The sequence below is a fragment of the Nocardia sp. NPDC050378 genome (assembly GCF_040655675.1).
GTDB classification, from domain to species: domain Bacteria; phylum Actinomycetota; class Actinomycetes; order Mycobacteriales; family Mycobacteriaceae; genus Nocardia; species Nocardia coubleae.
Window position 1 is genome coordinate 459,561 of sequence record NZ_JBFAKI010000003.1, and the last position, 57,341, is coordinate 516,901.

At 68.3% G+C, this 57,341-nt stretch carries 52 protein-coding genes and 1 tRNA gene (2 of these 53 cut by a window edge); 23 read left to right on the forward strand and 30 right to left on the reverse strand.

Annotated elements, in window-relative coordinates; genetic code table 11:
• Positions 1-357, reverse strand: the start of a protein-coding gene (locus tag AB0I35_RS09655; RefSeq protein ID WP_357395358.1) for a DNA-formamidopyrimidine glycosylase family protein. It extends 417 nt beyond the left edge of the window; the window shows 357 of its 774 coding nt (coding positions 1-357); it begins with the start codon at positions 355-357; its stop codon lies off the left edge, out of view.
• Positions 358-360: 3 nt separating this feature from the next.
• Positions 361-5,580 carry a DEAD/DEAH box helicase gene (locus AB0I35_RS09660; RefSeq protein WP_357395359.1) on the reverse strand — a complete coding sequence of 1,740 codons (5,220 nt, stop codon included), beginning with the start codon at positions 5,578-5,580 and terminating at the stop codon, positions 361-363.
• A gap of 148 nt (positions 5,581-5,728) precedes the next feature.
• Here AB0I35_RS09660 and AB0I35_RS09665 point away from each other — a divergent pair, with 148 nt between their 5' ends.
• Positions 5,729-6,271, forward strand: a complete 543-nt coding sequence (locus AB0I35_RS09665; protein WP_357395360.1) for a histidine phosphatase family protein — start codon at positions 5,729-5,731, stop codon at positions 6,269-6,271.
• Between the two features lie 40 nt (positions 6,272-6,311).
• On the opposite strand, the gene AB0I35_RS09670 is transcribed toward AB0I35_RS09665, so the two are convergent.
• Positions 6,312-6,388, reverse strand: a tRNA-Met gene (locus AB0I35_RS09670).
• A gap of 53 nt (positions 6,389-6,441) precedes the next feature.
• Positions 6,442-7,965, reverse strand: a complete 1,524-nt coding sequence (locus AB0I35_RS09675) for an aldehyde dehydrogenase family protein (RefSeq protein WP_357395361.1) — start codon at positions 7,963-7,965, stop codon at positions 6,442-6,444.
• A 113-nt stretch (positions 7,966-8,078) separates the two neighbouring features.
• Here AB0I35_RS09675 and AB0I35_RS09680 point away from each other — a divergent pair, with 113 nt between their 5' ends.
• The 3 genes from AB0I35_RS09680 to AB0I35_RS09690 all read left to right on the forward strand — a co-directional run bounded on the left by AB0I35_RS09680 (position 8,079) and on the right by AB0I35_RS09690 (position 10,252).
• Positions 8,079-8,531 carry an Lrp/AsnC family transcriptional regulator gene (locus AB0I35_RS09680; protein WP_067490712.1) on the forward strand — a complete coding sequence of 151 codons (453 nt, stop codon included), beginning with the start codon at positions 8,079-8,081 and terminating at the stop codon, positions 8,529-8,531.
• Between the two features lie 64 nt (positions 8,532-8,595).
• Complete coding sequence (gene lat / locus AB0I35_RS09685; protein WP_357395362.1) at positions 8,596-9,936, forward strand: L-lysine 6-transaminase; 1,341 nt, start codon at positions 8,596-8,598, stop codon at positions 9,934-9,936.
• Positions 9,937-10,057: 121 nt separating this feature from the next.
• Positions 10,058-10,252: a hypothetical protein gene (locus tag AB0I35_RS09690; protein ID WP_357146943.1), complete on the forward strand. Its 195-nt coding sequence runs from the start codon at positions 10,058-10,060 to the stop codon at positions 10,250-10,252.
• Between the two features lie 22 nt (positions 10,253-10,274).
• On the opposite strand, the gene AB0I35_RS09695 is transcribed toward AB0I35_RS09690, so the two are convergent.
• The 5 genes from AB0I35_RS09695 to AB0I35_RS09715 form a co-directional block, all read right to left on the reverse strand.
• Positions 10,275-10,631, reverse strand: coding sequence for a hypothetical protein (locus AB0I35_RS09695; RefSeq protein ID WP_357395363.1), 357 nt, complete (start codon positions 10,629-10,631; stop codon positions 10,275-10,277).
• Between the two features lie 21 nt (positions 10,632-10,652).
• A complete protein-coding gene (locus AB0I35_RS09700; RefSeq protein ID WP_357395364.1) occupies positions 10,653-11,897 on the reverse strand; it encodes a DoxX family protein in 1,245 nt (414 codons plus the stop codon).
• Positions 11,898-12,125: 228 nt separating this feature from the next.
• Positions 12,126-13,094, reverse strand: coding sequence for a patatin family protein (locus AB0I35_RS09705; RefSeq protein ID WP_357395365.1), 969 nt, complete (start codon positions 13,092-13,094; stop codon positions 12,126-12,128).
• A gap of 143 nt (positions 13,095-13,237) precedes the next feature.
• Positions 13,238-15,037, reverse strand: a complete 1,800-nt coding sequence (locus AB0I35_RS09710) for an acetyl/propionyl/methylcrotonyl-CoA carboxylase subunit alpha (protein ID WP_357395366.1) — start codon at positions 15,035-15,037, stop codon at positions 13,238-13,240.
• A 185-nt stretch (positions 15,038-15,222) separates the two neighbouring features.
• Positions 15,223-16,104: a sulfurtransferase gene (locus AB0I35_RS09715; protein ID WP_357395367.1), complete on the reverse strand. Its 882-nt coding sequence runs from the start codon at positions 16,102-16,104 to the stop codon at positions 15,223-15,225.
• A gap of 150 nt (positions 16,105-16,254) precedes the next feature.
• On the opposite strand from AB0I35_RS09715, the gene AB0I35_RS09720 reads away from it, so the two are divergent.
• Positions 16,255-17,061, forward strand: a complete 807-nt coding sequence (locus AB0I35_RS09720; RefSeq protein ID WP_357395368.1) for a transcriptional regulator — start codon at positions 16,255-16,257, stop codon at positions 17,059-17,061.
• On the opposite strand, the gene AB0I35_RS09725 is transcribed toward AB0I35_RS09720, so the two are convergent.
• The 3 genes from AB0I35_RS09725 to AB0I35_RS09735 all read right to left on the reverse strand — a co-directional run bounded on the left by AB0I35_RS09725 (position 16,987) and on the right by AB0I35_RS09735 (position 19,724).
• A complete protein-coding gene (locus AB0I35_RS09725) occupies positions 16,987-17,622 on the reverse strand; it encodes a nucleoside triphosphate pyrophosphatase (RefSeq protein WP_357395369.1) in 636 nt (211 codons plus the stop codon). The two genes, AB0I35_RS09720 and AB0I35_RS09725, sit on opposite strands and share 75 nt — an antisense overlap.
• A 2-nt stretch (positions 17,623-17,624) precedes the next feature.
• Entirely contained in the window at positions 17,625-17,954 is a 330-nt protein-coding gene (locus tag AB0I35_RS09730) for an acyl-CoA carboxylase epsilon subunit (protein ID WP_357395370.1), read from the reverse strand.
• 129 nt (positions 17,955-18,083) lie between these two features.
• Positions 18,084-19,724: an acyl-CoA carboxylase subunit beta gene (locus AB0I35_RS09735; RefSeq protein WP_067641427.1), complete on the reverse strand. Its 1,641-nt coding sequence runs from the start codon at positions 19,722-19,724 to the stop codon at positions 18,084-18,086.
• A gap of 123 nt (positions 19,725-19,847) precedes the next feature.
• On the opposite strand from AB0I35_RS09735, the gene AB0I35_RS09740 reads away from it, so the two are divergent.
• Positions 19,848-20,645 carry a biotin--[acetyl-CoA-carboxylase] ligase gene (locus tag AB0I35_RS09740; RefSeq protein ID WP_357395372.1) on the forward strand — a complete coding sequence of 266 codons (798 nt, stop codon included), beginning with the start codon at positions 19,848-19,850 and terminating at the stop codon, positions 20,643-20,645.
• Positions 20,646-20,792: 147 nt separating this feature from the next.
• Here the strand turns inward: AB0I35_RS09740 and AB0I35_RS09745 are convergent, their stop codons facing one another.
• The gene (locus tag AB0I35_RS09745) at positions 20,793-21,761 is read right to left on the reverse strand and encodes an acyl-ACP desaturase (protein WP_357395373.1); all 969 of its coding nucleotides are present in this window, start codon (positions 21,759-21,761) and stop codon (positions 20,793-20,795) included.
• Between the two features lie 127 nt (positions 21,762-21,888).
• On the opposite strand from AB0I35_RS09745, the gene AB0I35_RS09750 reads away from it, so the two are divergent.
• The 3 genes from AB0I35_RS09750 to AB0I35_RS09760 are packed head-to-tail and all read left to right on the forward strand — an operon-like array spanning position 21,889 to position 24,457.
• Positions 21,889-22,422, forward strand: coding sequence for a PH domain-containing protein (locus AB0I35_RS09750; RefSeq protein ID WP_357395374.1), 534 nt, complete (start codon positions 21,889-21,891; stop codon positions 22,420-22,422).
• Between the two features lie 31 nt (positions 22,423-22,453).
• Entirely contained in the window at positions 22,454-23,143 is a 690-nt protein-coding gene (locus AB0I35_RS09755; RefSeq protein ID WP_067490653.1) for a response regulator transcription factor, read from the forward strand.
• A gap of 6 nt (positions 23,144-23,149) precedes the next feature.
• Positions 23,150-24,457 carry a HAMP domain-containing sensor histidine kinase gene (locus AB0I35_RS09760; RefSeq protein WP_357395375.1) on the forward strand — a complete coding sequence of 436 codons (1,308 nt, stop codon included), beginning with the start codon at positions 23,150-23,152 and terminating at the stop codon, positions 24,455-24,457.
• Positions 24,458-24,475: 18 nt separating this feature from the next.
• Here AB0I35_RS09760 and AB0I35_RS09765 read toward each other — a convergent pair whose 3' ends face one another.
• Positions 24,476-25,018, reverse strand: a complete 543-nt coding sequence (locus AB0I35_RS09765; protein WP_357395377.1) for a GtrA family protein — start codon at positions 25,016-25,018, stop codon at positions 24,476-24,478.
• A 39-nt stretch (positions 25,019-25,057) separates the two neighbouring features.
• Here AB0I35_RS09765 and AB0I35_RS09770 point away from each other — a divergent pair, with 39 nt between their 5' ends.
• From AB0I35_RS09770 to AB0I35_RS09800, 7 genes are all read left to right on the forward strand, one after another.
• Entirely contained in the window at positions 25,058-26,281 is a 1,224-nt protein-coding gene (locus AB0I35_RS09770; RefSeq protein WP_357395378.1) for a 5-(carboxyamino)imidazole ribonucleotide synthase, read from the forward strand.
• 137 nt (positions 26,282-26,418) lie between these two features.
• Complete coding sequence (gene purE / locus AB0I35_RS09775) at positions 26,419-26,925, forward strand: 5-(carboxyamino)imidazole ribonucleotide mutase (protein WP_357395380.1); 507 nt, start codon at positions 26,419-26,421, stop codon at positions 26,923-26,925.
• A 53-nt stretch (positions 26,926-26,978) separates the two neighbouring features.
• The gene (locus AB0I35_RS09780) at positions 26,979-27,254 is read left to right on the forward strand and encodes a hypothetical protein (RefSeq protein WP_357395381.1); all 276 of its coding nucleotides are present in this window, start codon (positions 26,979-26,981) and stop codon (positions 27,252-27,254) included.
• On the forward strand, positions 27,251-27,559 hold the full coding sequence (locus AB0I35_RS09785) for a type II toxin-antitoxin system PemK/MazF family toxin (RefSeq protein WP_357395382.1): 309 nt from the start codon (positions 27,251-27,253) through the stop codon (positions 27,557-27,559). Before AB0I35_RS09780 ends, AB0I35_RS09785 begins: the two co-directional genes overlap by 4 nt.
• 54 nt (positions 27,560-27,613) lie before the next feature.
• Positions 27,614-27,856 (forward strand): hypothetical protein, encoded by a 243-nt coding sequence (locus AB0I35_RS09790; RefSeq protein WP_357395383.1) that lies wholly within the window; start codon positions 27,614-27,616, stop codon positions 27,854-27,856.
• A 62-nt stretch (positions 27,857-27,918) separates the two neighbouring features.
• A complete protein-coding gene (locus AB0I35_RS09795; RefSeq protein WP_357146907.1) occupies positions 27,919-28,578 on the forward strand; it encodes a TetR family transcriptional regulator in 660 nt (219 codons plus the stop codon).
• A 170-nt stretch (positions 28,579-28,748) separates the two neighbouring features.
• Entirely contained in the window at positions 28,749-29,906 is a 1,158-nt protein-coding gene (locus AB0I35_RS09800) for an acyl-CoA dehydrogenase (RefSeq protein WP_181697534.1), read from the forward strand.
• 51 nt (positions 29,907-29,957) lie between these two features.
• Here the strand turns inward: AB0I35_RS09800 and AB0I35_RS09805 are convergent, their stop codons facing one another.
• Together AB0I35_RS09805 and AB0I35_RS09810 are read right to left on the reverse strand one after the other, a co-directional pair.
• A complete protein-coding gene (locus tag AB0I35_RS09805) occupies positions 29,958-30,896 on the reverse strand; it encodes a hypothetical protein (RefSeq protein ID WP_357395384.1) in 939 nt (312 codons plus the stop codon).
• Between the two features lie 5 nt (positions 30,897-30,901).
• Complete coding sequence (locus AB0I35_RS09810; RefSeq protein ID WP_357395385.1) at positions 30,902-31,270, reverse strand: hypothetical protein; 369 nt, start codon at positions 31,268-31,270, stop codon at positions 30,902-30,904.
• A 266-nt stretch (positions 31,271-31,536) separates the two neighbouring features.
• On the opposite strand from AB0I35_RS09810, the gene AB0I35_RS09815 reads away from it, so the two are divergent.
• Positions 31,537-32,205: a hypothetical protein gene (locus AB0I35_RS09815; RefSeq protein WP_357395386.1), complete on the forward strand. Its 669-nt coding sequence runs from the start codon at positions 31,537-31,539 to the stop codon at positions 32,203-32,205.
• 4 nt (positions 32,206-32,209) lie between these two features.
• Here AB0I35_RS09815 and AB0I35_RS09820 read toward each other — a convergent pair whose 3' ends face one another.
• Together AB0I35_RS09820 and AB0I35_RS09825 are read right to left on the reverse strand one after the other, a co-directional pair.
• Complete coding sequence (locus AB0I35_RS09820; RefSeq protein ID WP_067490634.1) at positions 32,210-32,494, reverse strand: GNAT family N-acetyltransferase; 285 nt, start codon at positions 32,492-32,494, stop codon at positions 32,210-32,212.
• Positions 32,495-32,529: 35 nt separating this feature from the next.
• A complete protein-coding gene (locus tag AB0I35_RS09825; protein WP_357395388.1) occupies positions 32,530-33,903 on the reverse strand; it encodes an FAD-linked oxidase C-terminal domain-containing protein in 1,374 nt (457 codons plus the stop codon).
• Between the two features lie 308 nt (positions 33,904-34,211).
• Between AB0I35_RS09825 and AB0I35_RS09830 the strand changes: the two genes are divergently transcribed.
• Both AB0I35_RS09830 and AB0I35_RS09835 read left to right on the forward strand, forming a co-directional pair.
• Positions 34,212-34,508, forward strand: a complete 297-nt coding sequence (locus AB0I35_RS09830) for a hypothetical protein (RefSeq protein WP_357395389.1) — start codon at positions 34,212-34,214, stop codon at positions 34,506-34,508.
• 36 nt (positions 34,509-34,544) lie between these two features.
• Positions 34,545-35,081: a GtrA family protein gene (locus tag AB0I35_RS09835; RefSeq protein WP_357395391.1), complete on the forward strand. Its 537-nt coding sequence runs from the start codon at positions 34,545-34,547 to the stop codon at positions 35,079-35,081.
• A gap of 5 nt (positions 35,082-35,086) precedes the next feature.
• Here the strand turns inward: AB0I35_RS09835 and AB0I35_RS09840 are convergent, their stop codons facing one another.
• Genes AB0I35_RS09840 through AB0I35_RS09850 form a run of 3 tightly spaced genes read right to left on the reverse strand, consistent with a single transcriptional unit; the run spans position 35,087 to position 37,070 of the window.
• Complete coding sequence (locus tag AB0I35_RS09840; RefSeq protein ID WP_357395392.1) at positions 35,087-35,734, reverse strand: Type 1 glutamine amidotransferase-like domain-containing protein; 648 nt, start codon at positions 35,732-35,734, stop codon at positions 35,087-35,089.
• Positions 35,734-36,576 carry a maleylpyruvate isomerase family mycothiol-dependent enzyme gene (locus AB0I35_RS09845; RefSeq protein WP_357395393.1) on the reverse strand — a complete coding sequence of 281 codons (843 nt, stop codon included), beginning with the start codon at positions 36,574-36,576 and terminating at the stop codon, positions 35,734-35,736. Before AB0I35_RS09845 ends, AB0I35_RS09840 begins: the two co-directional genes overlap by 1 nt.
• Positions 36,573-37,070, reverse strand: a complete 498-nt coding sequence (locus tag AB0I35_RS09850) for an HIT family protein (RefSeq protein ID WP_357395394.1) — start codon at positions 37,068-37,070, stop codon at positions 36,573-36,575. Before AB0I35_RS09850 ends, AB0I35_RS09845 begins: the two co-directional genes overlap by 4 nt.
• 398 nt (positions 37,071-37,468) lie before the next feature.
• Between AB0I35_RS09850 and AB0I35_RS09855 the strand changes: the two genes are divergently transcribed.
• Genes AB0I35_RS09855 through AB0I35_RS09865 form a run of 3 tightly spaced genes read left to right on the forward strand, consistent with a single transcriptional unit; the run spans position 37,469 to position 40,349 of the window.
• Complete coding sequence (locus AB0I35_RS09855; RefSeq protein ID WP_357395395.1) at positions 37,469-38,611, forward strand: Re/Si-specific NAD(P)(+) transhydrogenase subunit alpha; 1,143 nt, start codon at positions 37,469-37,471, stop codon at positions 38,609-38,611.
• Positions 38,611-38,913, forward strand: coding sequence for an NAD(P) transhydrogenase subunit alpha (locus tag AB0I35_RS09860; protein WP_062984380.1), 303 nt, complete (start codon positions 38,611-38,613; stop codon positions 38,911-38,913). Before AB0I35_RS09855 ends, AB0I35_RS09860 begins: the two co-directional genes overlap by 1 nt.
• A gap of 17 nt (positions 38,914-38,930) precedes the next feature.
• Entirely contained in the window at positions 38,931-40,349 is a 1,419-nt protein-coding gene (locus AB0I35_RS09865; RefSeq protein ID WP_357395474.1) for an NAD(P)(+) transhydrogenase (Re/Si-specific) subunit beta, read from the forward strand.
• A gap of 63 nt (positions 40,350-40,412) precedes the next feature.
• Here AB0I35_RS09865 and AB0I35_RS09870 read toward each other — a convergent pair whose 3' ends face one another.
• The 5 genes from AB0I35_RS09870 to AB0I35_RS09890 form a co-directional block, all read right to left on the reverse strand.
• The gene (locus AB0I35_RS09870) at positions 40,413-41,411 is read right to left on the reverse strand and encodes an ABC transporter substrate-binding protein (protein ID WP_357395396.1); all 999 of its coding nucleotides are present in this window, start codon (positions 41,409-41,411) and stop codon (positions 40,413-40,415) included.
• 34 nt (positions 41,412-41,445) lie between these two features.
• The gene (locus tag AB0I35_RS09875; protein WP_357395398.1) at positions 41,446-50,190 is read right to left on the reverse strand and encodes an amino acid adenylation domain-containing protein; all 8,745 of its coding nucleotides are present in this window, start codon (positions 50,188-50,190) and stop codon (positions 41,446-41,448) included.
• 123 nt (positions 50,191-50,313) lie between these two features.
• Positions 50,314-50,970, reverse strand: a complete 657-nt coding sequence (locus tag AB0I35_RS09880; RefSeq protein WP_357395399.1) for an isochorismatase family protein — start codon at positions 50,968-50,970, stop codon at positions 50,314-50,316.
• Between the two features lie 29 nt (positions 50,971-50,999).
• Positions 51,000-52,172, reverse strand: coding sequence for a chorismate-binding protein (locus AB0I35_RS09885; protein ID WP_357395400.1), 1,173 nt, complete (start codon positions 52,170-52,172; stop codon positions 51,000-51,002).
• Entirely contained in the window at positions 52,169-53,020 is an 852-nt protein-coding gene (locus AB0I35_RS09890) for an SDR family oxidoreductase (RefSeq protein ID WP_357395401.1), read from the reverse strand. The genes AB0I35_RS09885 and AB0I35_RS09890 overlap by 4 nt, the downstream gene beginning before the upstream one ends.
• Before the next feature lie 86 nt (positions 53,021-53,106).
• Between AB0I35_RS09890 and AB0I35_RS09895 the strand changes: the two genes are divergently transcribed.
• Positions 53,107-54,762, forward strand: a complete 1,656-nt coding sequence (locus tag AB0I35_RS09895) for an AMP-binding protein (RefSeq protein ID WP_357395402.1) — start codon at positions 53,107-53,109, stop codon at positions 54,760-54,762.
• 55 nt (positions 54,763-54,817) lie between these two features.
• On the opposite strand, the gene AB0I35_RS09900 is transcribed toward AB0I35_RS09895, so the two are convergent.
• The 4 genes in view from AB0I35_RS09900 to AB0I35_RS09915 are tightly spaced (at most 2 nt apart) and all read right to left on the reverse strand, a layout consistent with a single transcriptional unit that may run on beyond the window.
• The gene (locus AB0I35_RS09900) at positions 54,818-55,033 is read right to left on the reverse strand and encodes a phosphopantetheine-binding protein (protein WP_067641464.1); all 216 of its coding nucleotides are present in this window, start codon (positions 55,031-55,033) and stop codon (positions 54,818-54,820) included.
• Positions 55,034-55,035: 2 nt separating this feature from the next.
• Positions 55,036-55,875: a siderophore-interacting protein gene (locus AB0I35_RS09905; RefSeq protein ID WP_357395403.1), complete on the reverse strand. Its 840-nt coding sequence runs from the start codon at positions 55,873-55,875 to the stop codon at positions 55,036-55,038.
• Positions 55,859-57,091: an enterobactin transporter EntS gene (gene entS, locus AB0I35_RS09910; protein ID WP_357395404.1), complete on the reverse strand. Its 1,233-nt coding sequence runs from the start codon at positions 57,089-57,091 to the stop codon at positions 55,859-55,861. The genes AB0I35_RS09905 and entS overlap by 17 nt, the downstream gene beginning before the upstream one ends.
• Positions 57,088-57,341, reverse strand: partial view of an ABC transporter substrate-binding protein gene (locus AB0I35_RS09915; protein WP_357395405.1) — the end only. It continues 760 nt past the right edge of the window; the window shows 254 of its 1,014 coding nt (coding positions 761-1,014); its start codon lies off the right edge, out of view — the gene reads right to left on this strand; its stop codon occupies positions 57,088-57,090. The genes entS and AB0I35_RS09915 overlap by 4 nt, the downstream gene beginning before the upstream one ends.

Genomic DNA, 57,341 nt, shown 5'->3' on the forward strand with positions numbered 1-57,341 from the left:
GATGACGGTGTGCTCGTCGGCACGGGGAAGCACCTGCACCTTGCCGAGCGAGAAGCCCACCGCCTCGACCTCGTCGGTGGCCAGCACCAGGCGCGCGGTGACCCGTGGTTTGGTCCAGCGTTGACCGCAGTGGAACACCCGCCACACACCCTCCATTTTGAGGTGGGTGTGGATGCTCACGCGGTCGGTGCGCACGAACAGGTGCTTGCCGTAGCTGACGACGTCGTCGACGACCTCACCGACCAGATCGACGGTGGCGTAGCGGGGGACGCGGAAGTCGCTGCGGGTCAATGTCTTTCCCGCCAGCGCGGTACGCAGTCGTTCGGCGGTGCGGAACACGGTGTCACCCTCGGGCATCGGTCACACCTGCCTGCGCAACCGCAACCCGCGCGGGGTCATCGAGAAACCCGCCTCGACCAGGACGTCGACGAAGGTGTGGCCGTGCACGGATTCGCCGTTGATCTTGTCGATCACCAGGCCGTCGACCCGGCGGTCGGTGACCAGCTGCGCCAAGGCGACGGCCGCTGTGCGGCGCAGACCGATGTCCTCGGTGAAGCTGAGCAGGGTCTTGCCGCCGCGCTCCACATAGAGCACCAGTTCGCCGCCGACCAGTACCACCAGCGCCCCCGCCTTGCGGCCCGGTCGGTGACCACTGTCGGCATCGCCCTTGGGCCACGGCAGGGCGGCTCCGTAGGGGTTGGCCGGGTCGCAGGCGGCCAGGGCGACGGCGACGCCTGCCCGGTTGTCGTCGCGGTCGGTGTCGAAGGAACGTAATCGGTCGACGGTGTCGGTGGTGGAGAACTGCGCGCCACCGAGGGTGTCGACGAAATAGCCGCGCCTGCACCGGCCGCGGTCCTCGAACTCGGTGAGGACCCGGTACATCAGCGCGAACCCGCCCGGCACGCCTTCGTTCTGTACGGAGCCGCGCGTCAGCACGCCGTACCGCTCGATGAGCTGATCGGCCGTGGCATGGGCACGAACAGTGTTGTCGCGCACCCGTTCCGGGAGTATCGACCACCTTCCCGCCAGATCGGGTGGCCCCGAGCGGGTCGGCATCGATGGCCGCGGAAGGTATGCGCGTGCCCGGGGAGCGCGGCGTGGCGTGCGATGCGCGGTGGTGCTGCGCGCGGTGCCGGACAGGAGCGCGCGCACCGGGGCGAAGGTGTCGCCGGAAACGTAACCGGCCCAGACCAACTGCCACAGCGCGTCGCCGACTGCCTTGTCGTCGAGCAGGCCGGTCGCATCCGACAGCTGGCGGAAGAAGTACGCGCCGCCGCCGCTGAGGTTCGCCGGGATTCGACGGTCGTCCCCACCGGCGGGTACGTCGAGATCTATCGCCTCGCCCGCGTACCCGGCGCTGCCGACCTGGCCGGTTCGCTTCGGGGGACGGGCCCGATCCGGTCCACTCGCACCGGGTGCGTCAGGGAAGTCGGGCGCGGATGTGCCTGTTCGCGAGGTTTTCCCGAGGTTCGAGCGGTCGGCGTCGATATCGACAGCGTCGGGCCTTCCCGTCGGCGAACTGTCGTGGGGGGCGCCGTCGGCGGGTCGTGTGGACCCGGAGCCGCGCCGGGTTTGGGTGCGGGGCTCGATGTCGGCGCCGAGAGCGATGAGGAGGTCGAGTTGGACGTCGGTCGGGTCGATGTCGTCGGGTGGAGGCAGGGTGACCGGGGTTTGTTCGGCCAAGTGCAGGGCGATCCAGCCGTCGCGGGCGGTGATGGCGCCGTGCCCCGACCAGATCACCTCGCCGGTGGCCATGAGTTCGTCGAGCATGGCGGGGGAGTAGTCGCGCACCCGCATCGGCAGGATCAGCGACTCCCACGCCGAGGCCGGAACGGGCACGCCCGCGAGCTGTTCCACCACCGTGGCCACACCGTCGATGCCGCGCAACTCGCCCGAACCGACGTGCTGCCAGGCAGGCAGGAAGCGAGCGAATGCCGCGGTGGCGACCGGTTCGACCTCATGCCGCGCCGCCGCCAGCGACCGACGCCGCAACCGCCGCAACACCTGCGCGTCACACCACTCACCACCGGCCGCACCCGGCGTGAATTCGCCCTCCACAACGCGCTTTTCGGCGAGCAGCCGGTGCAACGCGGTGACCGCGACCGCCGTCCCCAACCCGAATCGCTCGGCAACAGAGGCAGTCGTGAACGGCGCATGGGTGCGCGCATACCGCCCGACGAGATCACCCAGCGGATCCGGCACCGGCTCGATGAACGCGGCGGGCACCCCGATAGGCAACGGCACTCCCAGCGCATCCCGCAAGCGAGCCGCGTCCTCCACGGCAACCCACCAGGTCCGACCGGCGAATGAAACCTCCAGCGCCCGCCGCGAATCCCGCAACTCCGCGAACCACACCGGCGCGTCGGAGTCCGCGAGCAGTCGCGACCCATCGCCGCTGTCAGCCGACGAACCACCACCTGCCGACGCGTCGCCACCGACCGACGAGCCGACGTCGACCGAGCCACCACCGGCATGTCCGTCCGATGGGCTTGTCGCCGACTCCCCCTCGATGGTGCGTGGTGCTCGGTCGTCCGCCACGGCATAGCGAGCGGCTGTCGGGGTTCCGGGGCGGGGAACGCAGCGAGCGGCGGCCTCGGTGGGGGTCAGAGGGCCGAGGAGGCGGAGCATATCGGCCAGGCCTTCGGCGTCGCGGGCGTGGCGTTCGGGAGTGAGGCGCTGGAGTTCGCGTTCGGTGAGGTCGAGGACGGCCGGGTCGAGGAGTTCGCGCAGTTCTACGCGGCCCAGGAGTTCGGCGAGCAGACTCGAGTCGAGGGCGAGGGCGGCGGCACGGCGTTCGGCCAGCGGGCTGTCGCCGTCGTAGAGGAATTGGCCGATGTAGGAGAACAGCAGGGCGTTGGCGAACGGTGACGGGGTGGCGGTCTCCACCTCGACCAGACGGATCTCCCGGCGCGCCACCCGGGTGAGCAGGTCGCGCAGGGCGGGCAGGTCGTACACATCGCGCAGGCATTCGCGCACGGTTTCCAGCAGGATCGGGAACTGTGGGAATTTCCTTGCCACGTCGAGCAATTGGGCCGACCGTTGCCGCTGCTGCCACAGCGGTGCCCGCTTACCCGGGTCGCGACGTGGCAGCAGCAGCGCGCGGGCGGCGCACTCCCGGAACCGGGACGCGAACAGCGCCGAACCACCGACCTGTTCGGTGACGATGTCGTCGATCTCGTCGGGTTCGAACGCGAACAGCTCGGCACCCGGCGGCTGATCCGTGGTGTCGGGCAACCGAACGACAATGCCGTCGTCGGACGCCGTAGGCGCCGCGTCGATACCGAACTGCTCCTGCAGACGCGCCCCCACAGCCAACGCCCACGGTGCGTGCACCGGCGTGCCGTAGGGCGAGTGCAGCACGAGCCGCCAGTCACCGAGTTCGTCCCGGAACCGCTCGACCACCAGGGTGCGATCGGTAGGCAATTGCCCTGTGGCCGTGCGCTGTTCGTCGAGCAGACCCACCAGATTGGCCGTCGCGTTCTGATCCAGCCCAGCTGTGCGCACCAACTCCTCGAGCCGCGCACCAGGCTTACCCAGCTCCGCCCCGGCCCGATTCGCACCGCGTGATCGCGCCCGGCTCGACTCGACCTCGCCCGCCTGGGCTCGGCCCGCCTTCGCCCCGCCTGCCTGCGTCCGCGCAGCCTCGGCCCCGCGTTCCTTCGAATCGAGCGAGTCGCCGAAAGCTGACACCGTTGTGCCCATGTTGGACACGATCTGGGTCAGCTCATCGGCAGGAACCTGCCCAGCCGTCCGCACGAATTCGCCGAGCGCCGCACCCAATTCGGCGGGACGACCCAAACCGTCACCATGCCAGAACGGCAACCGACCGGGCAGCCCGAACGCAGGCGACACGAGAACCCGGTCGAAGGTGATCTCCTCGATCCGCCAGCTGGTCGCACCGAGCGCGAACACATCACCGACGCGGGACTCGTAGACCATCTCCTCGTCGAGTTCACCTACACGAGAAGCTTTCTCGCCCACCATGAACACGGCGAACATCCCGCGATCGGGAATCGCCCCACCCGAGGTGACCGCCAGGCGTTGCGCACCGGGGCGGCCGGTCAGCGTGCCCGCATCGCGATCCCACACCACCCGGGGCCGCAGCTCCGCGAACTCGTCGGACGGATACCGACCGGCGAGCAGATCGAGCACGGACTCATACGCCGAGCGGGGCAGCTGCGCATAGCTTCCGGTCGACCGGACGACATCGAACCAGGCGTCGACATCGAGCGGTTCCAGCGCGCAGGCGGCAACGGTCTGCTGGGCGAGGATGTCGAGCGGATGCGCGGGAATCTGCAGCAGTTCGATCTGCCCGGACAGCATGCGCTGGGCGGCGACGGTGCAATGGATGACATCCGTGCGGTGCTTGGGGAACAGCACACCCCGCGAGATCTCGCCCACCTGGTGCCCGGCCCGCCCGACCCGCTGCAGCCCGCTGGCCACCGACGGCGGCGCCTCTACCTGCACGACCAGGTCGACCGCGCCCATGTCGATACCCAGCTCGAGGCTGCTCGTGGCAACCACGCACCGCAGCCGACCGGTCTTGAGGTCGTCTTCGATGATCGCCCGCTGTTCCTTGCTCACCGACCCGTGATGGGCACGCGCCAGCAGGTGGTCGGCACCGTGGATCACCTCGGTGGACGGCCCGAGCTGGGCGGGCGGGGCGTGCTCGGTCTCGACCGGTTCGCCGAGCTTGGCGGCGTAGGCCTCGTTGAGCCGGGCGGTCAACCGTTCGGCCAGGCGCCGCGAGTTCGCGAACACGATCGAGGAACGATGCTCGAGCACCAGGTCGACGATGGCCTCGTCGACATGCGGCCAGATCGAACCCGGCTGGTCGGAGTCGCCGCCCGGATCGGTCATATCCGCCACCGGCACCCGGACCGACAGGTCGAAGGTCTTCGGTGCGGGTGGCCGAACGATGGTGATCGGTGCGTCGCCAACGAGGAATCGCCCGACCTCCTCGGGCGGGCGGACGGTCGCCGACAGCCCGATGCGCTGCGCGGGCCGTTCGGTGAGCTGATCGAGCCGGGCCAGCGACAGCGCCAGGTGCGCGCCGCGTTTGGACCCGGCGATGGCGTGTACCTCGTCGACGATCACCGTCTCGACCTCGGCGAGGGTTTCCCGGGCCGCGGAGGTGAGCAGCAGGAACAGGGATTCGGGAGTGGTGATGAGAATGTCGGGTGGGGTGCGCTGCATCGCCCGGCGCTGCGCGGGAGTGGTGTCACCGGACCGCACGCCCACCGAGATCTCCGGCGGGTCGAGCCCCAGCCGCTTCGCCGTCTGGGTGACCCCGACCAGCGGGGCTCGCAGGTTCCGCTCCACGTCCACTGCCAGCGCTTTCAGTGGTGAGACATAGAGCACGGACGTCCCTCGGCGGGTGCCGGGCTCGGCGGGCGCACGCTGGGCGAGCTGGTCGATCGCCCACAGGAACGCCGACAGCGTCTTGCCCGAGCCGGTCGGCGCGACGACCAGGGTGTGCTGCCCGTCGGCGATGGCCTGCCACGCGCCGAGCTGGGCCGACGTCGCCTCGGGGAAGGCGCCGTCGAACCACTGCGCGGTAGCGGGGGAGAACCGGTCCATGAGATTCAGTGTGCACCCACCCACCGACAGGTTCCGCGATCCGCGCGCCGCCCGCGACCAGCGTCGATGACACGGCCGTCGACGATTCCCCGGTCGAGCCGGGGTGAGGGGTGTGGCCCGGAACACGCTCGCCGTACCCTGGTCCATCGTGCAAACGGTGCTGAGAGTCGACCTCGTCGGCCACGGCCTCACCGAGGCGGTACGCAAGGCGCGTTTCCCGGTCGACGAACCCCTGGACACAGCGGGCCTCGCCGCGCTGGAGACGTGCTCGCCGCTGACCGGAGCGCAGGTGCGGACGGGCCCGGAACGTCGGGTGCGCGAGACCGCCGAGGCGCTCGGGCTGGTGGGCGAGCAGGACGAGCGGCTACGTGACCTGGAAGCGGGGGCGTGGCGGGGTACCGAGATGAGCAGTATCCCGCAGGATCAGCTGTTCACCTGGCTCACCGATCCGGAATTCCGCGGGCACGGTGGTGAGTCGGTGACCGACCTGGTGGAGCGGGTGCGCTTCTGGCTGGCCGAGATCGCGTCGGCGGGGATGGACACCGTCGCGGTGACACATCCCTCGGTGATCCGCGCGGCGCTGCTGGTGGTCCTCGACGCGCCACCGAAGTCCTTCTGGCGCATCGATGTTCAGCCGGCGAGCGTCACCCGACTGCACTATCGCGGCAACTGGACGTTGCGATTGGGATGAACGACGAAAGCCCCGGAGTCGAAACTCCGGGGCTTTCGGGTGGTAGCGGGAACAGGATTTGAACCTGCGACCTCTGGGTTATGAGCCCAGCGAGCTACCGAGCTGCTCCATCCCGCGTTGCATTCACTACTGTACACGCGGGGTGGCCGAAGGCGAAATCGCCGCTGTGATCAGCCGAAATGGATGCCCTGGGCGAGTGGTAGTTCGGTGGAGTAGTTGATCGTGTTGGTCGCTCGCCGCATGTAGGCCTTCCAGGAGTCGGACCCGGATTCGCGCCCACCGCCGGTGTTCTTCTCCCCGCCGAACGCGCCGCCGATCTCCGCGCCGGAGGTGCCGATGTTGACATTGGCGATGCCGCAATCGGATCCGGCGATGAACTGTTCGGCTTCGCGCTGGTCGAGTGTGAAGATGGCTGAGGAAAGGCCCTGGGTCACACCGTTGTTCAGTGCGATGGCCTCATCGAGGTCGTCGTAGGTGAGCACGTACAGGATCGGTGCGAAGGTCTCCTCGCGCACCAGTTCGGTCTGCGCGGGCATCCGCACCAGCGCGGGTCGCACGTAGTACGCCTCCGACCCGATCAGCTCCACCCGCTCACCGCCGCAGACGATTTCGCCACCCTCGTCCTTCGCGCGCAGCAGCGCCGCCTGCATCGCGGTGTAGGCACGTTCATTGATGAGCGGGCCGACGAGCACACCGTCGTCGAGTGGATTGCCCACGGGCAATTGGCTGTACGCCGACGACAGCCGCTCCACGAGCTGATCGGTGATCGAACGGTGCACGATCAACCGGCGCAGCGTGGTGCATCGCTGACCCGCCGTGCCCGCCGCCGCGAACACGATCCCCCGCACCGCCAGCTCCAGATCGGCACTCGGCGCCACGATCGCGGCATTGTTGCCGCCGAGCTCGAGCAGGCACCGCCCGAACCTGGCCGCCACCCGTGGCGCGACGATGCCACCCATCCGCACCGACCCGGTCGCGCTCAGCAGCGCCACCCGTGGGTCGTCGACGAGTGCCTCACCGACGGTGGCGTCACCCTGGACCAGCTGGTGCACTTGCGGATCCGCGCCCACCTCGAGCGCGGCCCGGCGCAGCAGCGTGTGACAGGCCAGTGCGGTGAGCGGGGTCGTCTCCGACGGCTTCCACACCACCGTGTCACCACAGACCAGCGCGATGGCGGTGTTCCACGCCCACACCGCGAGCGGGAAGTTGAACGCCGAGATCACCCCGACCACCCCCAGCGGATGCCAGGTCTCCATGAGCCGATGCCCGGGCCGCTCCGACGGCATGGTCGCACCGTAGAGCTGACGCGACAGGCCGATCGCGAACTCGCAGACGTCGATCATCTCCTGCACCTCGCCGAGTGCTTCGGCGCCGATCTTGCCCGCCTCGAGCGTGACCAGCTCGGCCAGCTCGTCCTGATGGGCGACCAGCAACGCCGACAATCTGCGCACCAGCGCCGCGCGCACCGGGGCGGGTACCGTGCGCCACGATTCGAACGCGCCGGCCGCGCGACCGATCGCGGCATCCACGTCGGCCGTGGTGTCGGGAGTGAGCGGGAGCAGGACACCGCCGGAGATCGGGGTGCGCGCGAGCAGGACGCCCGGCTCGGGCACGTCGGCGCCGAGGCCGTGCAGCAGGGCCCTCGCGCGCAGCGAGAGCTGTTCGGAGAAATGCTCGGTCACGGTGTGCGTCATCACTGTTCACCTTCTGCTGTTGGTACGACTCACGGAAAAGTTCGCTCGGATTTCGGAGGAGAACAGAAAGAAGTCTTCCCCGCGCAACCCCCGGCCTGCGTTAGCCTTCGCTGATGGCGGATACACCGGCTAGACCCCAGCTCGACGACATCGACCGGCTCCTGATCAGAGAGCTGATGAACGACGGGCGCGCCACCCTGTCGAATCTGGCGGAGAAGGCCAGCCTCTCGGTGTCGGCGGTGCAGTCGCGGGTGCGCAGGCTCGAGGCGCGCGGCGTGATCCGCGGATATACGGCCAACGTCGACCCCGAAGCGCTCGGGCACCTGTTGTCGGCATTCGTCGCGATCACTCCTCTCGACCCGTCCCAGCCCGATGACGCGCCCGCGTTGCTGCAGCACGTTCCCGGCATCGAGGCGTGCCACTCGGTGGCGGGCGAGGAGAGCTACGTCCTGCTGGTTCGGGTGGCCTCACCCCGGCATCTCGAACAGCTGCTGCAGGAGATCCGGGCCACCGCCAACGTACGGACGCGCAGCACCATCATCCTGCAGACATTCTACGACAGGTAACGATTCTTCGTAATTAATCCGCTATTCCGTGGATGTCCCGTAAATAGTTGCGTACCCTCGGGTCGTGACCATCGAACTGGAGCGCCCCGGCGCGGCGGTCACCCCCGCCAACCGGGTCCACGAAATCCTGTCCTCGCACATCCTCGCGGACGGCTTCGACCTTGTGCTCGACCTGCACAAGTCCCATGGCCGCACGCTCATCGACGAACGCGACGGCACCGCCTATCTCGACATGTTCGGCTTCTTCGCCTCCAACGCCCTCGGCATGAACCATCCGGCGCTGGCCCGCGACGAGCGCTTCCGCGCCGAACTGGCCACCGCCGCGGTGAACAAGCCGAGTAATTCCGACGTCTACACCGTCGAGATGGCCCGCTTCGTCGACACTTTCGCCCGCGTGCTCGGTGATCCGCGGCTACCGCACCTGTTCTTCGTCGACGGTGGTGCGCTCGCGGTGGAGAACGCGCTCAAGGTGGCCTTCGACTGGAAGAGCAGGCACAACGAATCACACGGTCGCTCACCGGAACTCGGCACCCAGGTGCTGCACCTGACCGGCGCCTTCCACGGGCGCAGCGGCTACACCATGTCGCTGACGAACACCGATCCGGTCAAGACCGCGCGCTTCCCCAAGTTCGACTGGCCACGCCTGGACACCCCGCATACCTTCGCGGGCGATGACCTCGACGCGCTCGAAGCCGAAACCCTCGCGCAGGCCGCCCGCGCGTTCGCCGACCGTCCGCACGACATCGCCTGCTTCATCGCCGAACCCATTCAGGGTGAGGGTGGTGACCGGCATCTGCGGCCGCGGTTCCTGGCCGCGATGCAGCGGTTGTGTCACGACAACGACGCCTTGTTCGTCCTCGACGAGGTGCAGACCGGCGTCGGGCTCACCGGAACCACCTGGGCCTACCAGCAATTGGACGTCGCGCCCGATGTGGTGGCGTTCGGGAAGAAGACCCAGGTCTGCGGCATCATGGCGGGCGGCCGGGTCGACGAGGTTCCCGACAATGTCTTCCGGGTGAGTTCGCGGCTGAACTCCACCTGGGGCGGCAACCTCACCGACATGGTGCGTGCCCGACGCATTCTCGAAGTGCTGGAGCAGGATCGGCTGATCGACAAGGTCGGCCACCTCGGCCGGTACCTGCTCGGTCAGCTCGGTCAGCTCGCCGCCGCGCACCCGGAGAAGGTGAGCGAGGTGCGTGGGCGCGGGCTGATGTGCGCGATCACCCTTGCCACGCCGCAACTGCGGGACCGGGTGGTGACGGCCCTGCGCGAACGCGAGCACGTGCTGCTGCTCGGGACCGGTGCACGCGGTATCCGGTTCCGGCCTGCGCTCACCGTTACCGAGGAGGAACTGGGCAAGGTGGTAGACGCCCTCGACCGGGTACTCGCGACCATCGTGGAGTGATGGCAAACCTGTTGGGAGAAACCCGATTCGGTGCGTCCGGGTATTTGACCGAACGGTCAGATATGCCAGACTCGTCATCCGAGCGAACAACTCGATCGACAACTACCGAACAGGACTCTCGATGAAAAAGCTCGTTGCTGTCAGCGCTGTGATCGCCGGCCTCGCCCTCCCCGTCACGACCGCGAACGCGGCCACCGCACCCGACATCGCCCCCGCCGCGACCCAGGTCGGGTCCTCGACGGGCGACATCTTCTCGGCGGTATGCGAATTCCTCAACGGCGGCTGGGCCGGCCGGCCCAAGCCCTGCATCTACTGACGAGACCCGACACCGGAGGGGCTCAGCCCAATTCGGGGCTGAGCCGCGGGGTGAGGGCGAGGGCACCTGCGACGAAACGGGTCACCGATTCGACGCCGGTGGCCAGGGCGTCGGCGAATCCGTCGCGCGCCCAGCCGGTGATCAGGGCGGTGCCGTCCGCGTCGGGGGTGACGCCGATCTCGGCGATCATCTCCGCCGTGGTCGGCACGCACACCGCCCACGACAGATGCGATTCGTCTGCCCAGCCGTTGTCGCGGCGGGCGATGTAATCGGGGTCGACGATGCCCGCTTCGGCGAGCGCGGGCCGGTCATCGATCCGTTCGTCGGCGCGCAGTGCGCGCAGATACCAGGAGCCTGCGTTGATCTCGATCGGTTCCACGGGCCGAGCCTAGCGGGGGAGTCACCGGTAGTACGGCGTGGCCTGAACCCAGTGGAAGCCGCGTGAGACGACCGGGAACTGGTCGAGGTCGACCTGGTCGAGCCGCATCCGCACCCGGCGGCCACCGAGCTCGCCCGTGAGGATCAGCTGATCCTCCTGTGGCCGAGAGTAAGTGAAGGTCACGATGGTCCACTGGTGGGTGGTGTCCTTGGACAAGGTGACGGTCTGCTTGCCGGTGTCGACGCGGGCGGGGAAGGACACCAGCGAATCGTCGAGTCGCTGGGCGGTCATGCCCTGCGGGATGTCGAAGATGATGCGGCGGAACCGTTCGGTCGCGCTCGGCATACCGGTTGCCGGTGTGTCGAAGTCGACCAGTGCGGGCGCCTGCTCGCCGTCGACCGAATATTCGGTGACATTCCAGATTCCGTAGAGCGGCGACTTCGGCCGGGCGTTGCCGTAGGTGTGCCAGCCGTCGTAGGCCTCGACCGCCGTGGCCACGAGGAACCACAGCCCGAGCAGGGCCTGAGCACCGAGCATCGAGCGGTTGCCACGCGGTGAGGTGAGCAGGGTGGTCGGCGGGCTCGGCTCGACGGCGCCGCCGAGCAGGGCCCGGACCAGTCGGGCCAGATCAGGTGCCGCGAGAAGCGTCGCGTACAGCAGCAATTGGAGCGCGAACAGCTTCACCGGCACATCGAAGGTGAGGTTCATCAACACCACCTGCAGCGCGACGATCACCGCGAGCACCGACCCGAGCCCGGCGGTGAGCGGCAGGATCAGCAGCACCGCCGCCGTCACCTCGGCCGCCCCGAGGGCCATCTCGTACGGTTCCGACAGCGACGACTGCGCCCACAGCACGGCCATCGGGCTCATGTGCCCGAACGGTTCGACCAGCCGCTCCAGGTTGAACGACATCTGGGTCGGCATCAGCTTGATCATCCCGTACAGCATCAGCGCGCTCACCAGCGTGAACCGCACCAGCAACCGGAACCAGCCGTACAGGCGGGCATAGTCGAGGCGCCGCCGGTCGAGTACCGACCACAGCGCGGTCACCGGAACCGCGACCAGGATCAGGGTGAAGACGCTGATCCACTTGGCGGCTGTGTCGCCACTACCGGTGACCGTGTAGTCGACCCGGACATCGAACAACTGGGTGCCCACCCAGTCCGTGAGCGGGTGCAGCGCAGTCCATTTGCCGATCTCGGCCACCACCTGCTGCGGAAGGCCGAGCGTGCGCAGCAGCGCGTGCAGCAGCCACGCGCCGGCCATCCCGATTCCGACGGTGACGAACGTGAACCGGAACAGGACCCGGACTGCCGGATGCCACGCCCGCTCCTCCGGCTCTTCATGACCAAGCGGATTCCACCAGCGGTCGAGCCAGCACCTGCGTACCCATCCCGGTCTCCTCTGCTCGTGCCCTCGCCGGTGAGACGCTAAGGGAGCGGGCAGAACTGGGAAATCCGGCAAAATCGGTGCCCCGGAGTTCCGGGGGTCGCCTCAGGCCGGGCTCGGCCGCTCACCGAGCAGGGCGTGGACGGCGGCGCGGCCGAGGTCGAGGGCCTGGGTGAGCAGGGTGGTGTCGCGGGCGGCGCTGTCGACCGGTGGGGCATCGGCCGGGGGATGCACCTGCAGTACCCGGACACCGAGGCCGGCGAGATAGCTGTCCTCCACCGCCTGCTGACCGGGTCGCGCCGACCACGCGCGGAAAGCGCCGGGCGCGACCGCACGCAGATATCCGCCGCCGACCACCCGGTGCACGAGGGGAGCGGGCGGACGTAGTTCCCCGGTTCGTCGCGTGCGCAGGACGAGGGCATGGGTTGCGCCCGCGCTCACCGCGCTTCGGATCGGCACGGTCTCGGAGAGACCACCGTCGAAATAGCTGCGGCCGGCCAGCTCCACCGGCGGGCCCGCGAGCAACGGCAATCCCGCCGACGCGCGCAGAGCCGTGAGCAGGGTCGGCTTGTCGACGATGAACGGTGCGAGATCGACCGGCTGCCCGGTGCGGGTATCGGTGGCGATCGGATGGAAGCTGGTCGGATTGGCGAGAATCGCCGGGAAGTCCATCGGCTCGATCCCGTCGTACACCCGGTGCACCAGGTAGTGCAGGTCGAAAACCGGTCGCCCGCGCACGATCCGTACCGGGTCGACCACTCGCCGCATGATGGTGCGATCCGTCCACGACCGCATCCCCGACGCGGCCCGCCCGCACAGCAGCCACGCCCCGTTGATCGCTCCGGCCGACGTGCCGTACACCGCGTCGAACACCGCCGACAGCCCGAGTTCCTCGAGCGCCTGCACCATGCCGCTGGAATACACCCCCCGGCTGCCGCCACCCTCCATCACCAGGGCGAGACGGTGGCCGTCGTCGCGATGCCCGGCGGCCTGCCTGCCGCGAATCACCTCGGCGACCGGCACCGGATCCGGTGCGGCTGAGAAGTCCGGTTCGATGTGCGCACTGCTGGTCACCCGACCCACAGTACGACAGGCCTCGGACGCGGCGCCCGGCCGCGACCGCGATCTTCGCCGCCCGTTCACTCAGGGCAATCGCCCCTGAACGCGAACGGACGCCGGTCTACAAGAGACCGGCGTCCGTTCGCGAACAGATCCTGTTACTTGATCTCGGCCAGGACGGTGCCCTGAGTGATGGCGGCACCCGCCTCGACGGCCAGCCCGGTGACCACACCGGCCTTGTGCGCGTTGACCGGGTTCTCCATCTTCATGGCCTCGAGTACCACGATCAGGTCACCTGCCTCGACGGTCTGACCCTCTTCGACGGCGACCTTCACCACGGTGCCCTGCATGGGCGCGGTCACCGCGTCACCGGAAGCGGCACCGGCCCCGGCACCACCACGCTTGCGCGCCTTGGGCTTCTTGCGGACCACACCGTTACCGGCCGCACCGGCCGCGCCGCCACCGAGGGAGAACTGACCGGGCAGCGACACCTCGACGCGACGGCCACCGACCTCGACGACGACCTTCTGCCGGGGCAGTTCCTCGTCGTCGTCGGCCGGGGCACCGCCGCCGGTGTACGGCTCGACGGTGTTGTTCCACTCGTTCTCGATCCACTTGGTGTAGACGTCGAACTTCTCGCCGTCGCCGATGAACGCCGGGTCCTCGACGATCGCGCGGTGGAACGGGATGACCGTCGCCAGACCCTCGACCTCGTACTCGGCCAGCGCGCGACGGGCGCGCTGCAGCGCCTGCTCGCGGTTCTCACCGGTGACGATCAGCTTGGCCAGCATCGAGTCGAACTGACCGCCGATGACGCTGCCTGCCACCACACCGGAATCCACGCGCACGCCGGGGCCCGAGGGCTCGCGGTACACGTTGACCGGGCCGGGTGCGGGCAGGAAGCCGCGACCGGCGTCCTCACCGTTGATGCGGAACTCGAAGGAGTGACCACGCGGGGCGGGGTCCTCGGTGATGCTCAGCTCGTGACCCTCGGCGATGCGGAACTGCTGGCGCACCAGGTCGATACCCGCGGTCTCCTCGGTGACCGGGTGCTCCACCTGCAGGCGGGTGTTCACCTCGAGGAACGACACGGTCTCGCCCTGCACCAGGTACTCCACGGTGCCCGCGCCGTAGTAGCCGGCCTCGCGGCAGATGCGCTTGGCGGAGTCGTGGATCTTGGCGCGGACCTCGTCGGACAGGAACGGCGCGGGCGCCTCCTCGACGAGCTTCTGGAAGCGGCGCTGCAGCGAGCAGTCACGGGTACCGGCGACGACGACGTTGCCGTGCTGGTCGGCGATGACCTGGGCCTCGACGTGGCGCGCCTTGTCGAGGTACTGCTCGACGAAGCACTCACCACGGCCGAAGGCGGCGACGGCCTCACGGGTGGCCGACTCGAACAGCTCGGGGATCTCCTCGATGGTGTGGGCGACCTTCATGCCGCGGCCACCACCACCGAAGGCCGCCTTGATCGCGACCGGGACGCCGTATTCCTTGGCGAACGCGACGACCTCGTCGGCGTTCTTGACCGGGTCCTTGGTGCCCGCGGCCATCGGGGCCTGCGCGCGCTCGGCGATGTGGCGGGCGGTGACCTTGTCACCCAGGTCGCGGATCGACTGCGGCGAGGGGCCGATCCAGATGAGCCCGGCGTCGATGACGGCCTGGGCGAAGTCGGCGTTCTCGGAGAGGAAGCCGTAGCCGGGGTGGATCGCGTCGGCGCCGGACTTGGCGGCGGCGTCGAGGATCTTGTCGAACACGAGGTACGACTCGGCCGAGGTCTGGCCACCGAGGGCGAACGCCTCGTCGGCGAGCTTCACGAAGGGAGCGTCGGCATCGGGCTCGGCGTACACCGCGACGCTGGTGATCCCCGCGTCCTTGGCAGCCCGGATCACGCGGACCGCGATCTCGCCGCGGTTAGCTACGAGTACCTTCGTGATCCGTGCGCTGGCATGGCTGGGCACTGAGCCTCCTGTGTGCAATCTTTGGTCGCTTCGGACGGGTCACCGTGTGGGCCCCGCGCCCGGTATCGACAACTTTCGTCTCGGGCGAGTGTAGGCAGTGTGCCAATTCGCCCCGAACTCGGCTAGCCCTACTGTTCAGTAGGTCGTAGGTCACACTACGCGGCGCGCCGACCTGTGAACCCGTTTCAATTCCGCTGATCGACGGTGCCCGGTTCGTCGCCCGCGGCGATCGGCAGGCGAACCGAGTTGCCCCATTCGATCCACGAGCCGTCGTAATTGCGCACCGACCTGCGGCCGAGCAGGAAGGTCAGGACGAACCAGGTGTGGCTGGAGCGTTCGCCGACCCGGCTGTAGACCACGAGATCCTCGGCGGGCAGGGCGCCGTAGACCTCGTCGAGTTCGGCGCGCGAACGGAATCTTCCATCGGGTGAGCAGGCAAGTGTCCACGGGATGTTAACGGCTGTTGGCACATGACCCGCCCGTTGCGTTTCCGGTTCCTTGTCGCCGCCTGTCTCACCCGCGTACTCCTGCGGCGAGCGCACGTCCACCAGCGGGCGACCCAGACGCGCGAGCACCTCCTCGCGGAACGCGCGGGCGGTCCCGTCGTCACGCTCGACCGCCGGGTAGTCGCTGCGCTCGGAAACGGGCGGGTCGAAGGTGGTGTCGCGTTCCTCGGAGATCCAGGCGTCGCGGCCGCCGTCGAGCAGGCGCACGTCCTCGTGGCCGAACAGGGTGAAGATCCAGGCGGTGTGCGCGGCTTGGGCATTACCGCGATCGCCATAAATCACCACGGTGTCCTCGCGCCGGATACCCTTGGCGCGCATCAGTTCGGTGAATCGGTGACCATCGATGTAATCGCGGGTCACCGGGTCGCTCAGATCACCACGCCAATCGATCTTGACCGCGCCGGGCACATGTCCGATGTCGTAGAGAAGAATGTCGTCGTTGGATTCGATGACCTTCACACCGGGCACCCCGATGTTTGCGGACAGCCATTCGGTGGTTACCAATCGATGCGGGACTGCGTAGGAACCGTAGGCGGGGTGCGGATCCGGGGCGACGGGCACAGTGTGGTCCTTCACGCGAGAGTTGGGCGGGTGCGGCAGTGTCGAGGCCGTAGCCGATGGTATGTCTGTGGTGGCACATCACGAATCGACGCAATGGGCGAATAAAGCGCAGAGCTGTCCGATAAAGTCTCTGGAGAGGAGGGGTGAGCTATGTCCGATTCATGGCCGCGACGGCGACTGCTCGCGATCCTACGTGGCGCCACCGAGCCCCTCGATGCCCAGGAACTGGCCCGCATCACCGGACAGCACGTCACCACCGTCCGTTTCCATCTCGACGTTCTCACCCGCGAATCGCTCGTGCGCCAGTTCCAGCAACCCCCGCGCGGACGTGGCCGACCTCGCATCGGTTATCGCGCGGTGCAGCGGTCGGTCGGCTATCAGGAACTGGCACAGGTGCTCGCCGACCACCTCGGACCCGATCCGCTCAGCCGCTCCGCCGCCGCCATCGAGGCGGGCCGCGCCTGGGGTCGTCGCATGGATATCGGCTCCCATCAGGTGGAAACCCTCGCCGACGCCCGTGACATCACCATGTCGCTGATGTCGGAACTCGGCTTCGCGCCGGAGAAGGACCCGGTCGGCGAGACCGACGAGCACGTCGGGATCAATCTCACCGCCTGCCCGCTGCGCGAACTGGCACGCTCACACGCCGAAGTGGTGTGCGGAGTGCACGTGGGTCTGATGCGCGAAGTGCTGGAACGCAATGGTGCGCGCGGCCGGGTGGAGGTGCGGCTGCACCCGTTCACCGAACCGGAACTGTGCCGTGCCAGGCTGGAACTCACCCTCGGTGCGGAAGCCGTCGAGCAGGCGGCCGAGGAGCACGGCGAGCGGCCCGCCCGGTCGGCAATCGGCGAGGACCAGGCCGGTCAGCGCATGATCACGCCGTCAGGACCGCGCGTCCCGCCACAGTTGCGTGACACCGACGCCGACGTCTTCGAGCAGCCTGCGCAGCAGTGGTAGCCCGATTCCGATGACACTCGACGGATCACCCTCGATCCGGTCGACGAACCAGCCGCCGAGACCGTCGAGCGTGAACGCGCCCGCCACCTGCAGCGGTTCGCCGGTGGCGATGTAGGCCTCGAGTTCGTCCGGACCTGGTTTGGCGAAATGCACGGTGGTGGAACTGCATTCGGCCGATTCGGCGACGATCTCGCCGTCGCGCAGGCGGAGTACACAGTGACCGGTGAGCAGATCGGCACTGCGCCCGGCCATGCTCGCCCAGCGCTCGCGCGCCACCTCGGGGGTGTGCGGTTTGCCTTGCAGCCGCCCGTCCACGAGCAGCATGGAATCGCAGCCGACGACGACACAGTCGGCGGCGAGTTCGGGAATGGAGCCGGCCACGTCGAGCGCCTTGGCACGGGCCAGGGCGACAACGACATCGTCGGCGGACGTATCAGCGGGAAGCGCGCCCGAGACCGCGTCCTCGTCCACGCCGGAGACGCGGACGACGGGATCGATACCCGCCGTCCGGAGCACCCCGAGCCGGGCGGGGGACGCGGAGGCCAAGACCAGCCGGGTCACCCTCAGCGCAGGTGCGACAGCAGCGGGTACACGTACGGCGAGAACGGGGACGAACCCCGGTGCATCAGCGTCGCCTGACCCCAGCCGTCGACCGGCTGCGGCGCGGTCGGTGCCGGTGCGCTCGCGGCGGCGGCGCTGAACACCGCGACCAGCGCCGCGACGTCCTCGTCGGTGGGCGAGCCCTTGAGAATGCGCAACAGCGGCTCACCGGCGGGTTCTGCCGGGGCCTGGGCCAGCGTGTCGGTAGACAGTTCGACCTCGTCGACGACTGGTTCGACAGCGAGCTCGAGCTCGGCGGCGGTCAGCACGTCTTCTTCTGCCACAGTGGTCACAGTGCCAGATCCTTCCTGCGCGTACTTCGGTTCACGGCGCGGTGTCCGCGATCATTCCCGGTACAACAGCACCGGGCAATAGTTGATTTCCCCAACAAGTGTGCGCGGCACACGAGGAATATCGCGATTTCAGAGCGGAATGTTGCCGTGTTTCTTCGGGGGAAGGGTCACCATTTTGCGTTCGAGCAGTCGCAGCGCCGACACGATCTGGCCTCGCGTGTGCGACGGCGGGATGACCGCGTCGACGTAGCCACGCTCGGCGGCCACGTACGGGTTCACGAGGGTGTCCTCGTACTCGTTCTGCAGCTCGAGGCGCAAAGCGTCGACGTCGGCGCCGTTCTGGGCGGCCTCTGCCAGCTGTTTGCGGTAGACGAACCCGACGGCGCCCGAGGCGCCCATCACGGCGATCTGCGCGGTCGGCCACGCGAGGTTCACATCGGCACCCATGTGCTTGGAACCCATCACGTCGTAGGCACCGCCGTACGCCTTGCGGGTGATGATCGTGATCTTGCCCACAGTGGCCTCGCCGTAGGCGTAGAGCAGCTTGGCGCCGCGGCGGATGATGCCGTTGTATTCCTGGCCGGTGCCGGGCAGGAAGCCGGGTACGTCGACCAGGGTGATGATCGGGATGTTGAAGGCGTCGCAGGTGCGCACGAAGCGCGCGGCCTTCTCCGAGGCGTCGATGTCGAGGCAGCCGGCGAACTGGGTGGGCTGGTTGGCGACGATGCCGACGCTTCGCCCGTCGACCCGGCCGAAACCGACGATGATGTTCATCGCGCGCTCGGCCTGCACCTCGAGGAACTCGTCGTCGTCGAGCAGACGACGGATCACCTCGTGCATGTCGTAGGGCTGGTTCGGCGAATCCGGGATGATCGTGTCGAGCTCGAGATCCTCCTCGGTGAGCGAGTCCTCGATGGCGCCGAAGATCGGGTCGGTGGGCTCGGTGCGCGGTGCCTCGGCGCGGTTGTTGCTCGGCAGGTAGCTCAGCAGGTCCTTGACGTAGTCCAGCGCGTCCTGCTCGCCGGAGGCCACGTAGTGGGCGACGCCGGACTTCACCATGTGGGTGTGCGCGCCGCCGAGGTCTTCCATGCTGACCTCCTCACCGGTGACGGTCTTGATCACGTCGGGGCCGGTGACGAACATCTGCGAGGTCTGATCGACCATCACCACGAAGTCGGTGAGCGCGGGGGAGTACACGTGCCCACCGGCGGCGGCGCCCATGATCAGCGAGATCTGCGGGATCACGCCGGAGGCCTGCACATTGCGGTGGAAGATCTCGCCGTAGAGGCCGAGGGAGACGACGCCCTCCTGGATGCGCGCGCCCGCGCCCTCGTTGATACCGACCAGCGGACGACCGGTCTTGATCGCCAGGTCCATCACCTTGACGATCTTCTCGCCGTACACCTCGCCGAGGGAGCCTCCGAAGACGGTGACGTCCTGGGAGAACAGGCACACGTCGCGGCCGTCGATGGTGCCGTAACCGGTGACGACGCCGTCGCCGGTCGGGCGGTTGTTCTCGAGTCCGAAGTTCACGCTGCGGTGCTTGGCCAGGGCGTCGAGCTCCACGAAGGAGCCCTCGTCGACCAGTGCGAGGATGCGCTCGCGGGCGGTCATCTTGCCCTTGGCGTGCACCTTGTCGACGGCGGCCTCACCCATCGGGTGTTGCGCTTCTTCCAGCCGATTCCGCAGATCAGCCAGCTTCCCGGCGGTGGTGTGGATGTCGGGGGCGCCCGCCGATTCCGACGCGGGCTGCTGCTGGACACTCGTCATGGGTTGCGAGTGTAACGAGTGACACCGCCCCGCACTACGGCAGTACGCCTACCGGCCAGTACAGAAACCGCAGCTAGGTGTGGTGATGCCCCATAGCACGCGGCGACAGGTAGCGTGCCAGGAATGAACAGGGCACCGATCGACGCGCAACGTCTGCGCAGCTCTCTCGTCTCCCCGGCACCGGTGTTCTTCGACCGGATCGATGTCGTCGAATCGACCGGTTCGACCAATGCCGATCTGGTGGCCCGCGTGGCCGACCCCGCTGTCGACCGGCAGGCGCTGCTCGCCGAGGAGCAGGTCGCCGGGCGGGGTCGGCACGCCCGCGAGTGGGTGAGTCCGCCCCGGGCACAGATCTCGCTGTCGATCCTGGTCCGGTTGCCGGGAATCGACCCGGTGGCGCTTGGCTGGTTGCCGTTGCTCACCGGGATCGCGGTGGTCGACGCGTTGCGCGGCACGGCGGGTCTTTCGCCGGAATTGAAGTGGCCCAACGATGTTCTGCTCGACAATCGCAAGCTGGCAGGCATTCTCGCCGAGGTGGCGGCCACCGGTGTCGCACCCGCCGTGGTGGTCGGTGTCGGCATGAACGTCGACCTCGACGAATCGGAACTGCCCGTGCCGCACGCGACTTCGCTCGCGCTGGCCGGGGCGCGGACCACCGACCGCACCGTGCTGGCCGCCGCGATCCTCACCGAGTTCGCGCGCCGGTTCACCGAGTGGGAGCGGTCCGGTTGGGCCACCGACGACCTCGCCGCGGCCTACCGCGAGCGTTGCGCGACCATCGGGGTGGAGGTGCGGGCCGAGCTGCCGGGCGGGAAGGCGCTCACCGGTGTGGCGACCGATGTCGACAGCACCGGCCGACTGCTGATCGGTGATCAGGCGGTGTCGGCGGGCGATGTGACCCACCTGCGCGGACAGTACTGAGGCGGTTCGCCGCGCATAGTTCGGCCGAGGGCGCCGGGCCACGCTGCCGGGACGCGGCGCGGCAGCGGCGGCGCGCACCCGCCGGACAGGCACCGTGGTCGTCTTGCGACGGGTGCCTGACCGACGAGCCGAGCGGCCGTCCGGCGATCAGCGCGCGGCGGCGCCGACTCCCTTGCGATCGGCCACCTCGCGTTCGCGTGCCAGCAACCGGTCGCGCTGCTCCTCGAACTTGAGCACGTCCTTCTCGAGCTTGGCCAGGAACTGCGCCAGCTCGTCGCGCGCCGCTTCACCCTTGGGCCCGAAGTCGGTGCGGCCGAGAATGTTCCACTGCTTGAGCACCGGCAGCACCACCTCGTCGAGGTGCTGGCGCAGGTCGTAGATGCCGTGCTTGGCCATCAGCACGCCGTTGCGGCGCCAGTTCGGCATGCCCGCGCCGGGCATCTGGAAGTTGGTGAGCACCTTGGTGATCGCGGGCATCGCCTGATCGGGGACCAGGTCCAGGGCGGCCGCGCACAGGTTGCGGTAGAAGATCATGTGCAGGTTCTCGTCGGTGGCCACGCGCGCGAGCATGCGGTCGGCGACGGCGTCGTCGCAGACGCGGCCGGTGTTGCGGTGGCTCACCCGGGTGGCCAGCTCCTGGAACGTCACGTACGCGACATTGACCAGGAACCCGCCCCAGTTCGCCGGTGCGTGGGCGCCCTGGGTCATGTGGATCATCCTGGCGTTCTCCAGCGCGACCGGGTCGACCCCTCGGGTCACGACCAGATAGTCGCGGATGACGATGCCGTGCCGGTTCTCCTCGGCGGTCCAGCGACCGACCCAGGTACCCCAGGCGCCGTCCTGGGAGAAATTCTCGGCGATCTCCCGGTGATAAGAGGGCAGGTTGTCCTCGGTGAGCAGGTTGGTGATCATCGCCGCCTTGGCGACATCGGTGAGCTTGGATTGTTCCGGCTCCCAATCGATTCCGCCCATCGCGGCGAAATTGCGCCCCTCGTCCCACGGCACGTAGTCGTGCGGGTGCCAGTCCTTGGCGATGGACAGGTGCCGGTTCAGATTCTGTTCGGCGACGGGTTCGAGAGCGGTGAGGATTTCGAGCTGAGTCAGAGCTTTGGTCATGCGAGCCTCCACTGTCGTTGTCGAGCAAGGAGAAATGGGCAAAACCTGGCTTCTAGCGCGGAATCCACAGTATCGCCTCCGCCGTGGCATCGAGAAATGCACCGTCATCGCGCGGTACTGTGCGCATATGGGTTACCCGGAGGATGTCCTCGCGCCCGACGAGCAGCTGATCCTGCACCGCCACCCGCACTGGAAGATGTTGGTCTGGCCGATCATCACGCTCATCGTCGCCACCGCCCTGGCCGGTTTCCTCGGCGGGCTGGCCTGGCGCAACACCACCGGGCACGTGCGAACCGTGCTGCTGGTGCTCATCGGCCTGATCTGGTTCGGGATCATCGCCTGGCGGGTGATCGCGCGGGTGATCGCTTGGAAATCAACGCATTTCATCGTCACCCAGCGGCGGGTGCTCGTGCGTGAGGGCGTGCTCACCCACACCGGTATCGACATCCCGCTCAGCCGTATCTCCAGCGTGCAGTTCAGTCACGGCGTCTTCGACCGGCTGCTCGGCACCGGCACCCTGATCATCGGGTCGTCGTCGGAGGAGCCGCTCGAATACGACGACATCCCCCAGGTGCAGCAGGTGCACTCGCTGCTCTACCACCAGGTTTTCGAGGCGGGCCGCTCGCCGAACGATCAGCACTGGGGCGGCGGCTACCGGTGAGTCGCGGGTCCAGACCACTTAACCTGGGCACATGACCGCAGTACTTCTGGCCGAGGACGACGAGGCGATCGCCGCACCCCTGTCGCGCGCACTGGGGCGTGAGGGCTACACCGTCACCGTCGAACGCTTCGGCCCGGCGGTGCTGCGCCGCGCTCTCGAAGGCAATCACGACCTGCTGATCCTCGACCTCGGCCTGCCCGGAATGGACGGGCTGGAGGTGTGCAGGCAGGTACGCGCGGGCGGCGCCGACATCGCGGTGCTGATGCTCACCGCACGCACCGACGAGGTCGACTTCGTCGTCGGGCTCGACGCGGGCGCCGACGACTACGTCGGCAAACCGTTCCGCCTCGCCGAACTGCTCGCCCGCGTGCGAGCTCTGTTGCGGCGCAGCGGAATCGGTGACGACGCGGTGGAGGTCGGCGGCATCCGCCTGGAACCGGCGGCGCGCCGCGTGCTGGTGAACGGGGCCGAGGTGAACCTGGCCAACAAGGAGTACGAGCTGCTCAAGGTGCTCATCGACCGGGCCGGTCAGGTGGTCGGCCGCGAGACGATCCTGCGCGAGGTGTGGGGCGATGCCGACCTGCGCGGTTCCAAGACCCTCGACATGCACATGTCCTGGCTGCGCCGCAAGATCGGCGACGAGGGCCCGATGGCCGAGCGGCGCATCGTCACCGTGCGCGGGGTCGGCTTTCGCCTCAACACCGACACGCACCGGAGCTGACGGGTAGTGCGTCGTCGCATCTTGCGGTCGATCCTCACCGTCCTCACCATCACCACGGTGGTGCTGGGTGTACCGCTGATCTACACCGCCTGGCTCTGGGTGGAGGACATCACCCGCAACGATCTGCAGAGCAGGCTGGAACGCATCGCGGCCGAGGTGATCGCCCAGGAACAGGTCGACGGCTTCGTTCACGACGGCCTGGACGTGCGCGCCATCCGGGCGCTGGTGCCCGAGGGCGGCAGGCTCACCGTCGTCTACCCCACGCCGACCGACAATGCCGCGCGCACCGACATCGGTGTCGAGCAAATCGACGATCCACTGGTGGAGTCTCTGTCGATGGGCACTTCGGCGTCGTTGCGGCTCGAGGTGCCCGCCGGACCCATGCACGCCCGCCAGGAGCAGGCCGTCGCCGCAGTGGCGCTGGCCGTGCTCGCCTCGCTCGGCGCGGCGTTCTCGGTGGCCGTGGTGACCGCGCGCCGCGTCGCCGATCCGCTGCGCGATGTGGCCGCCCGCGCGGCCCGGCTGGCGATGGGCGACTTCCGGCCCGACCCCCGCAGGCACGGCATCGCCGAACTCGACCGGGTCTCCGATGTGCTCGACTCGGCGACCGTCGAGATCGCGGGCCGGCTGCAACGTGAGCACGCGTTGGTCGCCGATGTTTCCCACCAGCTGCGCAGCCGTCTGACGGCCGTGCGGTTGCGTTTGGACGAGCTGTCGACCCACAACGATCCTGAGGTCGTGCACGAGGCGGAGGAGGCCATGGCGCAGGTCGACCGGCTCACCGACGCCATCGACGACCTGGTTCGCGCCTCCCGCTCCGAGGACGCCGCCGATCGCGACCCGGTGCCGGTGATGGCCGAGCTGCGCGGTGTGGTCGCCGAATGGACGCACCCGTTCCACGAGGCGGGCCGCGAACTGAGCCTGATCGGCGACGAATCGCTGCGCGCGCCGATCACCGGTTCGCGGTTGCGTGAGGCGGTCGCGGTGCTGGTCGACAACGCCCTCATGCACGGCGGCGGCACCTGCACGGTGTCGGTGCGCACGGTCCCCACGATGAGTTCGCGCGATCCACTGGTCTGTGTCGAGGTGGCCGACGAGGGCGAAGGCATTCGCGACGAAATGGCCCCGCACATCTTCGACCGGGGTTTCTCGGCCGGTGGATCGACCGGTGTAGGGCTGGCGCTGGCGCGGGCGCTGGTGGAAGCCGACGGTGGCAGGCTCGAGCTGCAGCGTCGCCGTCCGGCGCTGTTCGCGGTCTTCCTCGGTTCCAAGGTCAACCGGTCGCAGAACTCGACGCTGACCGAACCGCGCTGAGTTACGAACCGCGCGTGCTCAGCTCTTGCCGAGCGGTTCTTCCTCGACGAGCTCTTCCAGTTCGGCGACGATCTCGTCCATCTCGTCGGGGAACACCCACCGCCGCATCGCCCAGAACCGGAACGCCATCTGCAGCAGATTGCCGATGACGAACGCGCTCACGAAGTCGGCGATGTTCTCGGCGAGGAAACTCACATTCGGTTGCCGCAGATCGAACACATAGCTCGAGATCCACAGCGGGATATTGCTCAGCACCACGCCGATGCCGCTGACACCGAAGAACAGCAACGCCTCGTGATGTTTCTCGCGGCCGCCGCGATTCTTGAACGACCATTCCCGGTTGAGCACATAGGACGCGATCACCGCGACCACGCCGGAAATGATCTTGGCGGTGACCGGCTTTTCCGACAGAACGGTCCATTTGAGCAGGTAGAACAGGCCGCTGTCGATCACGAACGTCGTCGCGCCGACGATGGCGAACTTGATCAGCTCTTTATGCCGGAGCGCGAGCTCGCGCAGGCGCGGGGGAAGGACGCTGACCACGTCGTCGACGATTGACACGAGTTCCGAGTGTACCGGTAGCAAAGATTCGCATTCGACATGACAACATTGCACGACGTGACTGCACGTTCGTTCGATCCGTCTGCCATGCCCACCGTCACGATGGTCGGTGGGGGCCAGCTCGCGCGCATGACGCACCAGGCCGCGATCGCCCTCGGCCAGCGTCTGCGGGTGCTCGCCGAGAACCCCGGCGACCCCGCCGCCCAGGTGAGTCCCGATGTCGTGCTCGGTAGCCACGACGACCTGTCTGCGCTGCGCACGGCCGCCAAGGGCGCACACGCGCTCACCTTCGACCACGAGCACGTGCCGACCGAGCACCTCGACGTGCTCGTCGCCGAGGGCGTGAACGTGGCGCCGCCGCCCCAGGCGCTGATCTTCGCCCAGGACAAGCTGGCGATGCGGACCAAGCTGTCCTCGCTCGGTCTGCCGGTGCCCGCGTTCGTCGAGGTCACCTCGCCCGCCGACGCCGTCGCCTTCGGTGACGAGCACGGCTGGCCGTTCGTACTCAAGGCCGTGCGCGGTGGGTACGACGGGCGCGGGGTGTGGATGCCCGCCGATGCCGAGGAGGCGACGGCGCTGGTCACCGACCAGCTCGCGCACGGTGTGCAACTGCTCGCCGAGGCGAAGGTCGACCTGAAGCGTGAGCTGTCGGCGATGGTCGCGCGTTCGCCGTTCGGGCAGGCGGCGACCTGGCCGGTCGTGGAGACCGTGCAGCGCAACGGTCAGTGCGCGGTCGTCATCGCGCCCGCACCCGATCTGCCCGAGGACACCGGTGCCCGCGCGGAGACGATGGCGCTCGAGCTGGCGGCCGGGCTCGGCGTCGTCGGTGTGATGGCGGTCGAACTGTTCGAGACCCACGACGGCGAACTGCTGGTCAACGAGCTCGCCATGCGCCCGCACAACTCCGGGCACTGGGGCATGGACGGCGCGCGGACCGGTCAGTTCGAGCAGCACCTGCGCGCGGTGCTCGACTACCCGCTCGGTGACACCACCCCCTTGGCGCCTGTCACGGTGATGGCGAACATTCTCGGCGCTGCCGAGGCGCCCGAGATGTCGATGGACGAACGGCTGCACCACCTGTTCGCCCGGCTGCCCGAGGCCAAGGTGCACCTCTACGGCAAGGGCGAGCGGGCCGACCGCAAGATCGGGCACATCAACATCCTCGGCGACGACGTGGCCGAGGTCCGTGAGCAGGCCGAGCGTGCGGCGCACTGGATGTCGCACGCGGTCTGGACCGACGGCTGGGACCCGCACGGCGAGTGAACCGCCGACCGGCGCACGCCGTATCCCGGCGTGCGCTCGGCCCGAGATCGACACGCGGGCACCGGCTTTCGGTGCCGGTGCGTGAAGCCCACCTGAACGACAACCCCGCGCACCGCACCTCCGCCGAAAGGAATCAGATGAGCACTACCGGACCCCAGGTCGGCCTGATCATGGGCAGCGACTCCGACTGGCCGACCATGGAAGCCGCCGCCGAGGCCCTCGCCGAGTTCGGTATCCGCTTCGAGGTAGGCGTCGTCTCCGCCCACCGCACCCCCCAGCGCATGCTCGACTACGCCCGCGAAGCAGCAGGCCGCGGCCTGAAAGTCATCATCGCGGGCGCGGGCGGCGCTGCCCACCTCCCCGGCATGGTCGCCTCCGCCACCCCCCTCCCCGTCATCGGCGTCCCCGTCCCCCTGAAATACCTCGACGGCATGGACTCCCTCCTCTCCATCGTCCAAATGCCCGCAGGCGTCCCCGTAGCCACCGTCTCCATCGGCGGCGCCCGCAACGCAGGCCTGCTCGCCGTCCGCATCCTCGCGTCCTCCGACGAATCCCTGCGCACCCGCATGGAACAGTTCCAAGCCGGCCTCGAAAAAATGGTCCTCGCCAAAGACGAAACCCTGCGCACCAAACTCCTGGGCTGATGCCACCGAGCTTCTGTTGCACGTCTGTTGCACAGGCGCGCTAACATTGGATCATGGACGTTGAAGCACGTAAACGCAGCTCGGCGCAGACCAGGCGTCGAGCTGTGAAGAAGTCCGACGCCAAAAATTCGACAACAGGGATCCGCTTCACCCAAGCCGACCAAGTTCTCGTCGAACGACTCACCAAACCGGGTGAAACCAAGGCTGACGTTATTCGGCGGGCCCTGCACGAACTCGAGCGCAGGGAGTGGCTCATCGCTGCCCAGCGGGAAGCGGAGCAGATCGACACAAGCGATGAGGACCTCGGCCGCGAGCCGGATGCCTGGTGATCCGCGCCGCGGTCCATCAGATAGACCTCGGCCAAGCCGACCGAGGTCATGAGCAGCGTGGCCGTCGTTACGGCGTGGTTCTCGGTGAAATAGATTGGTCGATGGTGACCGTGGTGCCGACCTCGACATCGGCGAAGGATTCGCGGTTTCGTCCGCGGATCGACTTGTTGGGCACCTCGACTCTGCTCCTCGTGGATCAGATGCGTTCTCTAGATGTTCGGTACGTCCGAGACATGGTGGCGTATCTGTCGCAGGATGAAATGGCACGTCTGGAGCGTGCCGTGAGTTTGTACTTGGGATTGTAGCCGACTGACGAGGCACGAACTCACACCGCAGCCGCCGAGACCTGGAGGAACCACATGGCTACCGATCTCTCGTTCTTCCGCTCGGAATCCGCGCAGAAGCTCAGGGCGCAAGGGCGGGCGGAGGGCGTCGCCATGGGGCGCGCCGAGGATGTGCTCATGGTGCTGCGGCACAGGGGTGTGGATGTCACCGATGCGGCCGCGGATCGCATTCGTGGCTGTCAGGACGAGGCGCGGTTGGCGACCTGGTTGCGCCGGGCGCTGGACGTGTCCTCGGTCGCCGACTTGTTCGGGGAGTGATCCGGCGACGTCTGTCGGTGTCGTGTGAGGTGACTGCGGGGCGGTGACTACGGTTGACGTCCGTGGCACAGGATGATGCGGCGCAGTTTCGGCTGACGGTGGTTGATCAGGCGTTGCGGTTGTTCGCCGAGCGGGGGTATGAGGCGACGACGGTCGACGAGATCGCGGTGGCGGCGGGGATTTCCCGGCGGACGTTCTTTCGGCAGTTCCGGTCGAAAGAGGACGTGATCTTCGCCGATCACGAGTTCCAGCTGGCTTCGGCGCAGGAGTTCCTGGCCGAGGTGCGGGGGGATCCGTGGGATGCGGTGTGCGAGGCCGTGATCGGGGTGTTCGAGCGGTTCACGCAGTGGCGCGATATCGCGGCGCGACGGTATCAGGTGGTGCGGCGGGTGCCCGCGTTGCGGGAGCGCGAGATCGTCACCGTGTTCCGATACGAGCGGTTGTTCACCGAGTTCCTGCGCGAACGGCTGCCGGAGACGCCGGACCTGGCGCGCATCCAGTTCACGGCCGCGGTGACCGCCACCCACAACTACCTGTTGCGGCGGATGGTGCGTGGCGAGCCGGGGGCGGCGGTGAGCGATCTGCGGACCGAACTCGCGCTGATTCCCCGGGGCAGGCGCGACGCGGCGGAGGGGGAGGAGCTGGTGGTCGCGGTGTTTCCGCGCGACATGCCGCCGCGCGAGCTGGCCGACCGGCTCACCGCGCGCCTCGGTAACCTGTGAGTCACCGGGCTCGCGACACCACACATAAGTGACACTCGGTGCCACGCCCATATCCCCATGTAGCGACAGAGTGCCCCGGGTATAATCCTCTGTGGATTGGCACTGCGTGCCGACGTAAGCCCGCTGTGCGAGGCGCAGCGAACACCACCAGAACCAGGAGTGTGCCTTCGATGGCTGGAAACCCCGATTTCGACCTGTTCAAGCTCGAGGACTTCCACGACGAGCTGCGCCACGCCATCCGCGGCCTGGCCGAGAAGGAGATCGCGCCCTACGCCAAGGACGTCGACGGCAACGCCCGGTTCCCCGAGGAGGCGCTCACCGCCCTCAACGCCGCCGGCTTCAACGCCGTGCATGTGCCTGAGGCCTACGGCGGCCAGGGCGCCGACTCGGTCGCCACCTGCATCGTGATCGAGGAAGTGGCCCGCGTCTGCGGTTCCTCCTCGCTGATCCCGGCCGTCAACAAGCTCGGCACCATGGGCCTGATCCTCAACGGCTCCGAGGAACTGAAGCAGAAGGTCCTCGGCGACCTGGTCGAGGGCAAGATGGCCTCGTACTGTCTGTCCGAGCGTGAGGCCGGCTCCGACGCCGCCTCCATGCGCACCCGCGCCAAGGCCGACGGTGACGACTGGATCATCAACGGCTCCAAGTGCTGGATCACCAACGGCGGCAAGTCCGAGTGGTACACCGTGATGGCCGTGACCGACGCCGACAAGGGCGCCAACGGCATCTCCGCGTTCATGGTGCACAAGGACGACGAGGGCTTCGTCGTCGGCCCGCTCGAGCACAAGCTCGGCATCAAGGGTTCGCCGACCGCCGAGCTGTACTTCGAGAACTGCCGCATCCCCGGCGACCGCATCATCGGCGAGCCCGGCACCGGCTTCAAGACCGCGCTGCAGACCCTCGACCACACCCGCCCGACCATCGGCGCGCAGGCCGTCGGCCTGGCCCAGGGCGCGCTCGACGCCACGATCGCCTACACCAAGGACCGCAAGCAGTTCGGCAAGTCCATCGCCGACTTCCAGAACACCCAGTTCATGATCGCCGACATGGCGATGAAGATCGAGGCCGCCCGCCTCATGGTCTACACCTCCGCGGCCCGCGCCGAGCGTGGTGAGAAGAACCTCGGCTTCATCTCCGCCGCCGCCAAGTGCTTCGCCTCGGACGTGGCCATGGAAGTCACCACCAACGCCGTCCAGCTCTTCGGCGGCGCCGGCTACACCACCGACTTCCCGGTGGAGCGCATGATGCGCGACGCCAAGATCACCCAGATCTACGAGGGCACCAACCAGATCCAGCGCCTCGTCATGAGCCGCCAGCTCCTGCGCTGATCCCTCAGCACGAACACCCCCGGCAGGATCCCTGCCGGGGGTGTTTCGTATTCATCTGCGGCCGAACAACTTTCGCCAGCCGGAACGGCGCGGCGCGACCTCGACGCTCACCCGCGCTCCTTCTGGCACGAACCTGGCCTGCTCGTGAACCTGGCCCGCGATCCCGACCGCGACGACGAAGTCGAGCACTTCTACGTTGTCGGCCGTCATCGCGCCGCCGAGGACGGGCGGATGACTGAAGTCGTAGACCTGATCGGCCGCCGAGGTGATGCCGCGGTCGACGAGTTCGGCGACGAGATCGGCGCGCAGCACCTGTGGGCCTTGCGACGGATCATTGAGGGCCGTCTCGCACTCCTGGAACGACGCCCACCTGCGGGTGAGCGTTCCCGAGATGATGTCCAGGAGCCACACGCCGTCCTCGTCGCCGAGGAAGACGTCGCCGAACAGCGTGGTGAACACCGGCCGCTTCCCGTCGACCCCGATCCACGCCCATTCCTCGAGCGCCACCGCCACCTTTTCGTCCGCTGGGCGGATCAACGTGGGCGTCCGGTCGGCCGTGTTGTGGCCGTGCGCTTCGGCGACGAGGTCGAGGAAGGTCCACACGTCGCCGACCGTGTAGGTCGTGGGCTCCATCGACCCGCCGAGGAACGGATACGGCGTCGGGATGTAGACCTGGCCGTCGCCGAGCGGTCCGAGCAGGGCACGGATTTCGGCGACGTGACCGGGCAGCATGACGTACTCCGCGAAGCCGGGGTCCCGGAGGACGGTGTCGGCGAATTCCCCCGGCCCCGAGAAGGTTCCGTAGCTCTTGGCCGCGGCCTTGAACGGATGCAGCACCGCGTACTCACCCGCCGCACTTGCCAAGAACACATGCCCGAGGTCGGAATACCCGACCACACAGTCGAACTGCGGGAACTCGGCGGCCCAGGTTGCCGCCACCGAACCCACCGCAACGGGCGGGATCAGCCGGAAACACTCCGTTTTGTCCACAGCGTTCACCGTCCGCCGAACATGCGTTGCCGGAGAGACCGTTTCGACGCCGTGGCGTGCCTGCGTGCCAGTGGGTCGTAGTCGTAGGCGGAACTGCACGCCCACGTCGCATCGGGGTTTTTCGACAGGTTGTACTGCACCCCGCGAAGGCCGGTGCCAGCGTAGTGGTGCATGGAGATCAGCTCCGTGAGCAGCGGGCTCAGCGAAGACCAGTCCTCTGAGGTGAACTGTGTGTCCGCCTGGCACCGGACATCGACCCGGTTGCCGTCGAGCCCGATGTCCACTATTGCCGTGGTCGCCTGTTCGTCCACCTGGCTCGCGACGACGTGCGCGACCTCCGTCTCGATGCGGAGCTGAGCCATCCAATCGATCATCGATCTCCGTCCAGAAAAATCGGGGTGACGGTTCGCCACCATCCGGTTCCTCGCCGGCCATCGAACGTTCCGCGCGGAGAGCAACCGAGGAGCATAGCTCTCGGTTCGGCGGCCTGCAATGACTCGTTCAGGAGACCCGAATGACATACGCGCCGTTTGGTAGTCGGCACAGCTCGTGACGGGTAGCCCTCCGTCGCGAGTTCGGTTCACTAGCGTGATCGCCCGAGTGGCCGGGAATGCGGCCGCGTGAGTCTCGAGGTGATGTGGTGCGACGTGACCGGATGGTTCGGTGGGTCGCGGTGCTGGGGGTAGGGGTGGCGTTGGCCGGGTGTGCGACCGAGGAGGCGCCGGGGATCGTGGCGCTGAAATCGTTGCCTCGGCTGGCCGAGTATCCGGCCGGGTATTCGCTGGTGGGCAAGCCGGCCAGGATCACCGCCGCCGAGGCGGGTACGGCGTTACCGCTCACCTTCACCGATGAGGTGTGCCGTCCGTTGATCGAGAATCCGATCGGCGCGGGGGCGCGCGAGTCGGTGGCTTCGAATACGAGCCCGGCGGTGTTCCTTGTCCAGATCGTCGAATCCGACTCGGCGGTGGCGGGTTTGACCGGCCTGGTGCAGCGGTGCGCGAACGTCGAGGCGCGCACCGGGGACCGCACCTTGAAGATGGCCGTGTCGACGGTGGCGGCGCCGGAAACGGTGGCCACGGAAGCCGTTGTCATCCGGACGAACGGGAATCAGGAGACGCGCGTCGAGGGCGCGCCGTCGGTGCAGACCCCGGTCGCCCAGCAGCGCGTGGTCGCCAGGGTCGGGAAGTACGTGGTGTCCGCGCTGGTGATGCTGTCCTCGATGCCGGAGCAGAGCCAGACCGCCGAGCTCGAGGTGCTGCGGCGGGTCTACGAGATCGCCGTGGACCAACTGGCCCGCGAGATCGGGTGAGCGCTCAGGGGACCAGTTCGGCGTATTCGGGGTGCTCGGCGATGTACTTCTCGACGTACCAGCAGGTGGGCACGACCTGGTAGCCGTTGGTCCGGGAGTCGTCGAGGCCGTATTTGACCACGTCGGCGGCGACCCCGCGGCCCCGGAACTCGGGGAAGGTCATGGTGTGGTGGAAGTCGCGGACCTTGGTGTCCTCACGTTCGGCGTAGTCGGCGTATCCCGCGAGGACATCGTCGAGGTAGATCTCGTAGCGGGTATCGGCGACGTTGTGCTCGAGCCTGGTGGTCATACCGGATGCTAACCCGTCGCGGTCGGCGGATGTTCCTACAGGACCGCGCCGGGGTTGAGGATGCCCGCCGGGTCGAGCGCGTCCTTGATGCGCCGCGTCAGGTCCATCACCTCGGGGCCGACCTGGTTGGGTAGCCAGGCCTTCTTGAGCCTGCCCACGCCGTGCTCACCGGTGATGGTGCCGCCCAGCGTGATCGCCAGGTCCATGATCTCGCCGAAGGCGCGGTGGGCGCGGGCGGTGTTGTCGGGGTCGGTGGGGTCGTGCACGATCAGCGGGTGGGTGTTGCCGTCGCCCGCGTGGGCGATGACGGAGATCAGCACATCGTTGCGTTCCCCGATGGTGGCCACGCCGGTGATGAGCTCACCGAGCCGGGGCAACGGCACACCGACGTCCTCGAGCAGCAGCGACCCGATCCGTTCCACCGCCGGAATCGCGAACCGCCGCGCGGCGGTGAAGGCTTCGCCTTCATCGGGATCGGCGGTGTGGAAAACCTCTGTCGCCCCGGCCTTTTCGCACAGCTCCAGCATCGTCTGCGCTTCGTGCGTCGCGTACTCGCCCGGTGCGTCCGACCGGGCGACGAGCAGTGCGGCGGCGGTGCGATCCAACCCCATCCGCATCTCGTCCTCGACGGCATTGATCGCGACGGTGTCCATGAACTCGAGCATCGCGGGCCGCAAGGCCGAGGTGATCGCGAGGATCGCGTCGGTGGCGGCGGTGAGTGTGGCGAAACCGGCGACCACGGTGGCCTGCGGTGGTTGGGCGGGCAGCAGGCGCAAAGTGAGTTCCGTGATGACCCCGAGCGTGCCCTCACTGCCGACGAACAGCTTGGTCAGCGACAACCCGGCCGAGTCCTTCAGCCGAGGCCCACCGAGACGGACCACGGTTCCGTCGGCGAGCACCACCTCCATACCGAGCACGTAATCGGTGGTCACGCCGTATTTCACGCAGCACAGCCCACCCGCGTTGGTGGCGGCGTTCCCCCCGATCGAGCACATCTCGAACGACGACGGGTCCGGCGGGTACCACAACCCTTCCGCCGCGACGGCCCGCTTCACCTCCGCGTTGAGCAGACCCGGCTGCACCACCGCTGTGCGCGTCACGGGATCGACACTGATCGCCCGCATCAATTCGGTGGACAGCACGATCCCGCCGTCGACGGCCGTCGCGCCACCCGAGAGCCCCGACCCCGCGCCGCGCGGCACCACCGGCACCCCGCGCGCCTGCGCCCAGCGCAGCGTGGCCGCCACATCGGCGGTACCGCGTGCCCGCACCACCGCGACCGGCGTCCCCGCCTCGGGATCGCGAGCCCAATCCTGCCGATACCCCTCCATCACATCGGCATCGACAACAACAGCCCCCTCGGAAACCTCCGAAACCAGCGAATCCAGATCCACCCGGCGATCGTCCATTCCCAACGCTAACCCGACCAGGCCCTCTCGAGTACGCGATCACCACGCTCTGGTGGCGGCGTCGTTCGAGAGCCGGACGCCACCAAAGCGTGGTGATCAACCGTCCAGAAGTGATGTGCGTCCGAACAGAGCCGTGCGGGCATGATTGTGATTCGGCGCGGCCGGTTGGTGTATACGGCGTTCGAATGGTCACAATGCAGGGGAGGGTGTGATTTTGTCGGGGCGCCCGGCGTGTTTTCTTGTTCCGTTGCCTGCGCATCGCGTACGCGATGTCGTTGTGCCGCACCGTTTTTCGCAGGGAGGATCGGATGATGAGGGAACCTCGGGACCGGGCCGAGCTGGTCGGCGCGCTGCTGGGCGCCGATATCGAGGCCGACGCGATGCGTCGCGTGTACGCGGGCGACCACGACGACTGGATGACGGCGCTCGAGTCGACGGGCCTGTTCGATCTGCGCGCGCTCGCCGAGATCGCGAGCTCGTGGGCCGCCGACCCGCGGGTACTGCGTGACGCGCTGCTGGCCGAGGCCGACGAATTCACCCGCCGCCGTTGCCTCGCCGAGTGGGCGGCGCTCGAACGCGGCCCGGTCGTGGCCGTCGGCCGCTAGCGCTCAGGGCGTTCGCCCGTTGCTCACCTCGATGTCATGTGCCGCTGGCAGGCTGGCCGGGTGGAGCAGCAGGCGAGTGTCACCGATTCGGCCGCCGACCGGTTCACCCGCTGGTGCGAGGGTGTTGTCGCCCGGTTGCCGTGGGGACTCGACCGGTACGTGCCCGCCACTTTCCTCGGCTTCGCCCTCATCAACAGCTTCACCTTCGGCGTCGATCTGCTGCTGCTCACCCTGCTGCACGACGGTTTCGATCTGCCGGTGTGGTTGTCCATCACGTGCGCCTATATCGTCGCGTTCGGCCTGAGCTTCCTGCTGAATCGCACCTTCAACTTCCACTCGCACGCCCCGATGGGCAAGCAGGCGGCGGTGTATGTGGTTGTTGTCGTGGTGAACTACCTGGCGTTCATTCTCGGAGTCGGCTCGGGTCTCACCGCGCTCGGCGTGCAGTACCACGTGGCGCGGTTGCTGGCCGGTGGCTGCGAGGCCGTGTACATGTACTGCGCGATGCGCTGGATCGTATTCCGCAAACGGACACCGGCACCCGACCTGGCCGCGGCCGACACCGCACGCTGAGGCCCTCAGCCCGACCCGCGCAGCACCTCGGTGTGCTCGCCGTCGACCACGACGACATCGTCATCGGTGAGCGCCCAGTGCGGGACGCCTTCTGCCTGGTAGCGCGCAAGCATTTTCGCCGATTCCCCCTCCGGATCGGTGGCCGAGTCCAGGTGCACGACCAGCTGCCGATCCACCAGTCCGAGCCCGTCCCATCGCGGCGCGGCCCCGGTGGCGGGTAACACCTCGCCCGGGTCGTCCATCGTCTCCAGCCCGTGCAGATCGGGCGCGAGCAGGCAGGCGCCCGCGCTGTACCCCGCGTAGGTCAAGGCGTCCTCGCGCAGCAGCGCGGGCAGCACCGAATCTGCTCCGCTGCGGGCGAATTGGGCACGCAGCACGAAGGTGTTGCCGCCGCGCACCCACACCATCGAGTACTCGCGCAACCGACGCTCCAGTTGCGCGGGCTGCCCGACGTAGTCGCGCAGATCCAGCACCTCGGGCGAATAGCCCTGCCTGCGTAGGGGTTCCATGTCGCTGGCGACCGCCGACGCCCACGCGGCGGGCCAGGCGTCACACGCGTTCGGAAGCACCGCGACCTTGCCCTTGCCGCCCGCCAGCGTGGCGAGCCGCTCGGCGAAACCGCCGAATCGGTAGGAGGCCAGGAACAGCCGCATCAGATGGTGAAGGCCAGATTCTGGACGAGCCGGTCGCCGAGGGCGGCATCGCCTTCGACGACCACCTTCCCCGGGTGCGTCGCCGCCGACTGCCTGCCACCACGCAGACGCGCGAAAAGTCCCGAGTCCAAACGGATCACGGTTGTCGGCTCCCCGTCGGCTTCGTCGAGCACCGAACCGCGCCCGCCCTCCACCGCGAGGTGCACCTGCCGGGTGACCGGGCCGGTGAGGTCGAGTGTGATCCGTGCACCATCCGGCGCCTTGGCGCCTTTCACCACCGCGCGCCCGAGCCCGAGCGTGAGTTCGGTGAACGCCGCCTCCGCGCGCGCACCGCCCTCGTCGACACTGCGCCCGATCCCGTCGGCGAGATCGAGCTCGTGCATCCAGCAGTCGAACAGGCGCACCCGCATGAACCGGCCGTAGGCCACCTGTCCGACCGGCGACACCGTCGGCGCCTCCCACTCCTCGTCGGTCATGGCGGCAAGGGCGGCCCGGCGCAGCTCGGTGACCTCGTCGAACAGCGCGAGCAGCCGTTTGCCCGACAGCGGCCGCAACCGGTCGACCCAGATCTCGTTGAGCACGGCGACCTCGTTGCGTACGTGCGGCAGCGTGCGCACATCGGTCTTGGGGCGCAACGGATCGTGGGCGGGCGGAGTGCGCCCGAGCAACCACGATTCGGTACCGATCACATGCGCGACCACATCGAACAGCGTCCAGCCGGGCAGGGGGGACGGTCGGCGCCAGGCCTTTTCGTCGAGGTCGGCGACCAAGGTGGCGATGGTCTCCCACTGCTGGGCGAGCAGATCGGTGAGCAGTTCACGCGGCGGTGTCGGTTCGGTCATCCCTGTACTCCTTCTGCTTCGCTCGACGTGCCCGGCTGATCCGGTTGCCGCCCCGGCGTGTTCGCCTCGGCGTCGAGCGCGTCGATGCCCGCGCGGATCGCCGCCGCCGTCGAGGTGGGTTCGTGCGGACGTCGCAGCAGGAACCCCTTGGCGAAACCGAGTTTGTCACCGTGCTTGCGCGGCACCACGTGCAGGTGCACATGGCCGACGGTCTGGAAGGCCGCGGTGCCGTCGTTGATCGCGAGATTGGCGCCGTCGCTGGCCAGCCCGCTGCGGCGCAGGGCGCGGGCCAGGCGATGACCCACGCGGAAGACCCGCGCGCCGAGATCGGGATCGAGGTCGTCGAGTTCGGTGGCGTGGGTCTTGGGAACCACAAGGGTGTGGCCTCGCGTGATGGGCCGGATGTCGAGGAACGCGCAGACGGCGTCGTCCTCGTAGACCTTGGTCGCAGGCGCGGCACCGGCCACGATCCGACAGAAGACGCAGTCGTTCACACCGTGAACCCTACGGTGTGGCCCTCGAGACGCAACAGTCCTTGCATGACACACGTCACGTCCCGCTCGGTGGTCGGCCGTCCTACCCGCACTCTCACGTGCAGGTAAGTATCGGACCTGCTTGTGCGTTCTTGTCCTTGCCTACCTGCGGCTACGAATGTGTAGTCAGGCGCCACCCGGCGCCCGGCGGGCCGAGTAAGTGGCTGTCGCTGCGGAAACAGGTTCGCTCTGTCCGTTTTGTGGTCAAGAGTCCAATTCTCCGCTGTGACGGGCATCTCCGCTAGGCTCACCGCGAGCCGAGTACAGTTGCGAGGATTTCAGTTGAACTTACTGACCAGTAACGTCGGCTGAACCGTTGTTCCCAGGCTCGAAGCCAGCACGAAAAGGAAGTCTGACTAGTGGAGACAACGCAAAACGTTGGCGAGGTTTCGCCGCGCGGCGCGCGTGTCGGAGTCGTTCGCGAGTCCGGCGTGGGTGAGCGGCGAGTCGCCCTGGTACCCAAGATCATCCCCACCCTGTCCAAGCAGGGTGTCGAGGTGATCGTGGAAGCCGGTGCGGGCCTCGGCGCGCTCATTCCCGACGCGGCCTATGTAGAGGCCGGTGCGACGATCGGCGATCCGTGGTCGGCCGATGTCGTGGTGAAGGTGGCGCCGCCGAGCGATGCCGAGGTGGCCAAGCTGTCCTCCGGGCAGACGCTGATCGGCTTCCTCGCGCCCCGCAACGCGGAGAACCAGATCGGTGCGCTGAAGGCGGCCGGTGTGCAGGCGTTCGCGGTGGAGGCGATTCCGCGTATCTCGCGTGCGCAGGTGATGGACGCGCTGTCCTCGCAGGCCAACGTCGCCGGGTACAAGGCTGTGCTGCTCGCCGCCTCGGAGTCGACCCGGTTCTTCCCGATGCTGACGACCGCCGCGGGCACCGTGAAACCGGCGACCGTGCTGGTGCTCGGTGTGGGTGTGGCGGGTCTGCAGGCGCTGGCCACCGCCAAGCGTCTCGGTGGTCGCACCACCGGTTACGACGTGCGTCCCGAGGTTGCCGACCAGGTGCGTTCGGTCGGTGCGCAGTGGCTCGACCTGGGTATCGACGCCGCCGGTGAGGGCGGGTACGCCCGCGAGCTCACCGAGGAGGAGAAGGCCAAGCAGCAGCAGGCGCTGGAAGACGCCATCAAGGGTTTCGACGTGGTCATCACGACCGCGCTCGTGCCGGGCCGCCCGGCGCCGCGCCTGGTGACAGCGGCCGCGGTGGAGGGGATGAAGCCCGGCAGCGTGATCGTCGACCTGGCCGGTGAGACCGGTGGCAACTGTGAGCTCACCGAGCCGGGCGAGATCGTCGTCAAGCACGAGGTGACCATCGCCTCGCCGCTGAACCTGCCCGCCACCATGCCCGAGCACGCTTCGGAGCTGTACTCCAAGAACATCGCCGCGCTGCTGGAACTGATGCTGGCCGACGGCAAGCTCGCGCCCGATTTCAGCGATCAGGTGCTGGCCGATTCCTGCGTCACTCGTGAGCGCAGCGACAAGAATGAATCGAGCGTGGAAGCCTGATGTACACCGAACTTCTCGCCAATATCGCCATTCTCGTGCTGTCCGGCTTCGTCGGCTTCGCGGTGATCTCCAAGGTCCCCAACACCCTGCACACCCCGCTGATGTCGGGCACCAACGCCATTCACGGCATCGTCGTGCTCGGTGCGCTGGTGACGCTGGGCAACGTGCAAGATCCCTCCCTGCTGGTCCAGGTGATCCTGTTCGTCGCCGTCGTGTTCGGAACGCTGAACGTCATCGGTGGCTTCGTGGTCACCGACCGCATGCTCGGCATGTTCAAGGGTAAGAAGAAGGCGGCCGAGTGATGCACGCAGTCGACAACATGACCTACCTGGTCAACGGCCTCTACATCGTGGCCTTCGCCATGTTCATCTACGGCCTGATGGGGCTCACCGGTCCCAAGACCGCCGTGCGCGGCAACCAGATCGCCGCCGTCGGTATGGCGATCGCCGTGATCGCCACGCTGATTTCGATCCGGCACACCGCGATGCTGAACTGGATCCTGATCGCCGGTGGCCTGATCGTCGGTGTGGCACTGGGTGTTCCGCCCGCCGTGCGCACCAAGATGACCGAGATGCCGCAGCTGGTCGCGGCGTTCAACGGCGTGGGTGGTGGCACCGTCGCGCTCATCGCGTGGGCCGAATTCATCGACAGCTCGGGCTTTTCCGCGCTGCACGACGAACCGACCATCCACATCATCATCGGTTCGCTGTTCGCCGCGGTGATCGGCTCGATCTCCTTCTGGGGCTCGATCGTCGCCTTCGCCAAACTGCAGGAGATCCTGTCCGGCAAGCCGATCGGCATCGGCAAGCTGCAGCAGCCGCTGAACCTGCTGTTGCTGCTCGGTTCCATCGTGTGTGCCGTGGTGATCGGCCTCGGTGCCAACGACGGTGGCGTGTCGCAGCTCTGGATGATCGCGCTGCTGGTGCTGGCCGGTGTGCTCGGCCTGATGGTCGTGCTGCCCATCGGTGGTGCCGACATGCCGGTCGTCATCTCGCTGCTCAACGCCCTGACCGGTCTGTCGGCCGCGGCCGCAGGCCTGGCGCTGAACAACACCGCGATGATCGTGGCGGGCATGATCGTCGGCGCGTCCGGCACCATCCTCACCAACCTGATGGCCAAGGCCATGAACCGGTCGATCCCCGCGATCGTCGCCGGTGGTTTCGGTGGCGGTGGCGCGGTGGCCTCCGGTGCCGGTGGTGAGGCCAAGACGGCCAAGGCCACTTCCGCCGCCGATGCCGCGATCCAGATGGCCTACGCCAACCAGGTCATCGTGGTCCCCGGCTACGGTATGGCCGTGGCCCAGGCCCAGCACGCGGTCAAGGAGATGGCGTCGCTGCTGGAAGGCAAGGGTGTCGAGGTCAAGTACGCGATCCACCCCGTCGCCGGTCGTATGCCCGGGCACATGAACGTGCTGCTGGCCGAGGCGGAGGTCTCCTACGACGCGATGAAGGAAATGGACGACATCAACGGTGAGTTCAACCGCACCGATGTGGTCCTGGTGATCGGCGCCAACGACGTCACCAACCCCGCCGCCCGTGAGGACCCGTCCAGCCCGATCTACGGTATGCCGGTCCTCAACGTCGACCAGGCCAAGAGCGTCATCGTGCTCAAGCGCTCGATGAACTCCGGCTTCGCCGGCATCGACAACCCGCTGTTCTACGCCGACCACACCTCCATGTTGTTCGGCGACGCCAAGAAGTCCGTCGGTGCGGTCACCGAGGAACTGAAGGCGCTGTAAGACAAGCGATACACGAGACAGGCCCCGCCGGTATTTCACGGCGGGGCCTGTCTCGTTACGTGACTACTTGAAGGTGTCGGCCAGTAGGTCGAGGGTTGCCATGGACTGGCGGTAGTCCGGGCGCTTGCTGGCTGCGGGCAGTTCGTAGACCTGGTTCTTCTGGAATGCGGGGAGCATGGCCAGGGCGGGGTCCTGTTTCAGGGCGGGGATGTTGCGGCCGCCGTCGAGCAGGATGACGAACAGGACGGGGGCGTCGGCGACGGTGCTCAGGAGTTCGGGGCTGAAGGTGACCCAGTCGCCTGCCTGGGTGCGGGGAGGGTTGCCCGCCTTGGCCTCGATCTTGTCGTCGATGGTGAACCCGACGTCGGCGAGGAGGTTGGACAGTGGGGTGCCGGGGGCGAGCAGGATGGGCTTGCCGTCGGCCTGGGACTGCATCACCGAGGTCGCGCCCTGGGGGATCTTCAGCTCGGCCTTCACCTCCGCGACCCGGTCCTTGTAGGCGGTGATCATGGGCTCGACCTTGTCGGGGCGGTTCACGAAGTCGGCCACCGTCTTCAGCTGGTCCTGCCAGTTGGCGAGATCCGAGGGGACGAGGGCGGTCGGTGCGACGGCGCTGAGCTTGTCGTAGTTCTTGATGGTCTGCAAACCGGGGAAGCCAGGGCCTCCTCCGATGATGAGGTCCGGCCGCTGGGCGGCGATGAACTCCAGGTTGAGGTCGTCGCCGGAGGGCACCGCTTCGGTGCCTTGCTCTTTCGCGTCGGCGGCCCAGGACGGGGGGAACTCGCCGGGTGCGAGGGTGACGCCGAGGATGCGCGGATCCGCGGCCTGCACGTTCGCGTCCAGGTCGTAGAGGAATCCGGCGAGAGCGCCGTTGAGCACCACGATGCGCTGTGGGTCGGCGGGCACGGTGATCTGGCCCTTGGCGGTTTCCACCTGGCGGGTGCCGGTGTCGGTCGATCCTTCGGAGGTGGAGGTGCCGCAGCCCACTGCCGTCGCGGTCACCGCGACGATCAGGAGTGCGACGGCGGCGCGCATGCGGGCCGTCATTCGGTGCGCTGACATAGGAGTTGTTCCTTCTTTCTATCCAGGTGGAAGTTCAGGTGCGGATCGCGGGATCCGCGTCGATGAGCGCGGCGACCTCGATCCAGCCGGTCGGCATCGCGATCTCGTTGTGGGTGTAGGGCAGTCGCCGGACCACCAGCTGGGCGCCCGCGGCCTGCCAGCCGGTGAGCTGGGCGTGCACGCGCTCGGGTTCGAGGCCGTTGTCCGCGCAGTACAGGGCCATCGGGCCGCTGTAGGAGGGGGACTCCGACTCGGTGACCATGCGCAGCAGTTCGGTCGCGGCGTGGATTACCACGGCTGCCAATTCGGCCGGGTACTCGTCGATTTCGGGGACGAGTGCGGCCATGCCGGAGGGATCGGCCAGGGTCGCGGCGGCCCGCTCGGTCAGGTTCGACAGCGGGTGCGAGTCGAGCAGACCCACATAGGCGACCTGCTCACCCTCGGCTTCGAGGATGGCGGCCATGGCGTGGGCGAGATTGCCGCCCAGCGAATAGCCCAGGAAGTGGTACGGGCCGTGCGGTTGGATGCGGCGGACGGCGGCCAGGTAGTAGCGCGCCAGGTCGTCGAGGGTGCGGGTCCGGGTGGTCGGCTCGGTGAGGTGGGGCATCTGCAGGCCGATGATGGGTCGTTCGGCCCGAAGCAGCCTCGCCAGGGGGGCGTATTTCCATGCGGTGCCGCCGATTTGGTGGACGCAGAACAGCGGTGGGACCGAGCCCTCGGTGCGTAGTTCCAGCACCGGGTCGAGGCGGCGGCCCAGGCCGGCGAGGCCGTCCTTCGGTGGGGTGGTTGGGTCGGCCGCGCCGATGCGGGCTGCGAGCTCGCGTGGGGTCGAGGCGGTGAAGACGTCGTCGAGGACCACGGGTAGGTCCGCGCGGGTGAGTCGGCCGACCAGCCGCACGGCGAGCAGGGAGTGGCCGCCCTTGTCGAAGAAGTCGTCGTCCGCGTCGATTTCGGGGACCGAGAGAACAGCCGCCATTGCCGCGCGAATGGTGTCGACCTTCTCGTCGGGCGTTCTGTCGACGAGCTGGGCCGAGCGGTGGATGGGCGCCGCATTGTCGCCGCCCGGGGTGCGCGACTCCGGCGCTGGGAGCGCCCGGCGATCGATCTTCTCCGTCGCCGTGCGAGGGATGTGATCCAGTACGACGACGGCGGCGGGAATCATATACGCGGGCAACTTGATTCGGAGCTGGTCGCGAACCGCAACTGTGTCGAGCGTGATTCCGGACTTCGCCATGAGGTAGGCGACCAGCCGCTGATCGCCCGGTGTGTCCTCGCGCAGCTGCACCACCGCGTGGGCCACGCCGGGGCACGTGAGCAGAGCCGATTCGATATCGCCCAGTTCGATGCGCTGGCCGCGCAACTTCACCTGGCTGTCGGTGCGGCCGATGTAGTCGAGTTCGCCGTCGGGGTTCAGTTTCACCAGATCACCTGTGCGGTACATCCTTTCGCCGCTGCCGAACGGGTCGGCGACGAACGCCGCGGCGGTCAGGTCGGGGCGGGCAAGATAGCCGCGCGCCAACCGCACTCCGGTCATGTAGAGCTCACCGACAGCGCCCTCGGGGACGGGGTGCAGTTGGTCGTCGAGGATGCGAACGGTGTCGGCGGGTGCGCCGACCGGGACCGACGCGGTGTCGGCGTCGACGGTCTCGTGGAAGGTGAAGCCGATCGCCGCCTCGGTGGGACCGTAGAAGTTGTACACAGCGGTACCGGTGAGTGCGCGCATCCGCTGTGCCGTCGCCGGTGGCAGCACTTCACCGCCGGTGAGGACGCAGCGAAGGTCCGCGCATCCCGAGAGCTCGGCCTCTTCGGCGAGCACGGTGAGCATGGAGGTCGTCATCCACATCGCCGTGACTCGCTCCGCGCTCATGAGTTGTGCCTGGTAGTAGGGGTCGCGGTGGCCGCCGGGGCGGGTCAGCACGATCCGGGCGCCGACGTGCAGCGGCAGGAACATCTCCATGAGCGAGGCGTCGAAGATCGGCGGGGTGCGGTAGAGCATGGTGTCGCCCGGACCGAACCGGACCTCACGCTGCAGCCATTCGAAGGTGGAGATGATCGCCGCGTGCGGCAGGCTGACGCCCTTGGGCACACCGGTGGAGCCGGAGGTGAAGAGCAGGCAGGCGGTGTTGGCTGGGCGCAGCGGGGCGAGCCGGTCCGCATCGGTGAGCGGAGTGTCGGCGAACCCGCCTCGCTCGTGGTCGAGTGAGCGCAGAACCATTGCGGGAGAAGCGGTATCGAGGATCTTCTCGATGCGCTGCGCAGGTTGCTCCGGATCGATCGGAAGATAGACGCCACCGGCTCGGCAGATCGCGTGCGCCGCGACGACCGAATCGACGGCGCGCGGCATGGCCACGGCCACCACGGTCTCGGGACCGACGCCTTGCGAGATGAGCCACCGTGCGACGCGATTGGCCCTGGCATCGAATTCGCCGAAGTCGATGGTGACACCTTCGGCGGTGACCGCTGGAGCGGCTGGATCGACAGGAATGCCCCATTCGGCCAGCGTTGTACCGCAGGGGTCGGGGAGTGCGCGCGACTCGACGATCGGCGCTGCGGCGCACTGTTCCCCATCGTTCAGCGCGCTCGTGATGGTGTCACGTGCGGCGACCGATGGTTCCGGTGCGCTGATTCGTCCCTGGGCGACGGCCGGTGTGAGTGGGTCGAGGAACTGGTTCGCAGCGGTGTCCGGAGTGGTGGCTGCGGCGGTGAGGATCGCCGTGATCCGGTCGGCGATGTGAGGGAGGACGGACTCGGGGACGGCGGCGCGGTCGTACCAGATCACCAGCTCCAGGTGGTCGCCCGGCGGGGCGATCAGGGTCAGCGGGTAGTGCGTGTTGCCGTGGTTGTGGAAGTCACCGAGACGGAGGTCGTGGGAGTCCGGTTGTCCCGGGCCGGAGTTGGGGAAGTTCTCGAAGGCGACCAGGGTGTCGAAGAGGGTGCCGAGGCCAGCGACCCGTTCGATCTCCGCCAGGCTCGCGTGGTCGAAGTCCTGCATGGCGAACTGGTTTTCCTGCAGGTCGGCCCACTGGTCGAGCAGTGGGCGCGCAGGTGTGAAGGAGCAGCGAACGGGCACTGTGTTGGCGAACAGGCCGACCATGCCTGCCACACCGGGAAGCTCGGCGGGGCGGCCGGAGACAGTGGCCCCGAACACGACGTCCGTGCGGCCGCTGAGCGCGGCGAGCACCAGCGCCCACGTGCCCTGCACCAGGGTGTTCATCGTGAGGCCGCGTCGGCGGCCCAGCTCGGCTAGTGCGGTGGCCAGCGACTCGGTCAGCGGAACCTGCCACTGCCGCACTTCACGCTTCTGCGACGCAAGGTTCCGCCACGTCGGGGTCTCGCGGTCCCGGTGGCTGTGGGCAACGTCGGCGATCAGATCGCGCGCCAGTGTGGGCGCTTCGAGCCCGGCGAGTCGCCGCGCCCAGGCGTCGCGGAGGGCCTGGTGGTCGCGGGTGCCGAGCCAGGTCAGGTAGTCGCTGTACGAGGCGGCCGGGGGGAGTTCGTCGCCGTGGTAGGTGGCCAGTACTTCGCGCAGCACGATGGGGGTCGACCAGCCGTCGATCACCAGGTGGTGGGTGTTGAGGACCAAGCGGTGGGTGTCGCCGGGCAGGCGAATCAGCACGGCGCGCAACATCGGTGACCGGTCGACCGCGAATCGGTGGCGGATCGCTTCGGCTTCGAGCCGGTCGGCGGCGGCCCGCGCGGTGCGCGGCGGCAGATCGGCGAGGTCGACCTCGTGCCAGGGCATACCGACCGAGCGTGGAACCGCCTGCACCGGCTGGTCCAGGTCCTCGTAGTGGAAGGCGGCGGCCATGCTCGGGTGTCTGCCGACGACGGTGTCGAAGGCCGCCGACAATCGTGGGCCGTCCAGTGGGCCGTGCAGGTCGACGCGGGCGCTCAGGGTGTAGACGTCGTCGGCGCCGTCGCGAATCGCGTGGAACAGCAACCCTTCTTGCAAGGGGGAGAGGGGGAGCAGTTCGGCCAGTGGGCCGTGCGCGCCCTCGAGCGCGTCGATGATGTCCTGGTCGACGGTCACGCCGGGGCAGTCCGACGGTGTGAGTCCGCCGGGATACAGCCGCGCGTGGGCGGCGAACGCCTCCAGCGCGAGCTCGAAGTGCCGCTGGATCTCCGCGACCTGGTCGGCGCCGAGAATCTGGCTCGCGGCTGTCCACTCCACGGCCAGGCGCGGCGCACCGGCCTGCGCGGCTTCGTGGACGAAGACATTGAGCGAAAGCACCTCGGTGAGTGTCTTTTCCGATGGTTCCATGACCGCGAACGCGTCGTGCTCGGGCAGGCTCCAACCTGGAGTCCCGCCGCCACCGAACCGGCCGAGGTAGTTGAGCAGCACCTCCGGTGCGCGGCGACCGGCGAATCGCGGCGCGGTCTCGGGGTCGAACCTGCGCAGCACGCCGTAGCCGACGCCGTTGCCGGGAACAGCGCGCTTGGCCTCTTTGACCGCGCGCAGCAGGCGTCCGGCCGTCGCACCACCGGACAGAGCCTCGGTGAGTCCGGCGGGATCGTCGATGCCGGTCGCGGGCGTCCACACCGGGAACTCGCTGGTGAACCAGCCGACGGTACCCGCGAAATCGGTGTCGGGACGCAATGCTTCGCGCCCGTGACCCTCGACGGCGACCGGCCTGCCCGGCTCGAGCGCCTCGCCGCGCTCGTGCCGCCAGGCGTTGAGCGCGAGCATGAGTGCCGCGAGCAATACATCGTCGGTCTTCGCTCGGTAGGCGGTCGGCAGTGTCGTGAGGAAGGCTTCGGTGATCGCCGGTGTAGCGAAAGTTCTTGTCTGCTCGGCACTCTCGGCCAGGTCGACAGCGGGATCGAGTGCCCTTTCCCCGAGGGGTGCGACGCTCGCGTCGCCGAGCGCGCGCTCCCAGTGCGCCAGCTCCGTGCGGTACTCGCCCGCAACACCGGACTCGGCCAGCAGCGTGGCGTACCGCCGCCAGGAACTTCCCTTGGCGGGCAGTCGCGCCGGACGTGTTTCCCGCGCTGCCGTGCAGACTTCGTATAACTCGGGCACCAGGATCCGCCACGAAACACCGTCTACGACCAGGTGATTGGCTACCAGCACCAATCGGTCGGCGTCGCCGGCCGCGGTGCGCACCAGCGCGGCGCGAATCTGGACACCGTCGGCGGGCACCAATTCCGCCGCCAGCGCGGATGCCACCGCCTCGATCAGCGCAGCCATCCCACCCTGCCTCGGTGCCGAGTCCGCATGGTCGAGAACGAACTCGCTGACCAGGTCGGATGCGTGCACCGTGCCTACGGCGGCGACCTCGAGCCGTGTGTCGCCGCCGGACCGGTCGAGGACGAGGCGGAGGGCGTCGTGGCGGTCGAGAAGGGTTCGCAGGCCGGTGGTGAGGTGGCCGACTGTCAGGTCTTCGTGGAGGGTCAGCGCTGTCCACTGGGCGTAGCCGGCGATGGTGCCGGAGTCCGCGTTCGCCTCGAGGAGGGCCGCCACCATGGGTGGGATCGGGACGGGGCCGGTCGGCTCATCCGGGGTAGCGGTGCCGGTCTGGGTTTGCGCCATCTGGGCGGTGGCGGCGATGGTGGCCAGGTCACGTTGGGCGAGGAGGGTTTTCGGTTGGACTTCCCAGCCGAGGGCGCGCAGGCGGCTGCTCACGCCGATCGCGGTGATGCTGTCGCCGCCGAGGCCGAAGAAATCGTCGGTCGCGCTCACCTGCGCCAGACCGAGGACCTCGGCGACGATTCCGCACAGTGCTCGCTCCTGCTCGGTGCGGGGCGGTCGGCCGGTCGAGGTCAGCTGGGGTGCGGGGAGGGCCGCGCGGTCCAGTTTCCCGTTGACGGTGGTGGGCAGTGAAGCGAGGATCACCAGGGCCGAGGGGACCAGGTGGTCGGGGGCCAGGGTGCTCAGCAGCTGACGGAGCTGGTCGGCGTCGAGGGTGCGACCGGTCTCGGGGACCAGGTAGCCGACCAGTCGGGTGCTGTCGCCGGACTTGCGGATGGTGGCGGCCGCTGCGGCTACACCGGGTAGCGCGCCGAGCGAGGCTTCGACCTCGCCCAGTTCCACGCGGTAGCCGCGCACCTTGATCTGGGAATCGGCGCGTCCGAGGTAGTCGTAGCCGTGACCGGGGAGCCAGCGTGCCCGGTCACCGGTGCGGTACATGCGTTCCCCGGACGCGAACGGATCGGCGACGAACCGCTCCGCCGTCACCACCATGCGCCCGAGATAACCGCGCGCCAATTGCGGCCCCGCCAAATACAACTCGCCGATCTCGCCGTCGGGCACCGGCTGCAACGCGCCGTCGAGCAGATAGGCACGAGTGCCCGCCAGCGGTCCGCCGACGTGCGGCACCGCGCCGGTCACCGGCGCGCTCAGCGCGTCGACGGTGGCCTCGGTCGGCCCGTACATGTTGCGGCCGAACACCTTCGACGCGACGATGGCCGACCACAACGCGGGCGGCGTGGCCTCACCGCCGAGCAGCAGCAGCTCCGGACGATGTGCGTCGCCGAGCAACCCGTTGTCGATCAGCGCGGTAGCCATCGAGGGAGTGGTGTCGACGACATCGATGCGGTCGGCCCGCAACGCCGCTACCTGTGCGGACGCGTCCTTCTGAATATCTGTGTCGTACAGATGGATCCGGTGCCCGCACCACAGCCACAAGAGCTGATCCAGGGCCGCGTCGAAGGCGAAGGAATAGGTGTGCGCGACATGCAGCTGCCGCCCGCCCACTCGCGCGGCGGTATCGGCGTAGACCGTGCGCCGGTGGTGGTGCAACAGCTGAGCCATCGCGCCGCACGAGATCTGCACACCCTTCGGCTTGCCGGTGGAGCCCGAGGTGTACACGACATAGGCGAGATGTCCGGCTGAACGAGGCGCGGCGAGTTCGGTGATCGACAGCGGCCCGCTCGGCAGGCCGGTGATAGCTGCTCGAATCGACTCGTCCGATAACAGGAGTAGTCCCGCTGCGGCGCGTCGGTTCACCACGTCGACAGTCACGGACGGAGCGTCCGCCGATGTCGCCTCCGCGCCGGAAGTCCGGTCCGTGGTCCCGTCAGTCGCGAGCCGGTCCGCGAAGACCGCTTTCGCGACAACGTCGTCCGTCAAGATCAGGGCCGGGTCGGCGTCGTCGATGATGTCTGCCAGGCGCTGGGCGGGGTGGTTGATGTCGAGCATCAGGAAGGCCGCGCCCGCGTGTTGGACCGCCAGGAGGGCGATCACCAGGTCGACCGAGCGGGGGAGGGCGATGCCGACGATGTCTTCGGGGCCGATGCCTCGGCCACGCAGGTAGCGCGCGAGCTGGTGCACGCGGGCGCCGAGTTCCGCGGCGGTGAGCCGGTGGCTGCCGTCGACGAGGACGATGTCGTCTGGCTGGGCCGCGACCATGCGGTCGAAGGCCTCGACGACGTCGTCGGGACGACCGGGCAGGGCCGCACCGGCGCGCTCGACGGCGAGGTGGGCCGCGATCTCGGCCGGGTACAGGGTGATCGCGCCGATCGGCTTGTCGGCATCGACCAGCTGAGTGATCAGCGTGACCAGCGCGTCCATCCGCCGCCGCACAGTGGCCGCGTCCAGTGACCGTGCGTCGACCTCGAAACCGAGCTGGACGCGGTCCTCCGACAGCGGGGTGACGGTGAGACCGAGGTCTTCCGGTGGCCCACCGGCCACATTGCGCAGGGTGCCGGTGGCGCCGTCGAAGTCGAGCGCGAAGTCGAAGGCCTTGAGGTTGACGCCGATGCCGTGCAGCAGGGCACCGGTCTGTGCCCCACCGAATTCGCGGGCCAGGTCCTCACCGCGAAAACGCTGGTGGGCGCGCATCTCTCGCAGTGCGTCGGCCACCCGCTTGCCCAACTCGCCCAGGCGGTCCTGACCGGACACCGAAACTCGCAGCGGCAGGACGTTGACCGCCATCGACGGGGTGGTGAGGGCGGTCTTGCCGACGCGCGCCATCACCGGCAGCGCGATGACCACATCGGTCTCACCGAGCAGCCGGTGCACGAAACCCGCGTAACCGGCGACGAGCACATCGGCCCACGTGATACCGGCTTCCGTGGCCGCTGTCTTGACGCGCCCCATCAGGTCGGCGTCGAGGACCGCGCGTACCTCGTGAGTCTGCTCGACCACGCCCTCGGGCGCCTGCCCGCGCCCGTCCAGCGGCGGCAGCGGCGTGAGCCGGTCGCGCCAGTACTCGCGGTCGTGCCGATGTGCCTGGCTCCCGCGGTATTCCAGGTCCTCGGCAACGAGTGTCTCCACCGAACCCCAGCGCAGGCGCGGCGCTTCGGTACCGCGACGCAGCGCGGTGTAGTGGGCCGCGACCCGGCGCGACACCATGGCCGCGCTGTAGCCGTCGATGATCAGGTGGTGATAGAGCTGGATGCACCACACGTCGTTGTCGGTGAGGCGCAGCAGTGTGTAGGTGTAGAGCTGCCGGTCGACCATGTCACGGCAAAAGGTGGCGGCGCGTTCGCGTTCGGCGGTGACGAGCCGGTGCGCCGCGGCGACCGGGTCGGCTTCGGCGCGCAGATCGACGAGTGGGCGCAGCTCCGGTTCCAGGTCGGTGATCCGCTGGCGCGGACCCTCGGGCGTTTCGCTGAAACGCAGTCGCATCGTGTCGGTGTCGGCGATTGTGCGGCGAATCGCGATGTCCAGCAACGGCACGTCCACCGGCTCCGTACCCGAGATCTCGAGCACCTCGCCGACCAGATAGCTGAGCGACTCGGGGTCCAGACGCTGCGCGTTCCAGATGCCCAATTGCGCTCCGGTGAGCGGTAATCCGGGATGTTCGGCGCTCACGTCGTCCCGTTCCACCGAGCTCACAGCAACTCCTTCGTCAAAGTTCTCCACCCACCCACGCGGCTGCCGGACTCGGGAGGAGTCCGGCAGCCGCGCGAGGCGAGTCAGGTTTGTCTTGGTTCGAATGGCGGAGCGTCCGCCGACGGGTCAGGCGTCCGCTTCGACCTGAGCGGGATCCAGCTGACGCAACAGCTCCGAGGTCCCGACCACCGCCCCGCAACGCCGGGCGACGTAGTTCAGCGCCATCACATGCTCGTCGCGGCTGAAATCCGCCGTCGCGTCGTGGACGAGGAAGGGCCGCACATCACCCATGAATGCCTCGGCGGCACTGAGCATGCAGCCCATGTGCGTGTAGACGCCGGTCACCAGAAGCTGATCGCGCCGGTAGTAACCGAGCAGTTCACGCAGGTCGGTGCGCTGGAACGCCGAATAGCGCCACTTGGTCACCTGAATGTCGCGTGGTTCGGGCGCGAGGGCATTGATGACCTGCGTGTCGGCGCCCTCGGCCATCCCGCTGCCCCAGAAGTCGGCCAGAATGCCGCGTCGCGACGGGTGCTGATTACCGGGCTGCATCGTGTAGATCACCGGGATGTCGAGCTCGTGGCAGCGGTCGCGCAACAGGGCGATGTTGGCGATCAGGGTGCGCGCGGGATCGCGGTGCTGGTCGTAGGCGTCGAGGAAGTACTGCTGCATATCGTGGATCAGCAGGGCGCAACGCCCTGGTTCGGCAGTCCAGTCGACCTGGTCTGCGGTGAACTCGTCGGCGCCCGGCATCGGATAGGGCGCGATCGGGGGGATAGGCATGACGGTCTTTCGTTCGAACGGAAGTCGGCTCAGCCAACGGTGACGGGCAGGTCCGCGATCCCCAGCGGAGCGAGGATGCGCTGGAATTTGCCGGTGGTCTCGGCCAATTCGGCGGCCGGATCGGAGGCGGCGACGATCCCGCCGCCCGCGTGCGCGAGCAGCGTGGTGCCGCGCTCGGACAGCTCGGCGCAGCGGATGCTCACCATCCATTCGCCGTTGCCGTCGGCATCGCACCAGCCGACCGCGCCCGCGTAGAAGCCGCGTTCACCCTCGAGTTCGGCGATGAGACGGGCCGCGGCCGCAGTCGGTGTGCCGCAGATCGCCGGGGTGGGGTGCAGCGCTACGGCGAGCTCGAGTGCCGACGGGCCCGCCGGCGGGACAGCGGCGGTGATCGGCGTGCCGATGTGCCACATCGCCGGGGTGGACATGAGTTCCGGTGCGGGAGTGTGCACTTCGGCGCAGCGGTCACGCAGCACGGCCGACACCTGATCGGTGACGAAGCGGTGTTCGGCCAGGTCCTTGGTCGAGGCGAGCAGCGTGTCGGCGGCCACCCGGTCGGCGTCGCCGTCGTCGAGTACCCGGCGGGCCGAACCGGCCAGCGGATGGCTCACGACGCGGTTCCCGTCGCGGCGCACCAGGATCTCCGGACTGGAGCCGATGAGATGGCGGCCGGGATATCGGCCACCCGCCGCGGACAGGTCGACCAGGAAACCGTTCGACATCGGGTCCGAGGCGACCATCAGGTCGAGGATGTCCAGCGCGCGAACGGGAGTCGTCGAGCGGGCCCGAATCGCCCGTGCCAGCACGACCTTCCGCAGGGGATGGGCGGGGTCGGCCAGCAGCTCGACCGCGGAGGCGACGCGCCTGCGGTGTTCGTCCGGTGCGGGCAGCGCCGCGTCGAAGGCGAACTGCGGCAGCGGCTGCGAATCGGCCATCGACTCGCGCTCGAGTCTCCGTGGTTCGTAGGGCGCGTCGGTGATCGTCACCGATTCCGGTGCCCACAACGCTGTCGGTGCGCCGGGCCGGAAGGGGAGTGCGCCGACGATGTGGCTGATCCGGCCACTGCGCAGCGCGGTGATCGCGTCGTGTGCCGAGCGGAAAACCGTCCCGCCCGCGCTCGCGGACACGGTCCGCTGCGGACGGGACAGCACAAAAGCGGGGTCTGAACTGGCGGTACTGATGGGGATCATCCTCTCGGTCACATATCTAGCGTTGCGCCACCGTCGACCCGCAGGTCGTGCATGGTGATGTGGCGGGCGCCGTCGGACGCCAGGAAGTGGACGGCCGACGCGATGTCGTCGGGAGTGGCGATGCGCCGCAACGGGATTCCCAGCCGGTAGGCGGCGGGATCGCCGTCGAGCAGCGCGGTCTCGGCGGCGTCGTCCAGCGGGGTGCCGCCGAACATGTCGCGCAACATGGCTGTGTCGGTGGAGCCGGGGGAGACCAGGTTGACCCGGACGCCGAGCGGCGCCACCTGCAAGGCGAGCGACCGGGTGAACGCGGTCGCCGCGGCTTTGGCGGCGCCGTAGGCGGCCATGCCGACTCGGGGCGCGGACGCGGCATTGGAGGAGACCACCACGATCGCCCCGGTTCCGGCGGCGACCATGTCGGCGGCGGCGCGCTGGGTGACCAGCATGGTCGCGGTGGCGTTCACGCTGAGGCAGCGCGCCCAGTCCGACGGGTCGAGTTCGAGCGCGGGGCCGCCGACCAGCACGCCCGCCGCGTGCACCAGCACCTCGACGGCACCGTAGTCGGCCGTGAGCTGGTCGAAGGCCGCCCGCACGGCTTCGCTGTCGGTGAGATCGACGGTGACGCCGTGCACGTCGGGCGCGGATAGCGTTGTCACGGCGGCACTTCCGGCGCCGCGACGGGCGGTGGCAGCATCGAACCGCTGCGCGATCGCGGCGGCGGTGCGGTGTACGGCCGGATCGAGGTCCCACAGCGAGACAACCCGATCCTCGGCAGCGAACCGCGCGGCGATCGCGGCGCCGATGCCCCCGGCCGCGCCGGTCACGACGACGATCCGGCCGCGAGAATCACCATTAAACATGAGGTTAGCCTAACCTGACTGTCGGTTATTTGGTTAGCTTCCCTCATAACTTTTGGCCGAAACGCCGAACCGCCTGCTCGAAAGAGGTGCTCGACTTGACCGAACCCGCCTTCGCCGGCTTCACCCCCTGGCCCGCCGACCTGGCCGACCACTATCGCGCCCAGAACCTCTGGACCGGACAGACTTTCGGCGAAGTCCTCGCCGCACGGGCCGCCGCCACACCGGACCGGATCGCGGTCCTCGACACCGCCGGCAGTTGGTCCTACGCCGAACTCCATCACCGCGCGCGTTCGCTCGCCGCCGGTCTGGCCCGCCTCGGCATCACGCCGGGCGATCGGGTGCTGGTGCAGCTGCCCAACCGGGCCGAATTCGTCGAGGTGATCTTCGCGCTTTTCGAGCTGGGCGCGCTGCCGGTGTTCTGCCTGCCCGCGCACCGTGCCGCCGAGCTGGTGCCGATCGCCGAGGCCGCCGCCGCGACAGCCGTCATCACCTGCGGAACCCATCAGCGTTTCGACTACGCGGCGCTCGCGGCTACGGTGCGGGAGAACGTGCCGAGCCTGCGGCACGTGCTGCTCGTCCTCGACGAGGGGCAGGACCTGCCCGAGGGTGCGCGCGATATCGCCGAATTCCGGGACGAGCCGGTGGAACTGCCGGGACCGTCGGCGGGTGACGTGGCGTTTCTGCAGCTCTCGGGCGGCAGCACCGGCATTCCGAAACTCATTGCCCGCACCCACGACGACTACCTCTACAGCGTGCGCCGCAGCGCCGAGATCTGCGAACTCGACAGCGACACGGTGTATCTCGCGACGTTGCCGGTGGCCCACAACTTCCCGATGAGCTCGCCGGGCATTCTCGGCGCGCTGTGGGCCGGTGGTGCGGTGGCCATGACGCCCGACCCCACTCCGGCGACGGCCTTCCCGCTGATCGAACGATTCGGTGTCACCATCACCGGTCTGGTCCCGCCCCTGGCGCGACTGTGGACCGAGCGCGCCGAAGCCGGTGACACGCCGGATCTTTCGAGCCTGCGGGTACTTCAGGTGGGTGGCGCCCGCTGCCAGGACGAGCTGGCGCGCCGGATCGGTCCCGCACTCGGCGTCACTCTGCAACAGGTGTTCGGGATGGCCGAGGGCCTGGTCTGCTACACCCGGCTCGACGACCCGATCGACGTGGTGGTGAGCACCCAGGGCAGGCCGATGTCGGAGTTCGACCAGATCGCGGTCGTCGACGACAACGGTGTCGAGGTCGCGCCGGGTGCACAGGGAAACCTGATCACCCAGGGCCCGTACACGATCCGCGGCTACTACGACAATCCCGAGGCCGACGCCCGCAGCTTCACCGCCGACGGCTGGTACCGCACCGGCGACATCGTCTCGATCCGTCCCGACGGCAACCTCGTGGTCGCCGGCCGCGCGGGCGACTGGGTGAACCGCGGCGGCGAGAAGGTCTCCGCCGAGGAACTCGAAGCGCATCTGCTCGAGCACCCGGACATCCGCGACGCCGTGATCGTCGGAACGCCCGATCCGGTGCTGGGACAACGGATCTGCGCCTTCGTGCAGCCCGCTGATCCGGAGCGGCGGCCGACCTTGACCTCCGTGCGCAAGTTCGTGCGGGAGCGCGGTGTCGCGGCGTGGAAGATGCCCGACGCGGTCGTGGTGATCGAACAGTTCCCCGAGACCGGCGTCGGCAAGACCAGCCGCAAGGAACTGCGGCAACTGCTCGCCGAGGGCGCGCACGGGAACTGATCCGGGAGAAGCGGTTCGGCCGGGGGTGGCGCACCGAGTACGCCACCCCCGGTGCTCACGCCAGCAGTTCGATCCACGACCCGAGGACGGGTTCGCCCGCGAGCGTGGGAAAGTCGATATCCGCATGACCGGCCGACCGCCATTTCTCCACCAGCGACATGATGCGCACCGAATCGAGCCCGGCGTCGAGCAGATCGGTCTCGGCGCTCAGCTCGGTCGCCTCGACACCCAGTACGGTGGCCACGTCGGCGATCACCTGTTCGTCGGTCATGGTCATTCCTCTCGATCGAAGTCGGCGACGCCGCGCTTCCAATAGCCGGCGATGAGCGAGTCCTTGGGGCCGATGCCCAGGTCGTCGCGGATGATCTTGCGGACACCACGCAGGCACCCGGCCTCCCCGGCGACCCACGCGAAGACGCGATGTTCGGCAGCGACTTCCACCTCGCGGACAGCCTGCTCGAGGATGTCGCTCGTGCCGGGTGCCGCGCCACCCCGGTGCAGCCAGCGCACGGTCACGCCCGCGGGCGGGTCGAGGGGGATCTCCTCGGCGGGTCCGGCGACCTCGATGAAGGCCCAGCCGGTGGTGTCGCGTGGCATGCGCTCGAGCCAGCGGGCGATGGCGGGCAGCGCGGTGATGTCACCGGCGAGCAGGTAGTCGTCGTAGGTTTCCGGGATGACGACGCCACCGGGCGGACCGGCGATGTGGACCTTGGTGCCCGGGGCCACCGAGGCGGCCCAGTCCGAGGCGAGCCCGCCGGGGTGGATGACGAAATCGATGTCGAGTTCACTGTCCTCGACGCTGTGGCGGCGCACCGTGTACTCCCGCGAGATCGGTCGCGGATTGCCCCACTCGAGCATCGTGCCGTCGAGCTTCGGCAACCGGAGCACGCCGTCCTCACCCGGGAAGATCAGGCGCACATGCTCGTCCGGCACATAGCTGTGGAACTTCGCGATGTCCGGACCGCCGAAGGTGATCCGCAGCAGCGCCGCGCCCACGGGCACGACCCGCAGCACCTCCACTTCCCGCAGGCCGATCGGGTACGGCACCTTGGCGTAGTGGTCCCCGGCGAGCACCTCGGCGATGTTCGCGGCGTAGTCACTGCGATCCTTCACCGTTTTCCTTTCTGTGCAGTGGCCCGGCGACGAGCGCCATCAGGCCGGTGAGTACCAGGACGGCGACGCCGTAGAGCACGAGCGCGCGTCCGGGTTCGAAGGTCTGGCCGACGAAACCGGCCACCATGGAACCGACGGCGGTGCCGGCGACGGACTGCACCATCAGCAGGCCCGACATCCGTCCGCGCATGTGGTCGGGCGCGGCCTGCTGCAGCATCGTGTAGCGCAACACCATGTTCACGGCTCTGGCCAGGCCGAACCCGGCAAGGCCCAGGAATACCAGCGCGGCGTGCGACCACAGTCCGGCCGCGATCACGCCGACCGGCATCAGCCCGAGCGAGATCAGCAGCGCCCGACCGGTGTGCGCGCGCCCCATCCAGCCGCTGGTCAACGTGCCGAGCACCGCGCCTGCGCCGGGTGCCGCGTAGAGCAGGCCGAGCGTGCCCGGCCCCGCGTCGAGTTCGACATCGGCGAAGGCGGGCAGCAGCACCAGCGGGCCGCTGACGAGCATCCCGATCAGTCCGGTGAGCAGAATGAGCCGGATGGACTCGTGCCGCACCGCGAACGCGATACCGGCCACCAGCTCACGCACCGGGTTCTCCAGGTCGCGTTGCGGTGGCGGCGACGGGCCGATCGCGGTGATCAGCCCGACGGTCGCGGTGGTCGCGAGGGCACAGAGGAAATAGGCCGTGGCCACACCGGTTTTCGCGACGAGCAGTCCGGCGAACGCCGGGGTGATCATGGTGCCGAGGTCGGTGGTCAGCGAGACGAGGGCGCCTGCGGCCGCGACCTTTTCACGCCCCACCAGCACCGGGACCATGGCCATCAGCGCCGAACCGCTCACTCCGCCCGCGAGACCGTCGACGACCGCCGCGAGATAGATGGCGGACAGGAACGGCTCGGGCAGTACGGCATTCACCCCGAGGATCAGAAAGCCGATACCGGCCGCGCTGCGCGACCACTGGATCACCGTCCGCCTGTCGTATCGGTCGGCCACCACCCCGCCCGCGAGGCTGCCCGCGAACAGGGCGAGCGCGGTGGTGGTGGCGACACCGGCGACCTGCACACTCGACCCGGTCAGTTGATAGATCTGCAGCGGCAGGGCGACCATGAGCAACCCGATGCCGAGCACCGACACCAGCCGCGCCGCGAACGCGCACCGGAAGGGGCGCGACGCCCGCAGCGGGCTGAGGTCGATGAGCAGTCCCGACGTCACCGGAAACGTTCCACGAGCAGATCGAGTGTCGCCATGACGGTGCGGTAGTCCGGGCGCGAGCTGGTCGCGGGCAGTTCGAAGACGTTGCCCGCCTTGAACGACGGCAGCGAAGCGTAGAGCGGATCGGCGCGCAGCTCCTCGAGCGAACGGCCCCCGCTGAGCGGGATGGTGAACAGCACCGGCGCATCGATCACCGTGTTGAGCAGCTCCGGGCTGAAGCTGATGAAGTCGGCACTCTGCTCCTTGGCGG

Bases quoted from the DNA above. Each gene is read 5' to 3' on its own strand.
- AB0I35_RS09675 (WP_357395361.1), bottom strand. From the start codon at position 7,965: ATGACGCACACCGTGACCGAGCATTTCTCCGAACAGCTCTCGCTGCGC.
- AB0I35_RS09835 (WP_357395391.1), top strand. From the start codon at position 34,545: ATGTGCCGCTGGCAGGCTGGCCGGGTGGAGCAGCAGGCGAGTGTCACC.
- AB0I35_RS09750 (WP_357395374.1), top strand. From the start codon at position 21,889: ATGGGTTACCCGGAGGATGTCCTCGCGCCCGACGAGCAGCTGATCCTG.
- purE (WP_357395380.1), top strand. From the start codon at position 26,419: ATGAGCACTACCGGACCCCAGGTCGGCCTGATCATGGGCAGCGACTCC.
- AB0I35_RS09770 (WP_357395378.1), top strand. From the start codon at position 25,058: ATGACAACATTGCACGACGTGACTGCACGTTCGTTCGATCCGTCTGCC.
- AB0I35_RS09825 (WP_357395388.1), bottom strand. From the start codon at position 33,903: ATGGACGATCGCCGGGTGGATCTGGATTCGCTGGTTTCGGAGGTTTCC.
- AB0I35_RS09755 (WP_067490653.1), top strand. From the start codon at position 22,454: ATGACCGCAGTACTTCTGGCCGAGGACGACGAGGCGATCGCCGCACCC.
- AB0I35_RS09810 (WP_357395385.1), bottom strand. From the start codon at position 31,270: ATGATCGATTGGATGGCTCAGCTCCGCATCGAGACGGAGGTCGCGCAC.
- AB0I35_RS09790 (WP_357395383.1), top strand. From the start codon at position 27,614: ATGGCTACCGATCTCTCGTTCTTCCGCTCGGAATCCGCGCAGAAGCTC.
- AB0I35_RS09740 (WP_357395372.1), top strand. From the start codon at position 19,848: ATGAACAGGGCACCGATCGACGCGCAACGTCTGCGCAGCTCTCTCGTC.
- AB0I35_RS09900 (WP_067641464.1), bottom strand. From the start codon at position 55,033: ATGACCGACGAACAGGTGATCGCCGACGTGGCCACCGTACTGGGTGTC.
- AB0I35_RS09820 (WP_067490634.1), bottom strand. From the start codon at position 32,494: ATGACCACCAGGCTCGAGCACAACGTCGCCGATACCCGCTACGAGATC.
- AB0I35_RS09745 (WP_357395373.1), bottom strand. From the start codon at position 21,761: ATGACCAAAGCTCTGACTCAGCTCGAAATCCTCACCGCTCTCGAACCC.
- AB0I35_RS09800 (WP_181697534.1), top strand. From the start codon at position 28,749: ATGGCTGGAAACCCCGATTTCGACCTGTTCAAGCTCGAGGACTTCCAC.
- AB0I35_RS09880 (WP_357395399.1), bottom strand. From the start codon at position 50,970: ATGCCTATCCCCCCGATCGCGCCCTATCCGATGCCGGGCGCCGACGAG.
- AB0I35_RS09720 (WP_357395368.1), top strand. From the start codon at position 16,255: ATGTCCGATTCATGGCCGCGACGGCGACTGCTCGCGATCCTACGTGGC.
- AB0I35_RS09680 (WP_067490712.1), top strand. From the start codon at position 8,079: ATGGCGGATACACCGGCTAGACCCCAGCTCGACGACATCGACCGGCTC.
- AB0I35_RS09845 (WP_357395393.1), bottom strand. From the start codon at position 36,576: ATGACCGAACCGACACCGCCGCGTGAACTGCTCACCGATCTGCTCGCC.
- AB0I35_RS09890 (WP_357395401.1), bottom strand. From the start codon at position 53,020: ATGTTTAATGGTGATTCTCGCGGCCGGATCGTCGTCGTGACCGGCGCG.
- AB0I35_RS09860 (WP_062984380.1), top strand. From the start codon at position 38,611: ATGTACACCGAACTTCTCGCCAATATCGCCATTCTCGTGCTGTCCGGC.
- AB0I35_RS09660 (WP_357395359.1), bottom strand. From the start codon at position 5,580: ATGGACCGGTTCTCCCCCGCTACCGCGCAGTGGTTCGACGGCGCCTTC.
- AB0I35_RS09735 (WP_067641427.1), bottom strand. From the start codon at position 19,724: ATGACGAGTGTCCAGCAGCAGCCCGCGTCGGAATCGGCGGGCGCCCCC.
- AB0I35_RS09865 (WP_357395474.1), top strand. From the start codon at position 38,931: ATGACCTACCTGGTCAACGGCCTCTACATCGTGGCCTTCGCCATGTTC.
- AB0I35_RS09870 (WP_357395396.1), bottom strand. From the start codon at position 41,411: ATGTCAGCGCACCGAATGACGGCCCGCATGCGCGCCGCCGTCGCACTC.
- AB0I35_RS09830 (WP_357395389.1), top strand. From the start codon at position 34,212: ATGATGAGGGAACCTCGGGACCGGGCCGAGCTGGTCGGCGCGCTGCTG.
- AB0I35_RS09780 (WP_357395381.1), top strand. From the start codon at position 26,979: ATGGACGTTGAAGCACGTAAACGCAGCTCGGCGCAGACCAGGCGTCGA.
- AB0I35_RS09690 (WP_357146943.1), top strand. From the start codon at position 10,058: ATGAAAAAGCTCGTTGCTGTCAGCGCTGTGATCGCCGGCCTCGCCCTC.
- AB0I35_RS09840 (WP_357395392.1), bottom strand. From the start codon at position 35,734: ATGCGGCTGTTCCTGGCCTCCTACCGATTCGGCGGTTTCGCCGAGCGG.
- AB0I35_RS09700 (WP_357395364.1), bottom strand. From the start codon at position 11,897: ATGGCCGGCGCGTGGCTGCTGCACGCGCTGCTGCGCACGCTCGGCCTT.